The organism is Streptomyces sp. NPDC013455 (genome assembly GCF_040632975.1).
Lineage (GTDB): Bacteria > Actinomycetota > Actinomycetes > Streptomycetales > Streptomycetaceae > Streptomyces.
The window spans coordinates 1-56,931 of the sequence record NZ_JBEYCX010000003.1 but is presented as its reverse complement, the minus strand read 5'-3'; the positions used below and the strand labels follow the sequence as shown (position 1 = coordinate 56,931).

Annotated in this window: 46 protein-coding genes, 1 tRNA gene and 2 rRNA genes (1 of these 49 only partly in view); 19 read left to right on the top strand and 30 right to left on the bottom strand. The window is 72.4% G+C overall.

Going from position 1 to position 56,931, the window contains the following annotated elements:
* The 4 genes from ABZ576_RS06930 to miaA all read right to left on the bottom strand — a co-directional run.
* Positions 1-1,664: the 5' portion of an HD domain-containing protein gene (locus ABZ576_RS06930; RefSeq protein WP_360736791.1), read on the bottom strand. Its footprint begins 586 nt before the window's first position; 1,664 of the gene's 2,250 nt are visible here — the first part of the coding sequence; the start codon lies at positions 1,662-1,664; the stop codon falls past the left edge of the window.
* 319 nt (positions 1,665-1,983) lie between these two features.
* Positions 1,984-2,853, bottom strand: a complete 870-nt coding sequence (dapF, locus tag ABZ576_RS06925; RefSeq protein WP_360736788.1) for a diaminopimelate epimerase — start codon at positions 2,851-2,853, stop codon at positions 1,984-1,986.
* Positions 2,854-2,905: 52 nt separating this feature from the next.
* Positions 2,906-3,355: a hypothetical protein gene (locus tag ABZ576_RS06920; RefSeq protein ID WP_360737619.1), complete on the bottom strand. Its 450-nt coding sequence runs from the start codon at positions 3,353-3,355 to the stop codon at positions 2,906-2,908.
* 341 nt (positions 3,356-3,696) lie between these two features.
* Positions 3,697-4,635, bottom strand: a complete 939-nt coding sequence (miaA, locus tag ABZ576_RS06915) for a tRNA (adenosine(37)-N6)-dimethylallyltransferase MiaA (RefSeq protein WP_360736786.1) — start codon at positions 4,633-4,635, stop codon at positions 3,697-3,699.
* 183 nt (positions 4,636-4,818) lie between these two features.
* Between miaA and ABZ576_RS06910 the strand changes: the two genes are divergently transcribed.
* Together ABZ576_RS06910 and ABZ576_RS06905 are read left to right on the top strand one after the other, a co-directional pair.
* The gene (locus ABZ576_RS06910; protein ID WP_360736784.1) at positions 4,819-5,088 is read left to right on the top strand and encodes a hypothetical protein; all 270 of its coding nucleotides are present in this window, start codon (positions 4,819-4,821) and stop codon (positions 5,086-5,088) included.
* Positions 5,089-5,112: 24 nt separating this feature from the next.
* On the top strand, positions 5,113-5,418 hold the full coding sequence (locus tag ABZ576_RS06905; protein ID WP_360736782.1) for an antitoxin: 306 nt from the start codon (positions 5,113-5,115) through the stop codon (positions 5,416-5,418).
* A 307-nt stretch (positions 5,419-5,725) separates the two neighbouring features.
* Here the strand turns inward: ABZ576_RS06905 and ABZ576_RS06900 are convergent, their stop codons facing one another.
* The 4 genes from ABZ576_RS06900 to ABZ576_RS06885 all read right to left on the bottom strand — a co-directional run bounded on the left by ABZ576_RS06900 (position 5,726) and on the right by ABZ576_RS06885 (position 10,286).
* On the bottom strand, positions 5,726-6,439 hold the full coding sequence (locus ABZ576_RS06900) for a class III extradiol dioxygenase subunit B-like domain-containing protein (RefSeq protein WP_360736780.1): 714 nt from the start codon (positions 6,437-6,439) through the stop codon (positions 5,726-5,728).
* Between the two features lie 292 nt (positions 6,440-6,731).
* Complete coding sequence (gene miaB, locus ABZ576_RS06895) at positions 6,732-8,261, bottom strand: tRNA (N6-isopentenyl adenosine(37)-C2)-methylthiotransferase MiaB (RefSeq protein WP_360736777.1); 1,530 nt, start codon at positions 8,259-8,261, stop codon at positions 6,732-6,734.
* 173 nt (positions 8,262-8,434) lie between these two features.
* Positions 8,435-9,184 carry a PP2C family serine/threonine-protein phosphatase gene (locus tag ABZ576_RS06890; protein ID WP_360736775.1) on the bottom strand — a complete coding sequence of 250 codons (750 nt, stop codon included), beginning with the start codon at positions 9,182-9,184 and terminating at the stop codon, positions 8,435-8,437.
* Positions 9,185-9,461: 277 nt separating this feature from the next.
* Complete coding sequence (locus tag ABZ576_RS06885; protein ID WP_360736773.1) at positions 9,462-10,286, bottom strand: SDR family oxidoreductase; 825 nt, start codon at positions 10,284-10,286, stop codon at positions 9,462-9,464.
* Between the two features lie 309 nt (positions 10,287-10,595).
* Between ABZ576_RS06885 and ABZ576_RS06880 the strand changes: the two genes are divergently transcribed.
* Positions 10,596-11,684, top strand: coding sequence for a lytic polysaccharide monooxygenase (locus ABZ576_RS06880; protein WP_360736770.1), 1,089 nt, complete (start codon positions 10,596-10,598; stop codon positions 11,682-11,684).
* A gap of 187 nt (positions 11,685-11,871) precedes the next feature.
* Here the strand turns inward: ABZ576_RS06880 and ABZ576_RS06875 are convergent, their stop codons facing one another.
* Complete coding sequence (locus ABZ576_RS06875; protein WP_360736768.1) at positions 11,872-12,417, bottom strand: DUF1697 domain-containing protein; 546 nt, start codon at positions 12,415-12,417, stop codon at positions 11,872-11,874.
* A gap of 239 nt (positions 12,418-12,656) precedes the next feature.
* On the opposite strand from ABZ576_RS06875, the gene ABZ576_RS06870 reads away from it, so the two are divergent.
* From ABZ576_RS06870 to ABZ576_RS06860, 3 genes are all read left to right on the top strand, one after another.
* Positions 12,657-13,016, top strand: coding sequence for a DUF6204 family protein (locus ABZ576_RS06870; protein WP_360736765.1), 360 nt, complete (start codon positions 12,657-12,659; stop codon positions 13,014-13,016).
* Between the two features lie 237 nt (positions 13,017-13,253).
* Positions 13,254-13,697: a MarR family transcriptional regulator gene (locus tag ABZ576_RS06865; RefSeq protein ID WP_360736762.1), complete on the top strand. Its 444-nt coding sequence runs from the start codon at positions 13,254-13,256 to the stop codon at positions 13,695-13,697.
* Between the two features lie 277 nt (positions 13,698-13,974).
* Positions 13,975-15,402: a hypothetical protein gene (locus ABZ576_RS06860; RefSeq protein ID WP_360736760.1), complete on the top strand. Its 1,428-nt coding sequence runs from the start codon at positions 13,975-13,977 to the stop codon at positions 15,400-15,402.
* Positions 15,403-15,452: 50 nt separating this feature from the next.
* Here ABZ576_RS06860 and ABZ576_RS06855 read toward each other — a convergent pair whose 3' ends face one another.
* On the bottom strand, positions 15,453-15,860 hold the full coding sequence (locus ABZ576_RS06855; protein ID WP_360736758.1) for a MazG nucleotide pyrophosphohydrolase domain-containing protein: 408 nt from the start codon (positions 15,858-15,860) through the stop codon (positions 15,453-15,455).
* Positions 15,861-15,965: 105 nt separating this feature from the next.
* Here ABZ576_RS06855 and ABZ576_RS06850 point away from each other — a divergent pair, with 105 nt between their 5' ends.
* Positions 15,966-16,964, top strand: coding sequence for a TAXI family TRAP transporter solute-binding subunit (locus ABZ576_RS06850; RefSeq protein WP_360736755.1), 999 nt, complete (start codon positions 15,966-15,968; stop codon positions 16,962-16,964).
* Between the two features lie 21 nt (positions 16,965-16,985).
* Here ABZ576_RS06850 and ABZ576_RS06845 read toward each other — a convergent pair whose 3' ends face one another.
* Complete coding sequence (locus tag ABZ576_RS06845; RefSeq protein WP_360736752.1) at positions 16,986-18,416, bottom strand: HAMP domain-containing sensor histidine kinase; 1,431 nt, start codon at positions 18,414-18,416, stop codon at positions 16,986-16,988.
* A gap of 9 nt (positions 18,417-18,425) precedes the next feature.
* Positions 18,426-19,112 (bottom strand): response regulator transcription factor, encoded by a 687-nt coding sequence (locus ABZ576_RS06840; RefSeq protein WP_360737616.1) that lies wholly within the window; start codon positions 19,110-19,112, stop codon positions 18,426-18,428.
* Between the two features lie 296 nt (positions 19,113-19,408).
* Here ABZ576_RS06840 and ABZ576_RS06835 point away from each other — a divergent pair, with 296 nt between their 5' ends.
* The 8 genes from ABZ576_RS06835 to ABZ576_RS06800 all read left to right on the top strand — a co-directional run bounded on the left by ABZ576_RS06835 (position 19,409) and on the right by ABZ576_RS06800 (position 25,974).
* Positions 19,409-20,185 (top strand): amino acid ABC transporter ATP-binding protein, encoded by a 777-nt coding sequence (locus ABZ576_RS06835; protein ID WP_360736750.1) that lies wholly within the window; start codon positions 19,409-19,411, stop codon positions 20,183-20,185.
* A gap of 65 nt (positions 20,186-20,250) precedes the next feature.
* A complete protein-coding gene (locus ABZ576_RS06830) occupies positions 20,251-21,084 on the top strand; it encodes a glutamate ABC transporter substrate-binding protein (protein ID WP_360736748.1) in 834 nt (277 codons plus the stop codon).
* A 75-nt stretch (positions 21,085-21,159) separates the two neighbouring features.
* Positions 21,160-21,828 (top strand): amino acid ABC transporter permease, encoded by a 669-nt coding sequence (locus ABZ576_RS06825; protein WP_360736744.1) that lies wholly within the window; start codon positions 21,160-21,162, stop codon positions 21,826-21,828.
* Entirely contained in the window at positions 21,825-22,724 is a 900-nt protein-coding gene (locus ABZ576_RS06820) for an amino acid ABC transporter permease (protein WP_360736742.1), read from the top strand. Before ABZ576_RS06825 ends, ABZ576_RS06820 begins: the two co-directional genes overlap by 4 nt.
* A gap of 177 nt (positions 22,725-22,901) precedes the next feature.
* Positions 22,902-24,512: an FAD-dependent monooxygenase gene (locus ABZ576_RS06815; RefSeq protein WP_360736739.1), complete on the top strand. Its 1,611-nt coding sequence runs from the start codon at positions 22,902-22,904 to the stop codon at positions 24,510-24,512.
* Positions 24,513-24,548: 36 nt separating this feature from the next.
* Positions 24,549-24,893, top strand: coding sequence for a putative leader peptide (locus ABZ576_RS06810; protein ID WP_360736737.1), 345 nt, complete (start codon positions 24,549-24,551; stop codon positions 24,891-24,893).
* A 107-nt stretch (positions 24,894-25,000) separates the two neighbouring features.
* A complete protein-coding gene (locus ABZ576_RS06805; protein WP_360736734.1) occupies positions 25,001-25,537 on the top strand; it encodes a cysteine dioxygenase in 537 nt (178 codons plus the stop codon).
* Positions 25,534-25,974: a rhodanese-like domain-containing protein gene (locus tag ABZ576_RS06800; protein WP_360736732.1), complete on the top strand. Its 441-nt coding sequence runs from the start codon at positions 25,534-25,536 to the stop codon at positions 25,972-25,974. The genes ABZ576_RS06805 and ABZ576_RS06800 overlap by 4 nt, the downstream gene beginning before the upstream one ends.
* Positions 25,975-26,137: 163 nt before the next feature.
* On the opposite strand, the gene recX is transcribed toward ABZ576_RS06800, so the two are convergent.
* The 4 genes from recX to ABZ576_RS06780 all read right to left on the bottom strand — a co-directional run bounded on the left by recX (position 26,138) and on the right by ABZ576_RS06780 (position 30,022).
* The gene (recX, locus tag ABZ576_RS06795) at positions 26,138-27,073 is read right to left on the bottom strand and encodes a recombination regulator RecX (RefSeq protein ID WP_360736729.1); all 936 of its coding nucleotides are present in this window, start codon (positions 27,071-27,073) and stop codon (positions 26,138-26,140) included.
* Positions 27,074-27,076: 3 nt separating this feature from the next.
* Positions 27,077-28,204, bottom strand: coding sequence for a recombinase RecA (gene recA, locus ABZ576_RS06790; protein WP_360736727.1), 1,128 nt, complete (start codon positions 28,202-28,204; stop codon positions 27,077-27,079).
* 239 nt (positions 28,205-28,443) lie between these two features.
* The gene (locus ABZ576_RS06785; protein WP_360737614.1) at positions 28,444-29,580 is read right to left on the bottom strand and encodes an AI-2E family transporter; all 1,137 of its coding nucleotides are present in this window, start codon (positions 29,578-29,580) and stop codon (positions 28,444-28,446) included.
* 247 nt (positions 29,581-29,827) lie between these two features.
* Positions 29,828-30,022 carry a DUF3046 domain-containing protein gene (locus ABZ576_RS06780; protein ID WP_360736725.1) on the bottom strand — a complete coding sequence of 65 codons (195 nt, stop codon included), beginning with the start codon at positions 30,020-30,022 and terminating at the stop codon, positions 29,828-29,830.
* Between the two features lie 79 nt (positions 30,023-30,101).
* Between ABZ576_RS06780 and ABZ576_RS06775 the strand changes: the two genes are divergently transcribed.
* From ABZ576_RS06775 to ABZ576_RS06765, 3 genes are all read left to right on the top strand, one after another.
* Complete coding sequence (locus ABZ576_RS06775; protein WP_360736722.1) at positions 30,102-31,046, top strand: hypothetical protein; 945 nt, start codon at positions 30,102-30,104, stop codon at positions 31,044-31,046.
* A 248-nt stretch (positions 31,047-31,294) separates the two neighbouring features.
* Positions 31,295-36,496, top strand: a complete 5,202-nt coding sequence (locus ABZ576_RS06770) for an ATP-dependent helicase (protein ID WP_360736720.1) — start codon at positions 31,295-31,297, stop codon at positions 36,494-36,496.
* A 141-nt stretch (positions 36,497-36,637) separates the two neighbouring features.
* Entirely contained in the window at positions 36,638-37,483 is an 846-nt protein-coding gene (locus ABZ576_RS06765; RefSeq protein ID WP_360736718.1) for a DNA-formamidopyrimidine glycosylase family protein, read from the top strand.
* 72 nt (positions 37,484-37,555) lie between these two features.
* Here ABZ576_RS06765 and ABZ576_RS06760 read toward each other — a convergent pair whose 3' ends face one another.
* The 10 genes from ABZ576_RS06760 to ABZ576_RS06715 form a co-directional block, all read right to left on the bottom strand.
* Positions 37,556-37,837, bottom strand: a complete 282-nt coding sequence (locus tag ABZ576_RS06760; protein WP_360736716.1) for a hypothetical protein — start codon at positions 37,835-37,837, stop codon at positions 37,556-37,558.
* A gap of 105 nt (positions 37,838-37,942) precedes the next feature.
* Entirely contained in the window at positions 37,943-38,413 is a 471-nt protein-coding gene (locus ABZ576_RS06755; protein ID WP_360736714.1) for a DNA starvation/stationary phase protection protein, read from the bottom strand.
* Between the two features lie 232 nt (positions 38,414-38,645).
* The gene (locus ABZ576_RS06750; protein ID WP_053666341.1) at positions 38,646-39,020 is read right to left on the bottom strand and encodes a helix-turn-helix transcriptional regulator; all 375 of its coding nucleotides are present in this window, start codon (positions 39,018-39,020) and stop codon (positions 38,646-38,648) included.
* A 109-nt stretch (positions 39,021-39,129) separates the two neighbouring features.
* Positions 39,130-39,675, bottom strand: coding sequence for a CinA family protein (locus tag ABZ576_RS06745; protein WP_360736711.1), 546 nt, complete (start codon positions 39,673-39,675; stop codon positions 39,130-39,132).
* The gene (pgsA, locus tag ABZ576_RS06740; protein WP_360736708.1) at positions 39,672-40,442 is read right to left on the bottom strand and encodes a CDP-diacylglycerol--glycerol-3-phosphate 3-phosphatidyltransferase; all 771 of its coding nucleotides are present in this window, start codon (positions 40,440-40,442) and stop codon (positions 39,672-39,674) included. The genes ABZ576_RS06745 and pgsA overlap by 4 nt, the downstream gene beginning before the upstream one ends.
* A complete protein-coding gene (gene rimO, locus ABZ576_RS06735; protein ID WP_360736705.1) occupies positions 40,439-41,911 on the bottom strand; it encodes a 30S ribosomal protein S12 methylthiotransferase RimO in 1,473 nt (490 codons plus the stop codon). The genes pgsA and rimO overlap by 4 nt, the downstream gene beginning before the upstream one ends.
* Before the next feature lie 106 nt (positions 41,912-42,017).
* Positions 42,018-42,860, bottom strand: coding sequence for a RodZ domain-containing protein (locus ABZ576_RS06730; protein WP_360736703.1), 843 nt, complete (start codon positions 42,858-42,860; stop codon positions 42,018-42,020).
* Between the two features lie 281 nt (positions 42,861-43,141).
* Positions 43,142-45,943, bottom strand: coding sequence for a DNA translocase FtsK (locus tag ABZ576_RS06725; RefSeq protein ID WP_360736700.1), 2,802 nt, complete (start codon positions 45,941-45,943; stop codon positions 43,142-43,144).
* Between the two features lie 124 nt (positions 45,944-46,067).
* Complete coding sequence (locus ABZ576_RS06720; RefSeq protein WP_360736698.1) at positions 46,068-46,745, bottom strand: response regulator; 678 nt, start codon at positions 46,743-46,745, stop codon at positions 46,068-46,070.
* 291 nt (positions 46,746-47,036) lie between these two features.
* Positions 47,037-52,496: a HAMP domain-containing protein gene (locus tag ABZ576_RS06715; protein WP_360736695.1), complete on the bottom strand. Its 5,460-nt coding sequence runs from the start codon at positions 52,494-52,496 to the stop codon at positions 47,037-47,039.
* 409 nt (positions 52,497-52,905) lie between these two features.
* On the opposite strand from ABZ576_RS06715, the gene ABZ576_RS06710 reads away from it, so the two are divergent.
* Complete coding sequence (locus ABZ576_RS06710; protein ID WP_360736693.1) at positions 52,906-55,665, top strand: SpoIIE family protein phosphatase; 2,760 nt, start codon at positions 52,906-52,908, stop codon at positions 55,663-55,665.
* Positions 55,666-55,710: 45 nt separating this feature from the next.
* Here the strand turns inward: ABZ576_RS06710 and ABZ576_RS06705 are convergent.
* From ABZ576_RS06705 to ABZ576_RS06690, 4 genes are all read right to left on the bottom strand, one after another.
* Positions 55,711-55,786, bottom strand: a tRNA-Thr gene (locus ABZ576_RS06705).
* Between the two features lie 84 nt (positions 55,787-55,870).
* Positions 55,871-56,533 carry a DegT/DnrJ/EryC1/StrS family aminotransferase gene (locus ABZ576_RS06700; protein WP_360737612.1) on the bottom strand — a complete coding sequence of 221 codons (663 nt, stop codon included), beginning with the start codon at positions 56,531-56,533 and terminating at the stop codon, positions 55,871-55,873.
* A 114-nt stretch (positions 56,534-56,647) separates the two neighbouring features.
* Positions 56,648-56,764, bottom strand: a 5S ribosomal RNA gene (gene rrf / locus ABZ576_RS06695).
* A gap of 70 nt (positions 56,765-56,834) precedes the next feature.
* Positions 56,835-56,931 (bottom strand): 23S ribosomal RNA (locus ABZ576_RS06690); the annotation flags it as partial.

The following is a 56,931-nucleotide window of genomic DNA, read 5'->3' as shown; positions in this document are numbered from 1 at the left end:
GCGGGGACGGCCGCGGCGCGTCCGGAGCGGGGGCCGCTCGGCTCCGCCGTGCCGGTGCCGCCGCCGGGGTGTGCGGCCAGCCAGCGCTGGATGGCGATGCGGGCGGCCGGTGTGTGGGCGTGGTCCAGCCACTCGCGGGACGGCTCGGAGGCCGGGTCCTGCCCCATCAGCGGCTGGACGGTGTCACCGTCGCGCAGGACCGTGCTGAGCGTCGCCAGCCGGCCGTTGACACGGGCGCCGATGCAGGCGTGCGCGTCCTCGCCGTACTGCGCGTAGGCGGCGTCCACGCAGGTGGCGCCCTCGGGCAGGCCGAGGGTGCCGCCGTCGGGGCGGAAGACGGTGATCTCCCGGTCCTGGGCCAGGTCCTCGCGCAGGGTGGACCAGAAGGTGTCGGGGTCGGGGGCGGCCTGCTGCCAGTCGAGGAGGCGGGAGAGCCAGCCGGGGCGGGTGGGGTCGGCACGCTCGCCGTCGGCGGGGGCCTCGGGTGCGGCCGCGTCGGCGGCCGGGACGTCGGACGCGGGCGCGTACGGGTTGCCGAGGGCCACGACTCCGGCCTCGGCGACCTTGTGCATCCGGTGGGTGCGGATGAGGACTTCGACGACCTGGCCGTCCGGGCGGGCGACGGCGGTGTGCAGGGACTGGTAGAGGTTGAACTTCGGTACGGCGATGAAGTCCTTGAACTCCGAGACGACCGGCGTCAGGCACGTGTGCAGTTCACCGAGGACGCCGTAGCAGTCGGCGTCCTCGTTCACCAGCACCAGCAGGCGGCCGAAGTCGGTGCCGCGCAGCTGTCCGCGCTTGCGGCCCACGCGGTGGACGGAGACGAAGTGCCGGGGCCGGATGAGGACTTCGGCCGGGATGCCGGCCTCCCGCAGCACCCCGCGCACCTCGTCGGCGACCTCGGCGAGGGGGTCGTCGGTCCGGGCCGCGTTGCGGGCGATGAGCTCCCGGGTCCGCTCGTACTCCTCGGGGTGGAGGATGGCGAAGACCAGGTCCTCCAGCTCGGTCTTCAGGGCCTGCACACCGAGGCGTTCGGCCAGCGGGATGAGGACGTCCCGGGTGACCTTGGCGATCCGGGCCTGTTTCTCGGGGCGCATCACGCCGAGGGTGCGCATGTTGTGCAGCCGGTCGGCGAGTTTGATCGACATCACGCGCACGTCGTTGCCGGTGGCGACGAGCATCTTGCGGAAGGTCTCCGGCTCGGCGGCGGCCCCGTAGTCGACCTTCTCCAGTTTGGTGACGCCGTCGACCAGGTAGCGCACCTCCTCGCCGAACTGCTCCCCCACCTGATCCAGCGTCACCTCGGTGTCCTCGACGGTGTCGTGCAGCAGCGAGGCCGTCAACGTGGTGGTCTCGGCGCCCAGTTCGGCGAGGATCAGGGTGACGGCGAGCGGATGGGTGATGTACGGCTCGCCGCTCTTGCGCATCTGGCCGCGGTGCGAGGACTCCGCCAACAGGTAGGCGCGGCGCAGGGTTTCGAGGTCGGCGTCGGGGTGGTGGGCGCGGTGCGCCTCCACGACATGACCGATCGCGTCGGGCAGTTTGTCGCGGACGGCGGAGCCGAGCAGCGCGGCACGGCCGAGCCGGCGCAGGTCGATCCGGGGCCGGGGCTTCCTGCGCGTGGCGGCGGGCGCGGCGGACGCCACGGACCCGGCGGACGCCATAGACCCGGCGGGCGCCACGGACGCGGTGAGCGCCGGTGGCGCGGCGAGCGGTGGCGGCGCGGTGAGCGCTGGTGGCGCCGCGGGCGCTGCCGGGCCAGCGGTCGCAGGGGGGTTCGTGGCCTCCGCACTCATGGGCACCTCCGGCTCGTGGACCGGCGGACGGAGCCTCGGGGCACACGCGGCTCAGGGTTTGGCCACGTTCCCCCGTCCGTGCCGGTGCTTGATGCTATCGAGCCCACCACGCGCGACCGACCGCCTCTCGCCGAGCGTGAAACGGATCACCCATTCGAGCGATGCGAACGAGGTTTGAGTTTTCGGATCAGCCGAGCGTGTGAGCGAGCCACTCGGCGTCGATCTCGCCCTCGGCGACGATCACGGCGGGTCCGGTCATCTCGATCTCGCCGTCCGGCCGCTCGGTGATGACGAGGCGTCCGCCGGGCACGTCGACGGTGTACGTCGCCGGGGTGCCGGTGACGGCCGGGTCGGCGCCGTCCCGCCGGGCGGCGGCCACCGCGACGGCGCACGCGCCCGTGCCGCACGAGCGGGTCTCGCCGGAACCGCGCTCGTGCACGCGCATGGCGACGTGCCGGGGGCCGCGGTCGACGACGAACTCGACGTTGACCCCTTCCGGGTAGGCGGCCGCCGGGCTGACCGGCGGCGCCGTGAGCAGGTCACCCGCGTGCGCCAGGTCCGCCACGAAGGCCACCGCGTGCGGGTTGCCCATGTTCACGTTGCGCGCGGGCCAGCTGCGCTCGCCGACGGCCACGGTGACGTCCCCCTCGGGGAGGCGGGCACGGCCCATGCCGACGGTGACGTCACCGTCCTTCGCGATGTGGACGGTCTTCACACCCGCGCGCGTGGCGATCGCGAGGTCGCCTGCGGCCACATGCCCGGCGTACTGGAGATAGCGGGCGAACACACGGACGCCGTTGCCGCACATCTCGGCGACCGAGCCGTCGCCGTTGCGGTAGTCCATGAACCACTCGGCCTCGGCGGCCATCCCCCGGGCCTCCGGGTGCGCCGCGGACCGCACGACGTGCAGCATCCCGTCGCCGCCGATGCCCGCCCGGCGGTTGCACAGGGCGGCGACGGCGGCCGGGGACAGCTCCAGAACGTTCTCGGGGTCCGGGACGATGACGAAGTCGTTCTCGGTGCCGTGACCCTTGAGGAAGGCGATCCGCGTGCTCATTCCTCGATCGTACGGGGTGGTCACGACAGCGCCCGTGTCGGTGCCGGTCCGGCTAGCGCAGCCGGGCCACGCGCCACACGGCGAGGACGACCGCCACGGCCACCAGCAGGACGTAGCCGAGGACGACGCGCCAGTCCGGGCGGCGGCCGGAGCCGCGCGGGGGCAGGCCCGGCCAGGTGTAGCCCACCCGGCGGGCGGCCATCATGCCCCAGCCCGCCGCGCAGGAGCAGATCAGCAGGCCGAGCATGGCGATGACCGCGCCGCTGTCGCCGAAGTCGAAGGCGAGCGGGAAGGCGAACATCAGGGAGCCGACGGCGGCGAGACCCACGATGGGCGCGAGCTGCCAGATGCGCAGCCGGCGCTGCGGGCGCAGCTCGACCTCGACCTCCGGCCCGCCCGGGTACATCTCCTCGGGCTCCGGTCCGTCGTCGGTGACGCCGGCGGCGGTGTCGTCCATCCCGTCGTCGGCCAGCGGATCCTCACCCAGGCCGGTCCCGGGCAGCCCGGTCCGGGGCACGTCGGTCTCGGCCAACCCGGTCTCGGGCAACCCGGTCTCGGGCACGCCGCTGCCGGTCAGGCCGCTGCCGTGCGCATCGGAGGCATCGGGCCCCACAGTCGCATCAAGGGCATCAGGTGCATCGGACGTATACGGACCGTTGACGTCCGAGGTGTTTCCGTCACCCTCCGTGGTGGGGTGATCGGTGCTTCGTGCGGTGTCGCGAGGGCCGGCCTCCATCGCCACGCGCCCTCCCAACTAGGCTCCACTTGGTCGATCGAAGCTCGATGATGGCACGGCGCCGAAGGCCGCGATGACCGGCGGCGCATCCCGATGCCATGACGTGATCAGGCTGTGACCGGTCGTACGACCAACGCCAGGGCCTGGTGCGGAAGTTCCCGGCGGTCCGCGGCGGCCCCACTCAACCAGTGCACCCGGGGATCGCGCCTGAACCATGAATCCTGACGGCGCGCGAAGCGCTTGGTGGCACGGACGGTCTCCGCCCGCGCTTCCGCTTCGGTGCACTCCCCGGCGAGCGCCGCGAGCACCTGCTGGTAGCCGAGCGCGCGCGACGCCGTGCGCCCCTCGCGCAGGCCCTGCGCCTCCAGTGCGCGCACCTCGTCCACGAGGCCGGCCTCCCACATGCGGTCGACGCGCCGGGCGATGCGGTCGTCCAGTTCCGGACGGGCCACGTCGACGCCGATCTGGACGGTGTCGTAGACGGAGTCGTGACCGGGCAGGTTGGCGGTGAAGGGCTGGCCCGTGATCTCGATCACCTCCAGGGCCCGGACGATACGGCGGCCGTTGCTCGGCAGGATCGCGCGGCCGGCATCGGGGTCGGCGGCGGCCAGCCGGGCGTGCAGCGCGCCCGGTCCGCGCAGCGCGAGCTCCTCCTCCAGCCGGGCCCGGACCTCCGGGTCGGTGCCGGGGAACTCCAGGTTGTCGACGGCGCCGCGGACGTACAGGCCGGAGCCGCCTACCAGGATCGGCCAGCGGCCCTCGGCGAGCAGTGCGTCGATCCGCGCGCGGGCGAGTTTCTGGTACTCGGCGACCGAGGCGGTGACCGTGACGTCCCAGATGTCCAGCAGGTGGTGCGGGATGCCGCCACGCTCCTCGGGCGTCAGCTTGGCGGTACCGATGTCCATCCCTCGGTACAGCTGCATGGAGTCGGCGTTGACGACCTCGCCGTCGAGCCGCTGGGCCAGGAAGACGCCCAGATCGGACTTTCCGGCCGCGGTGGGTCCGACGACGGCGATGACGCGGGGGGCGGGGGGTGCACTGCTCACCGCACCAGTCTCGCAAACCTTCCGGCGCGGTCTCGAACGAGTTACGTGACGGTGTGGATCACAAGTCGTTGCCCGGGCGGGGTGCCGCCCGCCGGGCCGCCGGAGACGGCGTTCCGCCCGGCGCTGGCGCACGACACCGGGTGACGCGGGATTTCGCCCGCACGAGTACCGTATGGAGTGGATATGGGCGTTTTTGCACGGCTTCTCGGCAGGTCGAAGGCGGCTCCGGAGGCATCGGCCGCGGTGGCGGACGCCGGCCCGGGACCGGACGGGACCGAGGTGGAGCGGACGGCGGCACGAGCCGGGATGGCCGGGGCGGAAGAGGTGTCCGGGGACGGGGCCGTGCGCTCGGACTCCGGTCCGGACGACGCGTCCGGGGGCGCCGGGATCCCCCGGCAGCAGTCCTCCGGTGGCGCGGCCGACAGCGAGGCCGGTGAGGGCGCCCGCAGGTAACTGGCCCGCGAGGGAAGGTGGACCATGGGTCTGTTGGACAACATGAAGGCCAAGCTCGGCCCGGCCAAGGACAAGGTGTCGGACCTCGCGCGGCAGCACGGGGACAAGGTCCAGCACGGGATCGACAGGGCCGCGAAGGCCGTCGACGAGCGGACCAAACACAAGTACAGCGACAGGATCCAGGCGGGCACGGGCAAGGCCAAGGGCGCGATGGACCGCCTCACCCACAAGAGTGGCCCCGAGGCGGCGCCCCCGGGCCCGACGGCGCCCGCCGGCCCGACGACTCCGACCCGCCCGGCCCCTCCGGAGGGCCCGCCGCCGGCCTCCTGAGCCACCGGCCGGCGGCTGCCCGCGCGGGGCGCCCCGTGATCCGCGGGGCGCCCCGCGCGGGCGTGTGCGGGTGCCGCCGAGGGTGTATGCCGGTGCATCCGGGGGCGTATGCGCGCGTGTGCGCCGGGAGCTGCGTCCGCGTGGCGGGCGCACGGCGGACGCGTGCAAGCGCGGACGCGTGCAAGCGCGGACGCGTGCAAGCGCCCGGTCGGGTGTAGGCGCCGAATCCGCGCGCGGGCGCCGGCGCCTCGCGCGCGGTGCCGAGCCCGCGTGCGGGTGTCAGGGTCTCCGGGTGGGGATCGGACCGTCAGGACCAGGTGGCGACCAGGTAGCACACGCCGTACGGCGCGTCCTCGTACAGCAGGGACCCGGTGAGGTCCGCGCTCTCGGCGGCGCCGGCCAGGACCTGCCAGGGGGCGCGGCCGGCGGCCTGCAGTTCACGGGCGAGCCCGGGGTCGAGGGCCCGCAGGGCCGCCAGGTCGGCTGCACCGAGCGCCCGCGCGGCCTCCGCGTCGAAGGGGGCCGCGCGCTCGTCCAGGTAGCCCGGGGCCTTGAGCGTGCGGCAGGCGCTGCCGTCACCCATCACCAGGAGGGCCACCCGGCCGGCCCGGCCGGCCAGCTCCCGCCCGATCTCGGCACACCGCTGCGGCGCCAGCGTCTGCGCGACACCGAGACCCTCGACCGGGGCGCCGGCCCAGCGGGTCCGCTCCAGCAGCCAGCCGCCGACGGCCAGCGAGACCGGCAGCGGACGCTCCGGTACGGCGTCGGCGGCGGCCCCCAGGCGTACGTCCACGTCGACCCCGAATCCGCGGAAGGTACCCGGGGTGCCCTGCGGGAAGGAGCCTTGCCCGCCCTCCTCGGCGGTGCCGACGACCACCAGCAGGTCGGGGCGGGCGGCGGCGAGCACGCCGAGCGCGTCCGCGCAGGCCGTGCGCGCGGCCTCCATTTCGGGCGCGGCACCCGCGGCGACCTCGGGCACGAGCAGCGGAGGGCAGGGACAGACTGCGGCGGCGACAAGCATGATCGGCAGCGTAACCCGGCCGGACGGCCGGGCGTCACTCCGCGCGTGACGGGGCCGGATGCGGTCGGTCGCGACCGCGCACCCCCCGCGCGACGGGGCCGGATGCCGTCGGTCGCGACCGCGCACCCCCCGCGCGGCGGGGCCGGATGCCGTCGGTCGCGACCGGGCGCCCGGCGCGCGACGCGGGGCGCGCGCCGACCGTCGCAGCCGCGCACTCCGCCCTCGGCCGGGAGCAGGTGCCTTGGGCCGGGGCCAGGCACTCCGCCCCGGACGACGGCGAGGCAGGGTGCCGTCAGTCGCAGCCGCAGCCGCTCGTCGTGGCCGCCGGCAGCGGGGCCGGGGCGCCGATCTTCGGCAGGCCGAGCATGACGCCCGCCGGCTTGGCGGCCGCCGCGGCGGTGCGCTTCTCCCAGGCGTCCCCCGCGCGCGTGCGGCGCACGGCGAGGACCTGGCCCTCGGCGAGGAGGTGGTGCGGGGCGGCGTACGTGATCTCGACGGTGACGACGTCGCCGGGGCGCACCTCCTGGTCCGGCTTGGTGAAGTGGACGAGGCGGTTGTCGGGGGCGCGGCCGGAGAGGCGGTGGGTGGCGCCGTCCTTGCGGCCCTCGCCCTCGGCGACCATCAGTTCGAGGGTGCGGCCGACCTGCTTCTTGTTCTCCTCCCAGGAGATCTCCTCCTGGAGGGCGACGAGCCGCTCGTAGCGCGCCTGGACGACCTCCTTGGGGATCTGGTCCTCCATGGTGGCGGCCGGGGTGCCCGGGCGCTTGGAGTACTGGAAGGTGAAGGCCTGCGCGAAGCGGGCCTCGCGGACCACGTGCAGGGTCTGCTCGAAGTCCTCCTCGGTCTCGCCGGGGAAGCCCACGATGATGTCGGTGGTGATCGCGGCGTGCGGGATGGCGGCGCGGACCTTCTCGATGATCCCCAGGTAGCGGTCCTGGCGGTAGGAGCGGCGCATCGCCTTCAGGACCGTGTCCGAGCCGGACTGGAGCGGCATGTGCAGCTGCGGCATGACGTTCGGCGTCTCGGCCATCGCGGCGATGACGTCGTCGGTGAAGTCGCGCGGGTGCGGGGAGGTGAAGCGGACGCGCTCCAGTCCCTCGATCTTGCCGCAGGCCCGCAGCAGCTTGCTGAACGCCTCGCGGTCGCCGATGTCGGAGCCGTAGGCGTTCACGTTCTGGCCGAGCAGCGTGATCTCGGAGACGCCCTCGGCGACCAGCGCCTCGACCTCGGCGAGGATGTCGCCGGGGCGGCGGTCCTTCTCCTTGCCGCGCAGGGCCGGGACGATGCAGAAGGTGCAGGTGTTGTTGCAGCCGACGGAGATCGACACCCAGGCCGCGTACGCGCTCTCGCGCCGCGTCGGCAGCGTGGACGGGAACGCCTCCAGCGACTCGGCGATCTCGACCTGCGCCTCCTCCTGCACGCGGGCGCGCTCCAGCAGGACGGGCAGCTTGCCGATGTTGTGCGTGCCGAAGACGACGTCCACCCAGGGCGCCTTCTTGACGATGGTGTCGCGGTCCTTCTGCGCGAGGCAGCCGCCGACCGCGATCTGCATCCCGGGGCGCGAGGCCTTCCTCGGCGCGAGCCGGCCGAGATTGCCGTAGAGCCGGTTGTCGGCGTTCTCCCGGACCGCGCAGGTGTTGAAGACGACGACGTCCGCGTCGCCGTCCGACCCCTCGGGGGCCCGCACGTACCCGGCCTCCTCGAGCAGCCCGGACAATCGCTCGGAGTCGTGGACGTTCATCTGGCACCCGTAGGTGCGGATCTCGTAACTCTTGGGGGCGGGAACGTCCACTGCCGGGCTCCGGTCGCTGCTGCTGGTCATGGCTTCAAGGGTAGGCGCTTCCCGGGGGACCCCGGCCCGGCGCTCATCGAAAGGGCGCCCCGGCCGCCCGGGCGGGCACCGGCCTCCCCGGACCGGCCCGTGCCGTCCCGCCTACGGGTTGACCGTCCCGCTCCACGCGTTGACCGTCCCGCCTACGGGTTGGCCGTCCCCCTCTACGCGGCGGCGACGCGTACGACCGCCACCGTGATGTTGTCGGGGCCCCCCGCCGCGATGGCCGCTTCCCACAGCCCGAAGGCCGCCCGGCCGTCGTCGTGCTCCCGCATCACCTCGTCCAGCACCTCCGTCGGCAGCGGATCGGTCAGGCCGTCCGTACAGATCAGGTAACGGGCGCCGGGCGACAGGGGCTCGACGGACACGTGCGGGCTGACGGCCCGGTACACACGGGTACCGCCCAGGCACTGGGTGACGAGGGACGTGGTGCGCCGCCCCGGCTCCAGCGGAGGGCTGTCGTCCACGCTCACCTGGCGCAGCCCGTCGCGGGTGGCCGCGAAGACCCGGCTGTCGCCCACGTTGAACACCAGCAGGGAGCCGGGCAGTACGACGGCGCCGGCGACGGTCGTTCCCATCGCCGCCAGCTCGCCCCCCGAGTCGCCGCCTGCGGCTTCGAACACGGCCCGGTTGCACTCGTGCAGGGCGTCGCGGACGGCCTCCTCACCACTCAGGGCGGGGCCGATCGACGCGAGCCGGCGGACGACCAGGGCGCTGGCCACCTCTCCGCCCGGATGCCCGCCGAGCCCGTCGGCGACGGCGACGACGAGCGGCGTCCCGACCGGGAAGGCCAGCACCTGCGGACTCTCGGTCACCGTGGCGCACAGGGTCCACGGCCCGATGACCAGGCTGTCCTCATTGCGTGCGCGCAGCAGCCCCGGGTGACTCAGCGCGCTCACCGCCACGTACCGCATGGAACGCCACCGCCTTCCCTGCCTTCAGGGTAAGGGGACCACCGGCACCACCCAGCTCCTCGGCCACGCGCCACCCGGCAGCCTCGCCCACGGCCTCGGCCGCCCCCCTCCGGTCGCCCGGCAGCACCACCGGGTTCCTCGGCCGCCCCGCCTCCGGTCGCCCGGCAGCACCACCGGGTTCCTCGGCCGCCCCGCCTCCGGTCGCCCGGCAGCACCACCGGGCCCCTCGGCCGCCCGCTCCCCCCCGTCCGCCGGGACCCCGTGGCTCACCGGCCGGTCACGGGGCGCCCGCGCCGTCCCGCGGTGCGATGTGGTGGTCGAAGGCGAGCGTGCCGGGGTCGAGGGCGGTCGCGCCGCCGTCGACGGTGAGCACCGCCCCGTTCACGTACGACGCCGCCGGGGACAGCAGCCAGTCGATCGCCTCGGCGACCTCGCGCGGCTCGCCCGGTCGCCCCTGGGGCAGCAGCCTGGTCACCTCCGCGTAGGCGGCCTCCGTACCGCCACCGGGCAGACCGGCCTCCTCGGCGAAGCGGGCCATGCGCCGGTCGGCCATCTCGGTCCGGACCCAGCCGGGGCAGACGATGTTGGCGCGCACCCCCTGACGCCCGTAGTCGACGGCGACGGAACGGCACAGCTGGAGCAGGGCCGCCTTGGAGGTGGCGTACGGCGCGTTGCTCGTACCGTTGCGCAGGGCGGACACGGAGGCGACGGCGACCACCGATCCCCGGGACTCCAGCAGGTGCGGAATCGCCGCGCGCAGCAGGAGGAGCGGGCCGGTGACGTTGGTGCGCATCACCTCGTCCCAGTCCCGCAGGGACATGTCCCCCACCGCGCCGCCGCGCCCGATGCCCGCGTTCAGCACCAGCCCGTCGAGCCGTCCGTGTGCCTCCAGGACCGCGCGGACGAGGTCCTCGACCGCGTCGGGGTCACCGGCGTCGGACGGGTACGCCAGCACCCCCGTCTCCCGCGCGAGGCGCCGCAGGGGCTCGGCCCGCCGGCCCGAGACGACGACGTGGTGACCCCTCTCGCGCAGCAGCCGGGCGGTGGCCTCCCCGATGCCGGACCCTCCGCCCGTCACGACGACAACGCGCTTGTCCTCCATCGCAGTTCAGGCCCTTCCCCGAGATCGTCAAGGCCACCGAGCCTAGAACCCGCCGACCGGCGGGTGACGACTTCCGGCCACCGGCCGCCGGAGGCCGGACGTATTCACCCCGCGCACCACCTTGTCAAGGCCGCGAAGTCGCCCTATGGTCCGCTCGACGGAGGATATGGGAGCGCTCCCATACGACGCTCGCGGAGCACTCCCGCACTCTCCCTTCCCATCCCCGCGGCCACCCGCCGGCGCAGCGGCGCGGCCGGTGCGGCGACCGCCGGGGACGGCGCACGTCCGATCCAACGGAAGGAGAGAAACGTGACGCGACGCGGCAGACTCCTGTCGGTGGTGGCGGCCTTGTCGACCCTGCTGACCGCGCTCGGCCTGGCCCTCCTGGGGCAGGGCAGCGCACATGCGCACGGGGTGGCGATGCTGCCCGGATCCCGTACCTATCTGTGTTACCTGGACGCCCGCACGGCGACCGGCGCCCTGGACCCGACCAACCCGGCGTGCCGCAGCGCGCTGGCCGAGAGCGGTGCGACGGCGCTGTACAACTGGTTCGCCGTGCTCGACTCCAACGCCGGCGGGCGCGGTGCCGGTTACGTCCCGGACGGCACCCTGTGCAGCGCCGGCAACCGCTCCCCTTACGACTTCTCCGCCTACAACGCGGCCCGCTCCGACTGGCCGCGGACCCATCTGACCAGCGGCGCGACCATCCAGGCGCAGTACAGCAACTGGGCGGCGCACCCGGGTGACTTCCGCGTCTACCTCACCAAACCGGGCTGGTCCCCCACCTCCGCGCTGCGCTGGGCGGACCTCGATCTGATCCAGACGGTCACCAATCCACCGCAGACGGGGTCACCGGGCACCGACGGCGGCCACTACTCCTGGAACCTGCCGCTGCCCTCCGGGCGCTCCGGTGACGCCGTGCTGTTCATCCAGTGGGTCCGCTCGGACAGCCAGGAGAACTTCTTCTCCTGCTCCGACATCGTCTTCGACGGCGGACACGGCGAGGTCACGGGCATCGGCGACTCGGGCTCCACTCCGACCCCCACACCGACACCGACGCCCACCGACCCACCGTCCGGTTCCTGCATGGCCGTGTACTCCGTGGTGAACTCCTGGAGCGGCGGCTTCCAGGGTTCCGTCGAGGTCATGAACCACGGCACGGCCCCGCTCGACGGCTGGGCCGTGACCTGGCAGCCGGGCACCGGAACGAAGATCAGCAGTATCTGGAACGGTACGCAGTCCACCGGCACCGACGGCAAGGTCACGGTCCGCAACCTGGACTACAACCGGGCCGTGCCCGCGGACGGCAGCGTCACCTTCGGCTTCACCGCCACCTCGACCGGCAACAACCTGCCCGCCGGCTCGGTCGGCTGCGTCACGGCACGGGGCACTTCCTGAGGCCGTGGCTCCCACCCCTCGCCGTCTCCCCCGGCCCGCCCGGGGGAGACGGCGAGGCCGGTCAGGTCATGGGGCGGACGAAGACGGTTCGGCTGAGCCGCCGGACGCGGCCGGTCTCGCCGCGGTGCGGCCGGTCTCGCCGCGGTGCGGCCGGTCTGGCCACGGTGCGGCGTGGTCTCGCCGCGGTTCAGTCCTCGCCGGCCAGCTCGTACAGGGCGTTGACCGTCCGCCAGTTGCGGGTGGTGGCCGGGATGCCGAGGCGCCGCTCGATGAAGGCGTTGTCGAGCTTGGTCCTGCCGTAGCCGTCGGGGACGTGCAGGTGGATCTCGTCCCCGGCCAGGGTGAACACGCCGGTCTCGCCGGCCGGCACCGTCAGACGGGCGGCCTCGTCGGCGGTCGGCTCCCGGGCGAGGAAGGTGACGTGCAGCTTGGCCGGGTCGTCCTCCAGGGCGGCGTACGGGTTCCCGGCGAGGGTGCGGGCCAGGGAGGCGGAGCTGCGCAGCAGCACCTCGGCGCGCACCCCGAGGTCGTCGGCGATCCGCTGCCCGATGCTCGCGGCGAGGTCCGCGGGGACCCGCGCACCGGCGGCGGTGAAGACCACGTTGCCGCTCTGGAGGTAGGTCCGGACGTCCTCGAACCCCATGGCGGCGAACAGGTCGCGCAGATCCTTCATGGCGATCTTCGCCTTGCCGCCGACGTTGATCCCGCGCAGCAGAGCGACGTGCTTCGTCATGGCGCCAACCTCTCACACCACCGCCAGGCGAGGAAGGCCCGGGCGCACTCGACGGTTTGCGCCGGGACTCCGGGAGTCACGCCGGGCCCGGGCGGCGAGAGGCGCTTCCGGCCGGTCCGGTGGAACCCGGCGGAACCCGGCGGAACCTGTCGGAAACCCGGCGGAACCTGTCGGAAACCCGGCGGAACCTGTCGGAAACCCGGTGGAAGGACTCCCCCCGCGGTGCCTAAGGTCGCGGAATGACCGAGCGAACCTTCCGCATCACCGTCCGCGGCGTCTTCGACGCCCTTACCGACGCCCAGCGCGCGGCCCTGCTGGCCGACGCGGCCGAACACGACGTGCTGCGCGCCGCCTTCACCCCCGAAGGGACCCTCACCTACGACATCGCCGCCCGGCCGGCCTTCGTCTTCCGCTTCTCCGCCACGGGAGAGGAAGAGGAGGACATCCTGGAGGCGACGGAGTGGGCCGAGGAGTCGGCGAGGGCCTGGCTGACCGAGCGCGGCTACGGCTTCAAGCAGCTTCGCAGCACCGCCGAGGACCTCTCCCAGGCACCCGTGGGCAAGCGACAGCGCCGCGCGGCCCGTACGGCGGGCTCATGAGCGACGGCCCTGCCTCCTCGGCATAAACTTGAGTAGTCAAGGAGCTGGCAATGGTCAAGGGCCGGGGCAGGCTCCGGGCAGTGCGCCGACAAAGGCCAGGGGCCAGGGCCAAGGGCCAAGGGCCAAGGGCCGGCGAACGATCCACAGGGCCCGGTGAACGTTCCACAGGGGCCGGTGAACGTTCCACCGGACGGCAGGCGATGGCAGGGACGGTGCGGCACTCGGGAGGGGCGGGCCATGAGTGAGGCCTTGGACGCGGCGCTACGACTGGTGCGGGCGCAGGCGGCGCTCGTGCGCCGCTTCGACGCCCGGCTCGGCGCGCTGCACGGCGTCAGCCTGGCCGACTTCACCCTGCTGCTCCGGCTGGGACAGGCGCCCGGCGGCCGGATGCGCCGGGTGGATCTCGCCGAGGCGCTGGGGCTCACCGCCTCCGGGGTCACACGTGGGCTCGCGCCGCTGGAGCGGATCGGGCTGGTGACCCGGGAACCGGACGCCCGGGACGCGCGCGTGGCGTACGCGGCGCTGACCGGGACGGGCCGGCGGCGGCTGACGGAGATGCGGGCCACGGCGGAGGAGACCGCCGCCGAGCTGTTCGCCGGTCCGGCATGGCCCGCGGTGGACATCGCCCACCTCGCGGACCTGCTGACCCGCCTCGGGGGCACCGGCCTGCCGGAGCGCTGACCCCGCCGGAGCCCTGACAGCGTCGAAGCGCTGACACCGCCGGGGTGCCGCTCCGTCGGCGTCGCCCGCCTTCCCCGGCGCCGACCCCACCCCGGACTCAACTGCGCGTGTCCCAGGTCACGTTCACCTGTGGCCGGTTTGTGCACGACCTGTGCGCAGGGGTGGCATGCTCATGGCTCGTCAACGAGTTACCGGCCGGTTCTACCCATGAGTAAACGCGGTGCCGGTTCCTCTCTGCCACCCCCCACTTCTCTCAGGATCCACCTTGCTCAGACCCATGAGGCACAGGCGTGCCCTGCTGCCCGCCTTCGCCGTGACCACGCTCTTCCTCGCCGCCGCCTGCTCCTCGCCCGCCCCCGGGACCGAGCGGCCGCCGGCCGCCGCACCGGGCAGCCAGACCCGGGCCGCCGACCGGCCCGTCGACGGCCCGGACCACTCGCTCACCGTCGCCGCCGCTCCGACCATGGCCGCGACCGCCGCGGCGAGCCCGACCGGTCCGGGCCGGCGGGCGCACCGCACCACGCTCGCCGTCAGCTCCTACGACAGCCGCAACCGGCGCGCCGTCATCACCGACGAGCCGAAGGACAAGGGGAACGCGAGCGGCGCCGCCACCTCCCCGGCCTCCCCCTCCTCACCCACCGCCGCGCACAAGGCGGCCGTGGGCGACGTGATCGCCAGCGCGCCCGCGCCGGGGGCACCGCACGGGCTGCTGGCCAAGGTCACCAAGGTGATCGGCGAGACCGGCGGCGGCACGGAGGTCCAGACCGAACCGGCCACGCTCAACGCGCTGCTGGGCGACGACACCGCGAAGGGCGACGTGCCGGTCGACCCGTCCTCCTTCACCGTCGACAAGCTGCTGCCCGACGTGAAGGTGTCCTGGGCGAAGACCGGCGACGTCCATGCCGGCCCCAAGGGCGCGACGGTACCGCTCGGCAGCCTGCGGCTGGACGTCGGCGCTGAGGTACCCGCAGCCAAGGACGCCCCCGTGTCGGCCTCCGCCTCCGTACACGGCTTCGTGCAGGTCGCCCCGCAGGTCGACTTCGCCTACGGCGGTACCGGAACCGACGCGGCGCCCGGCTCGGCCTACCTCGGGGTGTCCGGCAAGTGGACCTCCGGCTGGGCGGTGAAAGGGCGGGCCGCGGCGGCCACCGACACTCCGCTGCGGATCCCGTTCGCCAAGCTGCACGCCGATCCGGTCCTCCAGGTCGGCCCGGTTCCCGTCGTCGTCAACCTCGATCTGACCTGCTACTTCCAGATCAGCGCGGACGGCCGGGTCACCGTCGACGTCGAGCAGAGCCTGAAGGGCGACTTCAAGGCGGGCGGCACCTTCGGAGCGGCCCGGGGATGGACGCCGGTCAGCTCCTCGGACATGACCGGCACCCCGGTACGCGCCTCCGTCACCACCGCCGGCTCCGTGCGGACCGCGCTCGGCGCCGAGGCCACCGTCGGCCTCTACGGCGCCGTCGGCGTCAGCGCCGATCTCGCCCCGTACCTGCGCGGCGAAGCCGCCGGCACGATCACCGCCGCCTCCGACGGCAGCCGGCCGAAGGCGGAGGGCACCTGGGGCGTCTACGGCGGCGTGGACCTCTCCGGCACCCTGCGGCTGCAGCTGTCCGTCTTCGGGACGCCGGTCATCCAGCGGAACATCCCGCTGGGCGCGCTGCACCGCGAGTGGAAACTGGCGGGCGGCTCCCTGAAGCCGTAGGCGCCGGCATCGGAGCGCACCGCTCGGGGGCGGAGCGCGTCCGCCCGGTCTCAGCCCGTGCCGCCCGGTATCCAGCCCTGGCGGCGCAGTACGGCGGACACGTCCGGTGCCCGGTAGTGGTCCCCCTTGAGGACCTTGCCGTCGGCCCGGCGGGCGACCTGCCCGTCCGGGCCGATCTTGCTCATGTTGGCGCGATGGACCTCGGCGATCACCTCGTCGAGGTCGATGCCGTGCACGAGAGCCGTGCCGTAGGCCACGTACACCACGTCGGCCAGCTCGTGCGCGAGCCGGTCCAGCGGCCCCCGCACGGCGACCTCGGCCACCTCCGCGGCCTCCTCGGCGAGCAGTTCCCCGCGGTGGGCGGCGAGTTCGGCGGCCACCTCCGTCGGCGTGCTGCGGGCGTCGAGGCCGAAGGCGCGGTGGAATTCACGGACGAGGTCGGCGGGCGAAGAGCTCATGCGGTGACTCTAACGGCCACCACTGACGGCGCCGTCGCCCGCCGCCGGACCCGCGAGTGACCCCGACCCTGGTCAGCGCCGTACCTCGCCTGGCAGGATCGCCGCATGTCCAAGATGTTCCCCCGGATCAGCAGAAGCCGAGCGTGGCAGGGCGCGGCCGTCGGTGCCGTGGTCCTCGGGCTGCTGCTGTGGTGGCTGCTGCCCCTGGGCGAGAAGCCGCCCACCGGGACGATCGTGTTCAGCACCGGGACGCCCCGCGGGGTGTACCAGGAGTACGGCGAGCGGCTGCGCACCGAGCTGGACCGGGACATGCCGGGCCTGGAGGTGAAGCTGCTCAACAGCGCCGGCTCCCAGGAGAACGTCGAGCGGGTGGCGACCGGGGAGGCCGACTTCACCATCGCGGCGGCCGACGCGGTCGCGACGTACGAGCTGCGGCAGGGCGACGGCGCCGGGCGGCTGCGCGGTGTGGCCCGGCTCTACGACGACTACGTGCACCTCATCGTGCCCCGCGGCTCGGACATCAGGAGCGTCGCGGACCTCCGGCACAAGCGGGTGGCGACCGGACTGCCCGATTCCGGGGTGCGGCTGATCGCCAACCGGGTGCTGCGGGCCGCCGGTATCGACCCGCGCAAGGACATCACGCCGGTGGCGGACGGCATCGACACCGGACCCGGCCGGCTCCGGGCGGGCAAGATCGACGCCTTCTTCTGGTCCGGCGGCCTGCCCACCAAGGGGCTGGTCACGCTGGCCAAGAAGGACGCCTTCCGGTTCGTCCCGATCGACGAGGCGCTGATCACCCGGCTGCACGGCGAGGGCGAGGGCACGCGCTACTACCGGGCCACCAACATCCCGGAGTCGGCCTACCCGAACGTGCAGCAGGGCTCGCAGGTGCCGACGATCGCCGTGTCCAACCTGCTGATGACCCGTTCGGACGTGGACCCCCGGCTGACGGAGTGGGTCACCCGTGCGGTGATCAAGAGCCGGGACGGCATAGGCGCCCACGTCCACTCGGCCCAGCTGGTCGACCTGCGCACCGCGATCTACACCGACCCGCTGCCCCTCCAGGAGGGCGCCCGGCGCTACTACCGTTCGATGAAGCCGTAGTGCCGGTGAAGCCGTAGTGCCTCAGCCGGCGTCCGCGGTGTCCGTGCCGGTCGCCGGTGCGTTCCGCGGCACCCTGACCGTCACCCGCAGCCCCCGCGGCGAGTGGTGCGCGTAGTCGATCGAGCCGCCGCCCGCCGCCAGCAGGGCGCGCGTGATGGACAGGCCGAGGCCGGAGCCCTTCACGTTCTGGTGCCGGCCGCTGCGCCAGAAACGGTCGCCCACGCGCTCGAGTTCCTCGTCGGTGAGACCGGGCCCGGTGTCCGTGACGACGATCGTGGTGGTGTCGTGGTCGGCGGAGACGGTCACCTCCACCGTGCCGTCCTCGGGGGTGAACTTCACGGCGTTGTCGATCACCGCGTCCAGGGCGCTGGACAGGGCGATCGGGTCGGCCCAGGCGGTGGTCGGCGGGCAGTCGCCGGTGAGCAGGACACCCTTGGTGCGGGCGGCCGGCGCCCAGGCGGCCACCCGCTCCTCGGCCAGCGCGCCGATGTCGGTCAGATGGAGGTCGGCCTCGGCGTGCTCGGCCAGCGCCAGGTCGAGCAGATCGTCCAGGACCTGCGCGAGGCGCTTGCCCTCGGTGCGCACCGAGGCGATCTCCTCGTTGTCCTCCGGGAGTTCCAGCGCGAGCAGTTCGATGCGCAGCAGCAGCGCGGCCAGCGGGTTGCGCAGCTGGTGCGAGGCGTCGGCGACGAAGGCGCGCTGCTGTTCCAGCACGGCCTCGACGTTGTCCGCCATCTCGTTGAACGAGCGGGCCAGCCGTCTGAGTTCCGGCGGCCCGCCGGCGGCCGCGACCCGGGACTTCAGGCGCCCGGTGGCGATGTCGTGCGTGGTGGCGTCCAGGACCCGCACCGGCCTGAGCACCCAGCCGGTCAGCCGCAGCGCCGCGCCGACCGCGAGCAGCATCGCCGCGATCTCGCCGGCGCCGATGAACAGCCAGCCGCGCAGGATCCGCGACCGCAGCTGCCCGGTGGGCGAGTCGGTGACCACGACCGCGACGACGTCCCCGTCGCGGATCACCGGCGAGGCGACCACGAGCCGGCTGCGCTGCCAGGGCCACACCTGCGGGGGATCGTGGCTGCGCCGGCTGAGCAGCGCCTCGTCGAACGCCTCGCGCACCTCCCCCGTACGCGGTACGAACCAGTCGCCGGGCGCGTCGGCCATCGCCGAGCCGTTGCGGTAGAAGACCCCGGCACGGATGCCGTAGACGTCGTGGTAGCTCTCCAGTTCGTTGCGCAGGGTCTGCCAGCGCTCGTCCGTGGTGGTCCGGCGTGATCCGCTGGGCCCGTCGGTGACGAACTGGGCGAGCGCCGCGAAGCGCGCGGTGTCGTCGATCCGGTCGACGACGACCCGCTGCTGCTGGGCGGCGGCCACGCTGGCGGCGAGCGGCACGCCGAGCGCGAGGAGCACCGCCGCCAGCAGGACGATGAGCAGGGGAAGCAGGCGTGTGCGCACCAGGCCCCGCTAGCCGGCCGGGGCGACGAGCCGGTAGCCGACGCCGCGTACGGTCTCGATCAGCGCGGGCATGCGCAGCTTGGCCCGCAGGGAGGCCACGTGCACCTCCAGGGTGCGGCCGGTCCCCTCCCAGCTGGTGCGCCAGACCTCGCTGATGATCTGCTCCCGCCGGAACACCACGCCCGGCCGCTGGGCGAGCAGGGCGAGCAGGTCGAACTCCTTGCGGGTCAGTGGCACCACCGCGCCGTCCACGCTGACCTGGCGGGTGGGAAGCTCGATGCGGACGGCGCCGAGGACCAGGGCGCTCTCGCCGCCGGCCGCGGGGTCCTCCTGGGCGGTGCGCCGGCTGACCGCGTGGATCCGGGCGAGCAGTTCCCCGGTGTCGTACGGCTTCACGACGTAGTCGTCGGCTCCCAGGTTGAGCCCGTGGATGCGGGACCGGACGTCGGAGCGCGCGGTGACCATGATCACGGGGGTGCTGGTGCGCTTGCGGATCTTGCTGCACACCTCGTAACCGTCCTGGTCGGGCAGGCCGAGGTCGAGCAGGACCACACCGAAGCCGGCTCCCTCGGGCACCAGCGCCTGCAGGGCCTCCTCGCCGCTGCGCGCGTGGGTGACACGGAATCCGTGCCGCGCGAGCACGGCGGACAGGGCCGCGGCGACATGGTTGTCGTCCTCGACGAGGAGCAGTCTCATCCCGGCCCCCTCCGGTTCAGCGGTCATATGGTCTCGGTTTCCGTCGCACTCGTAGATCGCGCGCACGCGCGCGTGCACCATGGCAGTGACGCCGATGGATAAGGACGACGTCAAGAGGGTTCGGGTTCCCCGGCACTTCCGTTACCCGGCCGAGACGCACCCGGGCGGGTCGGTGCTACGACACGTGTCCGATAGCTATCGGATCGTGATGCTCAAGTCTCCCTCAGATGTGATGACGCAGGTCACGCCCCTCACTACTGTCCTCGGAAACCCGAGGAGGACGGAGCCCGAAAGCGATGACCAAAGTAACGGTGGCCAAGGAAGACGTGGCCACCACCGACGAACTGGTCGTCCTGAAGAGCGTCAACAAGCACTTCGGCGCGTTGCACGTGCTCCAGGACATCGACCTGACGATCGCCCGCGGCGAGGTCGTCGTGGTCATCGGGCCCTCCGGGTCCGGAAAGTCGACGCTGTGCCGCACCATCAACCGCCTGGAGACCATCGACTCGGGCACGATCACGATCGACGGCAAGCCGCTGCCGCACGAGGGCCGCGAACTGGCCCGGCTGCGGGCGGACGTCGGCATGGTGTTCCAGTCGTTCAACCTGTTCGCGCACAAGACCGTGCTCGAGAACGTGATGCTGGGCCAGGTCAAGGTCCGCAAGGCGGACAAGCGGCAGGCGGAGGAGAAGGCACGGGCCCTGCTGGACCGGGTCGGCGTGGGCACCCAGGCGGACAAGTACCCCGCCCAGCTGTCCGGCGGCCAGCAGCAGCGCGTCGCGATCGCGCGAGCGCTGGCGATGGGCCCGAAGGTCATGCTCTTCGACGAGCCGACCTCCGCCCTCGACCCCGAGATGATCAACGAGGTCCTCGAGGTCATGCAGCAGCTCGCCCGTGAGGGCATGACGATGATCGTCGTCACGCACGAGATGGGCTTCGCGCGTTCGGCCGCCAACCGCGTGGTCTTCATGGCGGACGGCCGGATCGTCGAACAGGCTGCCCCCGACCAGTTCTTCAGCAACCCGCGCAGCGACCGCGCCAAGGACTTCCTGTCCAAGATCCTGCACCACTGACGGCACGGCCCGGTCGCGTCACGCGTCCCAGGACCTCGTTCCTCACCACCCAAAGGATGTTCACCATGAAGCTCCGCAAGGTCACCGCCGCCTCGGCCGTCCTCCTCGCCCTCTCCCTCTCCGCCACCGCGTGCGGCGGCGACAAGAAGGACGAAGGCGGTTCCGGTGATGGCAAGAAGATCGCCGTCGGCATCAAGTTCGACCAGCCGGGCATCGGCCAGAAGACCCCGCAGGGCTACTCGGGCTTCGACGTCGACGTGGCCACCTACGTCGCCAAGAAGCTCGGTTACGGCGCGGACCAGATCGAGTGGAAGGAGTCGAAGAGCGCCGACCGCGAGACGATGCTCCAGCGCGGTGACGTCGACTTCATCGCCGCTTCCTACTCCATCACCCCGGAGCGCCAGAAGCTGGTCGACTTCGCCGGACCGTACCTGCTCGCCCACCAGGACGTGCTGGTCCGCGCGGACGACACCGCCATCAAGTCGGCGTCGGACCTGAACAAGGCGAGGCTGTGTTCGGTCACCGGCTCGACCTCGGCGCAGAACGTCAAGGACAAGCTGGCGCCCAAGGCGCAGCTGCAGAAGTACCCGACGTACTCCGCCTGCCTCACCGGCCTGCAGAACAAGAACATCGACGCCCTCACCACGGACGACTCGATCCTCGCCGGTTACGCCGCCCAGTCGCAGTTCAAGGGCAAGTTCAAGCTCGGCGGCCTGAAGATGACCAACGAGAACTACGGCATCGGCGTCAAGAAGGGCAGCGACCTCAAGGCCAAGATCAACAAGGCCCTGGAGGACATGGTCTCCGACGGTTCCTGGCAGAAGGCCGTGGACAAGAACTTCGGCCCGGCCGGCTACAAGAACGAGCCCGCCCCGAAGATCGGCGAGATCAAGAGCTGAGGAACTGCCTGGCGGATGCGCCGTCCACAAGGGCGGCGCATCCCGGCATCCCTACACGCGAAAGCGCGGGAGAACGTGTTCGACTTTCTTGAAGGTTACGACGTACTGGGCGCCTTCTGGACAACAGTGCAGCTGACACTGCTGTCCGCCGCGGGTTCCCTGATCTGGGGGACCCTGCTGGCCGGCATGCGGGTGGGCCCGGTCCCGCTGATGCGCGGCTTCGGCACCGCCTATGTGAACATCGTGCGGAACATCCCGCTCACGGTGATCATCCTGTTCTCCTCGCTCGGCCTGTACTCGACGCTGAGCATCAGCCTCGGCGCCGGCGACGACATCGACACGGCCAACTTCCGGCTGGCGGTGCTCGGGCTGATCGTCTACACGTCGGCCTTCGTGTGCGAGGCGATCCGCTCCGGCATCAACACGGTGCCGGTCGGCCAGGCGGAGGCCGCGCGCGCCATCGGTCTGAGCTTCACCCAGGTGCTGTTCCTGGTCGTGCTCCCGCAGGCGTTCCGCGCGGCCGTCGGCCCGCTGACCAACGTCCTGATCGCGCTGACGAAGAACACGACGGTGGCGGCCGCGATCGGCGTCGCCGAGGCGGCCCTGCTGATGAAGGACATGGTCGAGAAGGAAGCGCAGCTGCTGCTGATCTCCGCGATCATCGCGTTCGGCTTCTGCTGCCTGACCCTGCCGACCGGCCTGATCCTCGGCTGGGTGGGCAAGAAGGTGGCGGTGAAGCGATGAACAAGTCGGTCCTGTACGACGCCCAGGGGCCGCGCGCCAAGCAGCGGAACATTCTCTACACGGCGCTCTTCGTCGTCGCGCTCGCGGCGCTCGCCTGGTGGGTGTACTCGGCGCTCGACGAGAAGAACCAGCTGGACTGGGCGCTGTGGAAGCCGTACCTCGGCGGCGGCACCGAGGCGTACACGACGTACATATGGCCGGGCCTGGAGAACACCCTCAAGGCGGCGGCCCTGGCGATGATCATCGCGCTGCCGCTGGGTGCCGTCCTCGGCATCGCACGGCTCTCGGACCACGCGTGGGTGCGGGTACCTGCGGCCGTCGTCGTGGAGTTCTTCCGCGCGATCCCCGTCCTGGTACTCATGATCTTCGGGCTGGCGCTCTACGCCCAGTACACCGACGTCACCTCGGACGACCGTCCGCTCTACGCGGTCGTCACCGGCCTGGTGCTGTACAACGCGTCGGTCCTCGCCGAGATCGTCCGCGCGGGCATCCTCGCCCTGCCGAAGGGGCAGTCCGAGGCGGCCATGGCGATCGGCATGCGCAAGAACCAGGTGATGCGGCTCATCCTGCTGCCGCAGGCGGTCACCGCGATGCTCCCGGCGATCGTCAGCCAGCTGGTGGTCATCGTGAAGGACACCGCGCTCGGCGGCGCCGTCCTCACCTTCCCCGAGCTGCTCGCCTCGGCGAACACGATGAGCGGCTACTACGGCGCCAACACCATCGCCTCGTTCACGGTGGTGGCCGTCATCTACATCGTCATCAACTTCTCGCTGACCTCCTTCGCGAGCTGGCTGGAGGGCCGGCTGCGGCGGGGCAAGAAGTCGACCGGCGCGGTGCTCGGCGTCCAGGACACCGCGGACATCGGGGGGACGGCGGGAACCGGAACCGCGGCCTGACGTCCCCTCAGGCCCGAATGCACCACCCGGAGGCAGTGGCGTGATCGCCACTGCCTCCGGTCGCTTGACGCAAACTCCGCCAATGGGTTGCATACGTTGTGTGATCGTGCACCCCGCTCCACCTTCCTGTTCACTCGTCTCCGTCAGGGCATCGTCACGGGCAGGGGGCGCCGCGTCATGGACCCGGTGATCATCGTCGGAGCGGGGCCCGTGGGACTCACGCTGGCCCTGGCCCTGGCCCGGCAGGAGGTGCCGGCCGTCGTCCTGGACGAGGGTCCCGGCAAGGACGAGCCCCGCCCGGCGCGCAGCGTCGTCCTACGGGAGGACACGACCGCCCTGCTGGAGCGGCTGACCGGCGTCGCACTCGGTGCGCACGGCGTGCGCTGGACGGGCTGGCGGTCCCTGCGACGCCGGCAGGTGCTGAGCGAGATCGGCTTCGACGGGGCCGAGCCCGCCCCGCTGCACATCGCGCAGCACGTGCTCACCGGTTTCCTGCGCGCGGCCGTCGCGGCGCAGCCGCTGGTGAACGCGGTGGTGGACAGCCGCCTGGACGCGATCGAGCAGGAGCGTTCCGGCGTCAGCGCGCACACGCGGGGTCCGAAGGGCACCTGGTGGCGCGGGAGTTACCTGGTCGGCTGCGACGGCCCCCGCTCGACCGTGCGCAAGCTCCAGGACATCCGCTTCCCGGGCCGTACGGCAGTGGAACGGCACGCGGTCGCCACGCTGCGCGCGGAACTCCCCTGGGAAGGCCGGGCGTTGCTCCACCGGACGCCGCCGTGGCGGCAGTCCGGGCCCCCGGCCGCGGAGGTGGCCGCCCGCCCCCTCCCGGACGGCGTCTGGCGCCTGGACTGGCTGCTGCCGCCGGGCAAGGACCTGGTCACGCCCGAGATCCTGGTGACCCGCATCCGTGAGACCCTCGCGGGCTGGTCGGACGGCCCCAGTCCGGCGTACGACCTGCTGGACACCGGTGTCCACACGGTGCACCACCGGCTCGCCCGCCGGTGGCGCGCCGGCCGGGTCTTCCTCGCCGGGGACGCGGCGCACCTGCTCGGCGCGCTCGGCGCCCAGGGACTCGACGAGGGCCTCAGGGACGCCGAGAACCTGGCGTGGAAGCTGGCGACGGCCTGGCACCACGGCCCGCACGAGGCCCTGCTGGACAGCTACCAGACCGAGCGGCGCGCGGTGGTCGCCGCCCGGCTGCGCGCCGCCGACCAGGTGCTGCCGGTGCTGCGCGGCGGGGGCGGGCTGCGGCACATCCTCCCCGGTTCGAACCGGGGGCACAACGCGCTGCTGACGGACGGTCACCTGGGCCGCGGCCCGCTGGGCGCGCCCGGGACGTACGCCGGCTCGCCCCTGGCACCCGGGCCGCTGGAGGGGGAGATCCCGGTCGAGACCCCGCCCGGCGCGCCGGTGACCGACGTGACGGTGACGGCGGAGGACGGTTCCTTCGTCCAGCTGCGCGACCGGCTCGGCCGCGGCGCGCTGCTGGTGGTGCTGATCGCGCCCGGTACCGGTGTCTGGGACCGCAAGCACTGGATGTCCGCGGGGGTGATGCCCCGGCTGGCGGCGGCCGTGTCGGCACTGCCGCACCCCGCCGAGCTGCTGGTCGCCGAGAGCTACCCGGGTGCGCCGGCGCACAGCGTCCTGCTCGTACGCCCCGACGGCCACCTCGTCACCGCTCTGAGCGGCGTCCGCCCGGCCGACCTGTACGCGGCGGCCGAAGCCACCGTGGGCGGCGCCGGGGTGAAGGAGGAGGAGACGGCGCGAGCGGGCTCCGGCGCACGCTGAGGGCGGGCGGGGGCCTGCGGACCGGCGCGGGGGGGGGTGCGCCGTCCGCCCGGGCGTGCGCGACGTGCCCGGCGCGTGCGACGTGCCCGGCGCGTGCGACGTGCCCGGCGCGTGCGACGTGCCCGGCGCGTGCGACATGCCCGGCGCGTGCGACATGCCCGGAAGGTCCCCTGCGCAGCCTGCCGCGTACCGGGAGCGCTCGCCCGGCGCGCGCCGGCCGTGCGCTTCCCCGCTCTCCGTCCACGGGGTGACCCTCGGTTGACCGGTGTGCGGCGGCGTGCTGTACTCCGGATCGTGACCGACACCTGTGTGCGCCTGTGGCGGAGGGTCCATATGGACCTCGTCCGCTACGCGGGCTGCGTGTGTCGCCCGTCCTGCTGAATTCGCCGACCTTTCTTTCCGGGCGCCGCCGTGCGCCCGTTTCGCGAACGCTCTTCAGGACGGTGCACGTGTCTGTCCCTCCCCCTTCCTTGTCCCTGCCCTCTTCCTTGTCCCTGCCCTCTTCCGCGCCCGCCGCCGACGCCGCCGGCTCAGCGCCCACCCAGGTGGACCTCCTCGACTTCGTCCGGCGCACGGCGGCCGACGCCGAGCTGATCGCCTCCCTGCCGCTCGACCCCGAGGGCCGCACCTGGGTGCGGCTGGCGGGCCCCCACGGCAGCGAGGCGTGGCTGATCGGCTGGCCACCCGGTACCGGCACCGGCTGGCACGACCACGCCGACTCGGTCGGCGCCTTCGTCACCGCCTCGGGCGACCTCACCGAGCACTCCCTCGCCGCCCGGCTGCCCACCGACGGCTGGCGGACGCTGGAACTCACCGAGGGCGTGGACCGCGTGCGCCGGCTGTCCGCCGGCCAGGGCCGCGCCTTCGGGCACCACCATGTGCACGAGGTGCTCAACGAGTCCCGCGACCGGCACGCGATCTCCGTCCACGCCTACTACCCGCCGCTGCCGCGGATCCGCCGCTACAGTCGCACGGGCCAGGTACTGCGGCTGGAGCAGGTCGAGCGCCCGGAGGACTGGCAGTGAGCGGCACGAGCGAGCAGGCGCCGGTGACGGGCGCGCCGGACGAACCGCCACTCGGCATCGACGCGTTGCTGGAGCGGGTCCGGGCGGGCTACCGACGCGTCGGGGCGCGGGAGGCGTACGAGGTGGCACGCTCGGGTGAGGCGCTGCTGGTCGACATCCGGTACGCGGCCCTGCGCGAGCGGGACGGCCTCATCCCCGGCGCCGTCGTGGTCGAGCGCAACGAACTGGAGTGGCGCCTCGATCCCCAGGGAAGCCACCGCCTGCCCGAGGCCACCGGACACGACCTGCGGGTCGTGGTGATCTGCGACGAGGGCTACGCCTCCAGCCTCGCCGCCGCCTCCCTGCATCAGCTGGGCCTGCACCGCGCGACGGACCTGGTGGGCGGCTTCCAGGCCTGGCGGGCGGAGGGTCTGCCGGTGCAGCCGACGACGGCTTGAGCGGGCACTGCGGACAGCCGTCGCCCCGGCACGGGCAGGAGGGCGGCGGCGGTCCGGGCGGTCCGGGTGCGGACCCCGCGGCGGTCGGGCGTCCCCCTCCCGGTGACCCTGTCAGAGACCGCGTGCCGTCCATGAGCACCACCGCGTCGCCCCGCCGCGGCCGTCAGAAGTCACCGTCGCCGAGGAACTCCGTGTCCTCGCCCTCTTCCTCCAGGGCCTGGCGCACGACGCGGAGGGCCAGGCCCTCGGAGTAACCCTTGCGGGCGAGCATGCCGGCGAGCCGGCGGAGGCGCTTGTCGCGGTCGAGGCCGCGGGTGGCACGGAGTTTGCGGGCGACGAGTTCCCGGGCGGTCGCCTCCTCCTGCTCGGGGTCGAGCTGGGCGACGGCGTCCTCGATCAGCGCCGAATCGACCCCCTTGGTGCGCAGTTCGCGGGCGAGGGCGCGGCGGGCCAGTCCCCGGCCGTGGTGCCGGGACTCCACCCAGGCGTCCGCGAAGGCACCGTCGTCGATCAGCCCGACCTCCTCGAAGCGCGAGAGCACCTCCTCGGCCACCTCCTCGGGGATCTCCCGCTTGCGCAGGGCGTCCGCGAGCTGCTTGCGGGTGCGCGGGGTCCCGGTGAGCAGGCGCAGGCAGATCGCCCGGGCCCGCTCAGCCGGGTCCCCTGAAGACTCCCCCCGCTCGTCCCTCGCCGAGGGAGGGGCGCCTTCGTCCTCACCGGGCGCGTCCCCGAAGCCGCGCCTCCGCCGGCCGCGCCCCCGCGCGCCGCCGGGATTCCGGGAACCGCGGCCGCCGGGCGGCCCGTCCCCGTGCGGGTCACCGTCCGCGCGGCCCGTCTCCGCGCCACCGCCGCCCTCGTACCCACGGCTTCCGCGGTGGGTGCCGGGTCCGCCGTACCCGTCTCGACTGCCGTACCCGTCACGATTGGCGTACCCGTCACGACTGCCGTGGTCGTCCCGCCCGCCGTACTCGCCGTACCCGTCGTCCCGGTGTCGGCCGGCACCGTCCGGGGCGGAGTCCGGGTGGTCCCCGGCGCCCCTCCCCCGTGGGGCACCGGGGGTGGCGTACGGGTACTCGGCCCAGTCGGTTCGTCGTGTCACGGGTCAGCTCTTGGCTGCGGCGGCCTTGGGCTTGGTGGCCTTGGCGGCTGCCGGGGCGGGCGACTTGGCGGTGTCCTCGGCGGCCCCGGTGGTGACGGCCGCGTCGGCGCCCGGCTCGGTGGCGGGCTCCTCCGGCCGGACGCCCACGCCCAGCTTCTCCTTGATCTTCTTCTCGATCTCGTTGGCCAGGTCGGGGTTGTCCTTGAGGAAGTTGCGCGCGTTCTCCTTGCCCTGGCCGAGCTGGTCGCCCTCGTACGTGTACCAGGCGCCGGCCTTGCGGACGAAGCCGTGCTCCACGCCCATGTCGATCAGACCGCCCTCGCGGCTGATGCCCTGGCCGTAGAGGATGTCGAACTCGGCCTGCTTGAAGGGCGGCGCGACCTTGTTCTTGACGACCTTGCAGCGGGTGCGGTTGCCGACCGCCTCCGTGCCGTCCTTCAGGGTCTCGATGCGGCGGATGTCGATGCGCACCGAGGCGTAGAACTTCAGCGCCCGGCCACCGGTCGTGGTCTCCGGGGAGCCGAACATCACGCCGATCTTCTCGCGGAGCTGGTTGATGAAGATCGCCGTCGTCTTCGACTGGTTGAGCGCGCTGGTGATCTTCCGCAGCGCCTGGCTCATCAGGCGGGCCTGGAGACCGACGTGGCTGTCGCCCATCTCGCCCTCGATCTCCGCGCGCGGGACGAGCGCGGCGACGGAGTCGATGACGATGAGGTCGAGGGCGCCGGAGCGGACCAGCATGTCCACGATCTCCAGCGCCTGCTCGCCGTTGTCGGGCTGGGAGAGGATCAGGTTGTCGATGTCGACGCCGAGCTTGCGCGCGTACTCGGGGTCGAGGGCGTGCTCCGCGTCCACGAAGGCCACCTGGCCGCCGGCCTTCTGCGCGTTCGCCACGGCGTGCAGGGTCAGGGTCGTCTTACCGGAGGACTCCGGCCCGTAGATCTCGACCACTCGGCCGCGCGGCAGGCCACCGACGCCGAGGGCGACGTCCAGTGCGGTCGACCCGGTCGGGATGACCTCGATGGGCTCCTTCGACCGCTCGCCCATGCGCATGACCGCGCCCTTGCCGAATTGCCGTTCAATCTGTGCGAGCGCGGCGTCGAGCGCCTTCTCGCGGTCGGTTCCTGCCATGGGTTCCACCCGGTTTGCTTGAGTCGATCGCTTCACGTCAAAGACGCTAACGCCTGCCACTGACAATGCGCCCCGACGCAGGCCCAGCCTGTGGATAACCGGGGTGCACATCCCCCCGAAACGGGACGGAATCCCCGACCCAGCGCCTCGCCTGAGCCTCCATATGAATGGATGTTCGATTTTCGTGTCAAGCGCACCACGCACCCCGCACACGGGGTCGTTCGCGCCCGCCCACGTCTCTAGGGCCGTCGCCGTCCGCCGGGGCGGGCGGTCCACAGCCGCCGGACGCGCGTGAGCATCCCGGGACCGCCGGGGCCCCTGGTCCGGTGCCCGTGCACCCGCGGGTCGTCCGTGACGGTGTACCGCTTCACGTACGCCCCCAGGAACGCCTGGAGGGTGGCCACCGCGGGGATGGCGACCAGCGCGCCCACCGCGCCGAGCAGCGCGGTGCCCGCGACGACCGAGCCGAAGGCGACCGCCGGATGGATGTCGACCGTCTTGGCGGTCAGCTTGGGCTGGAGCACGTAGTTCTCGAACTGCTGGTAGATCACGACGAAGACCAGCACCCACACCGCGTACCAGGGATCGACGGTGAACGCGATCAGCATCGGCAGCGCGCCCGCCAGGTACGTGCCGATGGTGGGGATGAACTGCGAGACCAGGCCCACCCAGACGCCGAGCACGGGCGCGTACGGCACTCCCATGATTTCGAGCAGGACGTAGTGCGCGACACCGGAGATGAGCGCCATGAGACCGCGCGAGTAGAGGTAGCCGCCCGTCTTGTCGACGGCGATCTCCCAGGCGCGCAGCACCTCCGCCTGGCGGGCGGGCGGCAGCACCGAGCAAAGGGCGCGGCGCAGCCGGGGGCCGTCCGCGGCGAAGTAGAACGAGAACAGGGCGACGGTGAGGAGCCGGAAGAGTCCGCCGAGCACCTGCGCGGACACGTCCAGGACACCGGCCGCGCTGTTCTGCACGTACTTGCGCAGCCAGTCGGAGTGGAGCAGCCCCTCCTGGATGTCCACCCGTCTCAGGTCCGTGTGGAAGGTCTGGTTGATCCAGCGGATGAGCGCGTCGAGGTACTGCGGGAAGCCCTCGATCATCTTGATGATCTGTCCGGCCAGCATCGACCCGAGCAGGGTGACGAACCCGGCGGCGAGGACGGTCAGGCCGAGGAAGACCAGGAAGGTGGCGAGCCCCCGGCGCATGCCGCGGGCCGCCATCCGGCTCACCGCCGGCTCGATCGCGAGGGCCAGGAAGAACGCGATCAATATGTTGATCAACAGTGAGGTCAGCTGGTGGAACGCCCAACTGCCCAGCTGGAACGCGGCGATCAGCGCGAGCGCGAGGACCATGGCCCGCGGCAGCCAGCGCGGCATCCGGCCGTCGGGCGCGACGGCGCCTGAGCCCGGGGGCCGGCCGGGTGGTGCCGCAGCGGCCGGTGCTGTCCGCCGGGACGGCTCGCCGTCCTCGGCCGCGGGTGCCAGGGGGTCCTCGTCAGTCGGTGCCACGCGCCCAGTCTCGCCCACGCCACCGACAACCGGCGCCCTCCGGCGATCTTCGTGACAGATCAGTGTCGTACCGCCGCCGTGACCGCGGGCGAGTCCGGCGTTGCGGGTGCGCTCCTCAGCGCTTCTCGCCCGGCACGTCCATGACCGTGCAGACCACCCGCCACACGTCCTTGGCCGCCCAGCCGGCGTCCAGCGCCTCGTTCACCGTCCGTCCGCCCAGTTCCGACATGACGTGATCGCGCGCGAAGGTGTCGGCGTACCCCGGACCGAAGTGTTCCGCCATCCGCTGCCAGAAGACCGTCAACCGCATGCCTCCAGTATCCCGCCCCCGGGGGTGGGCCCCGCCGGGAGCGCCTGCCGAGACCGCTTTCCGTCCTACGGTCTGACCCATGGCCGAAACAGGAGTTTCCCCACTCCCCTGCACGCCCCCGGCGCGCTCCCCGCTCTTCCGCGCCGAACAGTTCGTCTGGCTCACCGCACGCGTCCTGGAGCAGCGTCTCTTCGCGTACGACTTCCTGCACGGCAGCCCGGAGGCGGTGGAAGCGGCGCTGGACGCCTACCGCAACGAGGACGGCGGGTACGGGCACGCGCTGGAGCCCGATCTGCGCGGGCCGGTCAGCCAGCCCCTGCACACGGCGTACGCCCTGGGCGTACTGGACGCCGTCGGCCGCTGCGCCGGACAGCGGGTGGAGCGCGTGTGCCGCTACCTGACCTCCGTCTCCACCGCGGACGGCGCGCTGCCTGCGGTCGTCCCCGGTCAGCGCGGCTATCCGACGGCACCGTTCGTCCCGGTCGTCGACGACCCGCCCAGCGCCCTGCTGGCCACCGGGCCGGTGGTCGGGCTGCTGCACCGCAACGAGGTGTGGCACGCCTGGCTCTTCCGGGCCACCGACTTCTGCTGGCAGGCCGTGGAGTCGCTGGAGGAGTCGCACCCCTACGAGGTGCAGGCCGCCGTGACCTTCCTGGACTCCGCTCCCGACCGCCCGCGCGCGGAGGCCGCCGCCGACCGGCTCGGCCGCCTGGTGCGGGAGCAGCGGCTCGCGGCGCTGGAACCGGACGACCTCGACGCCTGGCCGGTAGCGCCCGGCTACGCCCCGGGCGAGCACCACTTCCCGCACGACTTCGCCAGGAGTCCGGACTCGCTCGCGCGCGCGTGGTTCACGGACGAGGAGATGGCACGCTCACTGGACCACCTGGCCGCCGGGCAGCAGGAGGACGGCGGCTGGCCCGTGACCTGGCGCCAGTGGGCACCTGCGCCCACGCTGGAGGCGCGCCCGCTGGTGACGATCCGGGCACTGCGCACCCTGCGTGCCCACGGCCGCTTCGTCGGCTGAGCCGGCCCCGCACGGGCCCCGGACCGCGCGGCGCGGCCCGGCCCCCTCCCGGGGGCCGGCCGGTCCACGCGACCGGGCCGGCCCGTCTCACCCGCCGTCGGCCGGCGGCCGGAGGTCATCGCCCGGCCGCGGGGCGGGGTCGGCAGCCATCGACCGGCCCCGCCCCGGGGCCACCACGGCGTTGCCCCGGACGTGCCCCATTCGCCCAGGTCAGGACGATTGTCAGTGGTCGGGTGCAGGATGGACGCATGGTCAGCTCCGCGCATCGAGCTCTCGACGGCTTCTCCCCCGCGACCCGCGGCTGGTTCACGGGGGCGTTCTCCGCGCCCACCGCGGCCCAGGCGGGCGCGTGGCAGGCCATCCGGGAGGGCTCGGACGTGCTGGTGGTCGCCCCGACCGGCTCGGGCAAGACGCTCGCCGCGTTCCTCGCCGCCCTGGACCAGCTGGCCTCGGCCCCGCCCCCGGCCGACCCGAAGAAGCGCTGCCGGGTGCTGTACGTGTCCCCGCTGAAGGCGCTGGCGGTCGACGTCGAGCGCAATCTGCGCAGCCCGCTGACGGGGATCCGGCAGGAGTCCGTGCGTCTCGGCCTGCCCGAGCCCGAGGTCAGGGTCGGCATCCGCTCCGGTGACACCCCGGCCGCCGAGCGCCGCGCCCTGTCCACGCGCCCGCCGGACATCCTGATCACCACCCCCGAGTCGCTGTTCCTGATGCTGACCTCGGCCACGCGCGACGCGCTCACGGGCGTGGAGACGGTGATCCTGGACGAGGTGCACGCGGTCGCGGGCACCAAGCGCGGGGCGCACCTCGCGCTGTCCCTGGAGCGGCTGGACGAGCTGCTGCCGAAGCCGGCCCGCCGGATCGGACTGTCGGCGACCGTGCGCCCGGTGGACGAGGTGGCCCGGTACCTGTCCCCGCGCCGCAAGGTGGAGATCGTCCAGCCGGAGTCCGGCAAGGAGTTCGACCTCTCCGTGGTCGTCCCGGTCGAGGACATGGGCGAGCTGGGCGGCGCCCCGGCCGCCGACGCCGCCGAGGGCGCGGAGCGGCCGTCGATCTGGCCGCACGTGGAGGAGCGGATCGCGGACCTGGTGCAGTCCCACCGGTCCACGATCGTGTTCGCCAACTCCCGCCGCCTCGCGGAGCGGCTGTGCAACCGGCTCAACGAGATCGCGTACGAGCGGGCGACCGGCGAGACCCTGGACGAGCACCACTCCCCGGCCCAGCTGATGGGCGGCTCCGGCGCGGCCCAGGGCGCGCCCCCGGTGATCGCCCGCGCGCACCACGGGTCGGTCTCCAAGGAACAGCGCGCCCTGGTGGAGGAGGACCTGAAGGCCGGCCGGCTGCCCGCGGTGGTGGCCACCTCCAGCCTGGAGCTGGGCATCGACATGGGGGCCGTGGACCTAGTCGTCCAGGTCGAGTCCCCGCCCTCGGTCGCCTCCGGGCTCCAGCGCGTGGGCCGCGCGGGCCACCAGGTGGGCGCCGTCTCCACCGGTGTCGTCTTCCCGAAGTACCGGGGCGACCTCGTCCAGGCGGCCGTGGTCACCGAGCGGATGCGCTCGGGCGCGATCGAGTCCCTGCGGGTGCCCGCGAACCCGCTGGACGTGCTCGCCCAGCAGCTGGTCGCCATGACGGCGCTGGACACCTGGCAGTTCGACGACCTGCTGGCCCTGGTCCGCCGCGCGGCCCCGTTCGCCTCGCTGCCCGAGTCGGCGTTCACGGCGACGCTGGACATGCTTGCCGGACGCTACCCGTCGGACGCGTTCGCGGAGCTGCGCCCGCGCGTGGTGTGGGACCGCGTCACCGGTGAGATCACCGGCCGCCCGGGCGCCCAGCGCCTCGCCGTCACCTCCGGCGGCACGATTCCCGACCGTGGCCTGTTCGGCGTCTTCCTCGCCGGTTCCGACCCCAAGAAGGGCGGTGGCCGGGTCGGCGAGCTGGACGAGGAGATGGTGTACGAGTCCCGGGTGGGCGACGTCTTCACGCTGGGCACGAGTTCCTGGCGCATCGAGGACATCACCCGCGACCGGGTCCTGGTCTCCCCCGCCCCCGGTGTGCCGGGCCGGCTGCCGTTCTGGAAGGGCGACCAGCTGGGCCGTCCCCTGGAGCTGGGCCGCGCGGTGGGCGCGTTCCTGCGCGAGGTGGGCTCGCTGTCCAGGGACGACGCCCGGCTGCGCCTGCTGGCGGCGGGCCTGGACGCCTGGGCGGCGGACAACGTGCTGTCGTACCTGGACGAGCAGCGCGAGGCGTGCGGCCATGTGCCGGACGACCGGACGATCGTCGTGGAGCGCTTCCGGGACGAGCTGGGCGACTGGCGGGTCGTCGTGCACTCCCCCTTCGGCGCCCAGGTCCACGCCCCCTGGGCGCTCGCCCTCGGCGCCCGGCTGTCCGAGCGGTACGGCATGGACGCCCAGGTCATGCACGCCGACGACGGCATCGTGCTGCGCCTGCCCGACGCCGACCTGATGGGCCTGGACCTGCTCGACCGGGAGCCGGTGAAGGCCGGCGCGGAGTACGACGGCGAGCAGGCCCCGGTCGGCGCGGCGGACGTCGCGTTCGAGAAGGGCGAGGTGGACCAGATCGTCACCGACCAGGTCGGCGGCTCGGCGCTGTTCGCCTCCCGGTTCCGTGAGTGCGCCGCCCGCGCGCTGCTGCTGCCGCGCCGCAACCCGGGCAAGCGCACGCCGCTGTGGCAGCAGCGCCAGCGGGCGGCCCAGCTGCTCCAGGTGGCGAGCGAGTTCGGCTCCTTCCCGATCGTCCTGGAGGCGGTGCGGGAATGCCTGCAGGACGTCTTCGACGTCCCCGGGCTGACCGAGCTGATGGGCGACATCGAGTCCCGCAGGGTGCGCCTGGTCGAGGTCACCACCCCGGAGCCGTCCCCGTTCGCCCGTTCCCTGCTCTTCGGGTACGTCGCCCAGTTCCTGTACGAGGGCGACTCCCCGCTGGCCGAGCGCCGGGCGGCCGCGCTGTCCCTGGACTCCCGGCTGCTGGCCGAGCTGCTGGGCCAGGCGGAGCTGCGCGAACTGCTCGACGCCGAGGTCCTGACCGAGCTGGAGCGCGAACTCCAGTGGCTCACGGAGGACCGCCGGATCAAGGACGTGGAGGGCGTCGCCGACGTGCTCCGGCTGCTCGGCCCGCTGACCGACGCCGAACTGGTCGCGCGGGGCGCGGATCCGCAGTGGGCGCCGGAGCTGGCCGGGGCCCGCCGCGCCATCAAGGTCCGGATCGCGGGGGCCGGCCACTGGGCGGCCGTCGAGGACGCGGGCCGGCTGCGCGACGCGCTCGGCACGGCGCTGCCGGTCGGCGTCCCGGAAGCGTTCACCGAGCCGGTCAAGGACCCGCTGGGCGACCTCCTCGCGCGGTACGCCCGCACGCACGGCCCGTTCACGTCGGCGACGGCGGCCGCCCGCTTCGGCCTGGGCGTGGCGGTCACCGAGGGTGCCCTGCAGCGGCTGGCCGCGGCCGGCCGGGTCGTCCAGGGCGAGTTCCACCCGGCGGGCATCGGCCAGGAGTGGTGCGACGCCGCCGTACTGCGCCGGCTGCGCCGCCGCTCCCTGGCGGCCCTGCGGCACGAGCTGGAGCCGGTGCCGCCCGCCGCGCTCGCGCAGTTCCTGCCGCAGTGGCAGCACATCGGCCGGGGCCACGGGCTGCGCGGCGTCGACGGACTGGTGCGTGCGGTCGAGCAGCTGCAGGGTGCCTCGGTGCCGGCGTCGGCGCTGGAGAAGCTGGTCCTGCCGTCGCGCGTGGCCGGCTACACACCCTCGATGCTCGACGAGCTGACGGCCGCGGGCGAGGTCGTCTGGGCCGGCGCGGGCGCCCTGCCCGGCAAGGACGGCTGGGTCTCGCTCTATCTGGCGGACGCGGCCCCGCTGCTGCTCCCACCGCCGCACCCGCTGGAGCTGACCCCGCTTCACCAGTCCGTCCTCGACGCCCTTTCCGGCGGCTACGGCCTGTTCTTCCGGCAGATCGCCGACCAGGTCCGCGCCACCACCCACCCCGACGCCACCGACCCGCACCTGGCCGACGCCCTGTGGGACCTGGCCTGGTCGGGCCGGCTCACCAACGACACACTCGCGCCGATGCGGGCCCTGCTGGGCTCGGGCCGCACGGCGGGATCGACCGCCCACCGCGCCAAGCGCGCCGTCCCGCGCGGACGCTACGGGTCCCTGACGGCCGCCGCGCGCACCGCTTCCCGTACCGGCCCGCCGACCGTGGCCGGCCGCTGGTCCCTGCTGCCCGCGGTGGAGCCGGACGCCACCGTGCGCGCGCACGCGCTGGCCCGCACGCTGCTGGACCGGCACGGCGTGGTCACCCGGGGCGCGGTCGCCGCGGAGGGCGTCGAGGGCGGCTTCTCCGCGGTGTACCGGGTGCTGTCGGCCTTCGAGGAGAGCGGGCAGGCCCGGCGCGGTTACGTGGTCGAGGGTCTGGGTGCGGCCCAGTTCGCCATGGACGGCGCGGTGGACCGCCTCCGCGCGGTGGCGAACGCCCGCGAGCGCACCGAGGGCCTGCCGGCCGCGGCCCCGACCAGCGGTTCCGCCGGCACCGGCGCCGGAGACGGATTCGGTGCCGGGGCCGGCTTCGATGCCGGATTCGATGCCGGGACCACAGCCGGGTTCGGTGCCGGAGCCGCAGCCGGATTCGGCGAGCCGGGGTACGCCGACCCGTTCGGCGGCTCCGGCGGCGCCCCGCACGGCCACTCCGCTCCGGACGCCTTCGACGGGGCGGACGGCGGCTTGGCCCACCCCGGCCTGGACGGCGACTTCACCTGGCCGCCGGAGGACCACCCCACCGCCGACGGCGACCGCGTCTCACCGCGCGGCCCGGCCGACCCGTTCGCCTCACCCGGCTACGGCGGCCCGCGCGGAGGCGGCACCGCCGCCCACGGCTCGAACCCCTCCTACGGTCCGGGCTCACCCTACGGCCCGGGTTCCTCCTACAGTCCGTCCCCTCCCTACGGCCCGGGTTCCTCCTACAGTCCGTCCCCTCCCTATGGCGCGGGTTCCGCCTACGGCCCCGCCCGGCACCGCGGCTACGGCAACGGCCGCGCGGGTTCCGCCGCCCCCGACCCCCGTGCCGTGGTCCTGGCCGCCGCCGATCCGGCGAACGCCTACGGCTCCGCCCTCCCGTGGCCGGAGCCGCCGACCGGAGCCGGGCACAAGCCGGGCCGCAAGGCCGGCTCACTGGTCGTCCTGGTGGAGGGCGAGCTGACGCTGTACATGGAGCGCGGCGGCAAGACGCTGCTGGCCTGGCCCGTCACCGCGGACACCGCCGCGACCGACGACCCCCGCCTCCGTACGGCCGCCGAGGCGCTGGCCGCCGCGGCCCGCGCGGGCTCGCTCGGCACGGTCACGGTGGAGCGGATCAACGGCGGCCAGGCACTGACGTCCCCCATCGGCGCCCTGCTGGAGGCGGCGGGCTTCGTGGCGACCCCCCGCGGCCTGCGTCTGAGGGCGTGACCGGCGCCCGGCCGCACCCGGCCCCCGCCCGGGCTCCGGCCCCGGCACCGGCACCGGCACGGGCACCGGCACCGGCACCGGCACGGGCACGGGCACGGGCACGGGCACCGGCACCCATGCCCCCCATGGCACCCTGGACACATGCCCGAAGGTGACACGGTCTGGCAGGCCGCGCGGCGGCTGCACGAGGCCCTCGCGGGCAAGGCGCTGACCGTGAGCGACTTCCGGGTGCCGAAGTACGCGACGGTCGACCTGACCGGCCGCAGGGTGCTGAGCACCATCCCGCGCGGCAAGCACCTGCTCACCCGCTTCGAGGGCGGTCTGACCCTGCACACCCATCTGCGGATGGAGGGCGCATGGAAGGTCTTCGGCACGGGCGAGCGCTGGCGGGGCGGACCGGCGTACCAGATCCGTGCGGTCCTCGGCACGCCGGACCGCACGGCCGTCGGCTACCGCCTCCAGGTACTGGAGCTGCTGCGCACGACGGAGGAGGAGCGCATCGTCGGTCATCTCGGCCCCGATCTGCTCGGCCCCGACTGGGACCCGCGGCGCGCCCTGGCCAACGTGCTCGCGGACCCCGCCCGCCCGCTCGGCGAGGCCCTGCTCGACCAGCGCAATCTGGCCGGCATCGGCAACGTCTACAAGAGCGAGCTGTGCTTCCTGCTCGGTGTGACCCCCTGGCTGCCGGCCGGCGCGCTCCCCGCGGACCGCGCCGAGAAGCTGCCCCTCCTGGCCAAGCGGCTCCTGGAGGCGAACCGCGAACGCCCGGTCCGGCAGACCACCGGCCTGCACCAGTACGACCTGTTCGTCTACGGCCGCGCACCCCGCCCGTGCCTGCGCTGCCGGACCCCCGTCCGGGTGGCCGACCAGGGCGACGGTTTCCAGGAGCGCCCCACGTACTGGTGCCCCACCTGCCAGACGGGACCGGCGCCCGCGCCGGGCACGGCCCAACGCTGGCGCGACCGCTATCCCCGCGGCACCGGCTGACCACTCACGTCGCGAGCAGCCCGGACGACATCACACACCCCGTGCCGTGTCCGGCGCCGGACGCGTCCGCGTTCACGACGGCTCGGACACTTCGCCCGAACGGGGGTGTGGTGATGCCGCCCCGGTGGTGTCACCCGCCCGCCAGGCCGCAAGCCAGCGCCCCGGCCGCACGGCCCCGATCGCGCGCCTCTCGGGTATGCAGTGCACCGGCAGCAGGCTCACCCCCCAGCCGCCGGCCACGACGACGCCTTCCACCACTCCCGGGTCCGCGCCCGCGAGCAGCCGGAGCACGGTCCACCACCACAGAGCCCCCAGGCCGAGCGCGAGCCCCCCGCGCACTATCCGCCCCACCATGCCCGCCACCACCTCCAGCCGGACGCTAGACCGTCGCCTGTCCCGCACGGGAGGCGCACCACGGGCTCACCGATGCACCGGGGAACCGGTCCCCCGCCGCGCCTGCTACGCGTTCTCCGCCTGGAACATCCAGTGATGCTTCTCCAGGTCCGCGGTGATCCCGATGAGTATGTCCTGGGAGACCGGGTCCGGCTCCCCGGTTGCGGCCACGCGCTCCCGCATCCGGGTGATCACCGCGCCAAGCGCGTCCACCATCGCCCCGACCGCGTCCACGTCCTTGACCCACCCCGTCGGGACGGCCTTGATGCCGCTGGCGGAGGCCACCGTGGCGGCGCGCCCGTCCGGCGGTACGCCCAGCGCCGAGGCTCGTTCGGCCACCGTGTCGGAGTGGGCGCGGGCGGAGGCGACGACCTCGTCGAGCTGGAGGTGGATGGAGCGGAAGCGGGGACCGACGATGTTCCAGTGGATCTGTTTGGCGACCAGGGACAGGTCCACGAGATCGACCAGGGCACCCTGCATCGCCTCGGACACGGTCTTCAGGTCCGCGTCGGCCAACGAGCTCTTCACGACGTACATCCGTTTCCTCCGGTGCTCCGAGCCGTCACATCCCTCCCACCATGACCGCACCACCGGGCACCGGCAAACGGGCGCATTCCGGGCACCCGGCCGACCGGCGAAGAAACCGGCAAAGAACAGGCCCCGGCCGAAACCGGCAAAGAAGAGGCCCCGGCCGGACTCTCCAGGTCTGCCTGGAAAGCCGGCCGGGGCCTCGTACTCGTCTCGGGTCGTCAGGCCGCGCGCGCGGACCTCACGCGGCGACCACGTCCACCGCCTCCGCGGGCGCCTTGATGGTCACCCGTTCCGGTGGCACGCCGGTCACCGACACGGAACCCAGCATCGGCCGGACCGGCGTGGGCACGGGTTCGGTGGCCGCGGCGGACTGGGCCAGCTCGGCGAGAGCCAGCTCGTCGCTCACTTCTCGCATGAGTTCCGACATCCGTACGTCCAGCGCGTCGCAGATGGCGGCGAGCAGCTCGGAGGAAGCCTCCTTCTGCCCCCGCTCCACCTCGGAGAGATAGCCGAGTGAGACTCGGGCGGACGAGGAGACTTCGCGCAGAGTACGGCCCTGGCGTTGGCGCTGCCGACGCAGCACGTCACCCAGCAGGCGACGGAGCAGAATCATCGGTGGCTCCCTCCTCGGACCGCGTAGCCGCATCCTTCTCGCCCCACCGTACCGCCTTGCGCCGCGGCCGTGCGGGGAGCGATGTCGTGTTCACTCAGGGCTGCAAACATCAAAACCCCCCGTTCCGTTCCGTATCCTGTGCCCGCTCATTCCCAGTCTGTTCGCCCGCCAGCTGCTCCAAGAGCACTGCGAGTACGCTCCGTACACTCTCCATACGAATTTCCGCACGGCTGCCGTTCAACCGCAGAGCCTCGACTTTTCCGCCACCGGCAGAACCACTCCGGGCCGTCGAAGGGCCCTCGACGGCCACGAAAACCGTCCCGACGGGCTTGCCGTCCTGCGGCTCGGGACCCGCGACACCGGTGGTCGCGATGCCCCAGTCGGCCCCCAGAGCCTTTCGCACTCCGGCCGCCATCTCGCCCGCGACCTGCGGATCCACCGCTCCGCGCTGGGCCAGCAGGGTGGCGTCGACATCCAGCAGCTCGTGCTTCAGTTCGGTGGCGTAGGCGGTGACCGAGCCCCGGAACACCTTGGACGCTCCGGGTACCCCGGTGATCTCCGCCGCCACGAGGCCACCGGTCAGCGACTCCGCGACGGCGAGGGTCTCGCCCCTCACGGTCAGTAGTCGCACCACTTCGGTGGCCGCGGAACTCACGCTTCCTTCTCCTCCAACGCCGCCGCGCGCTCGGCGATTCCCCTACGGCGCAGCACAATGGCCTGTCTTACGTAGTCGAGGCCGGTGACGACGGTCAGGACGACCGCCACGGCCATCACCCAGAACCGCGCGGTGGCCAGCCAGCCCGTCAGCGCCAGGACGTACATCCCGACGGCCACGCCCTGGGTGAGCGTCTTCAGCTTGCCGCCCCGGCTGGCCGGGATCACGCCGTAGCGAATGACCAGAAAGCGCAGCAGGGTGATGCCGAGCTCCCGGCCCAGGATCACGGCCGTCACCCACCACGGCAGGTCACCCAGGGCGGACAGACAGATGAGCGCCGCCCCCATGATCGCCTTGTCAGCGATGGGGTCGGCGATCTTCCCGAAGTCCGTGACCAGGTTGTAGGTGCGCGCCAGATGCCCGTCGAACAGGTCGGTGATCATGGCGACGGCGAAGGAGGCCCAGGCCAGCGAGCGCCAGGCCGGGTCGTAGCCACCGCCCGCCAGCATCAGCGCCACGAAGCCGGGCACGAGGAGCAGCCGGAGCATCGTCAGCAGATTGGCGACGTTCCAGACGCTGGCCTGGTTGACGGCCGCGGCCGCGATCTTCCCGCCGCGCGCGGGCTTGCCGCCGCCCTCGGGAGTCGTGGCCTCGCCCTCGGCGGGACCGGAGACCTCGGACCGGGCTCCGTCGGCAGCGGCGGCGGAACCCACGGCGCCGTGCGCGCCGGAGGAGCCGCCCGCGGCGGATGCCGGGACTCCGGTCATCTGCCCGCCTCCTCACTACACGCGAGCGAGCCGGTCAGCGGCTCGGCGACCAGGTCGACACCTTCGGTGCCGACCACCTTCGCCTCGACCATACGTCCCACGGTCAGGCCCGCGCCGCTCGTGAGCAGCACGTGGCCGTCGGTCTCCGGCGCCTGGTGCGCGGCGCGGCCGTGGACGCCCTCCTCCTCGTCCACGGACTCCACCAGGACCCGCAGGGTCTCGCCGACGCGCTCCTCGGCGCGCTGGGCGACGAGTTCCTCGGCGAGCCGGGAGATGTGCGCCAGCCGCTCGGCGACGACGTCCTCGGCCAGCTTGCCGTCGTAGGTCGCCGCCTCCGTGCCCTCCTCGTCGGAGTAGCCGAAGACACCGATGGCGTCGAGCCGGGCGCCGTTCAGGAAGCGCTCCAGCTCGGCCAGGTCCGCCTCCGACTCGCCGGGGAAGCCGACGATGAAGTTGGAGCGCACGCCGGCCTCGGGCGCCTTGTTCCGGATGGTGTCGAGCAGTTCCAGGAAGCGGTCGGTGTCACCGAAGCGGCGCATGGCGCGCAGCACGTTCGGCGCGGAGTGCTGGAAGGACAGGTCGAAGTACGGGGCGACCTTCGGCGTCGAGGTCAGCACGTCGATCAGGCCCGGGCGCATCTCGGCGGGCTGGAGGTAGCTCACCCGCACCCGCTCGATGCCGTCGACCCCGGCCAGCTCCGGCAGGAGGGACTCCAGCAGGCGGATGTCGCCCAGGTCCTTGCCGTAGGAGGTGTTGTTCTCGGAGACCAGCATGATCTCCTTCACGCCCTGCTCGGCCAGCCAGCGCGCCTCGTTGAGGACGTCGGCGGGGCGGCGGGAGATGAAGGAGCCGCGGAAGGACGGGATGGCGCAGAAGGAGCAGCGCCGGTCGCAGCCCGAGGCCAGCTTGACCGAGGCGACCGGGGAGCCGTCCAGGCGGCGGCGCAGCGGCGCGCGCGGGCCCGAGGCGGGGGCCACACCCTCCGGGAGGTCGGCCGGCCCGTGGCCGGGCAGCGCCACCGCCGCGGCCGACTCCTGGCGCTCGGCCGGGCTGATCGGCAGCAGCTTGCGCCGGTCGCGCGGGGTGTGCGAGGCGTGGACGCCGCCGGACAGGATGGTCTGCAGGCGGTCGGAGATGTCCGAGTAGTCGTCGAAGCCGAGGACGCCGTCGGCCTCGGGCAGCGCCTCGGCCAGCTCCTTGCCGTACCGCTCGGCCATGCAGCCCACCGCCACGACGGCCTGGGTTCTCCCGTGGCCCTTGAGATCGTTGGCTTCCAGCAGGGCGTCGACGGAGTCCTTCTTGGCGGCCTCCACGAAGCCACAGGTGTTGACCACGGCGACGTCGGCGTCCGCGGCGTCCTCGACGAGCTGCCAGCCGTCCGCCTCCAAACGGCCTGCGAGCTCCTCGGAATCCACCTCGTTACGAGCGCAGCCGAGAGTGACGAGTGCGACGGTACGGCGTTCAGGCATGGGCTCAAGACTACTTCGTCCCACGGACAGCCCACGTCGACGGGGTTGGCCGATCGCGGCCGACTCCGTCACATCCCGCGTACGCGTCTCCGCCGCGTACGGCCGGTCAGCCCGCCACCGGGTCGCCCTTCGTGTAGGTGAGGCGTTCCACCGAGCCGGGCCGGAAGGTGTCCTCGATCTTCTTGCCGTTGACGTACAGCTCGATCGCGCCCGCGTCCCCGAGGATCAGGTTGATCTTGGAGCTGTCCTGGAAGGTCTTGGACTGGCCCTTCTTCAGCAGCCCGTCGAAGAGCATCCGGCCGTTGTGGTCCTTGGCCGAGATCCAGCTGCGTCCGTTGGGCGCGCTGACCTGGACGGTCACCTTGTCCTGGGGCGCGGCGGCGATGGCGCTGTCGGAGGGCTCGCCGGTCGGCTTGGCGGGCTTCTCCTTGGTCGGCTTCGGCGAGGCCGACTTGCTCACGACGGGCGTGCCGCCCTCGGCGAGCTGCGACTTCGCGTCGCCGGAGTCGTCGCCGCCCTTGAAGGCGGTGAACCCGACGAACCCGATCACGACGACGATCGCGGCGACCATCGCCGCGGTCCAGTTCGGGCCGCGCCGCTCGGGCCGGATCCGCTCGGCTTCGAACAGGGGTGCGGCGGGGGTGGGCGCGGGACGGCCGCCGTGCTCGGCGTCGTACCGGGCGATCAGCGGCTCGGGGTCGAGGCGGACGGCCCTGGCCAGCGTGCGGATGTGCCCCCGGGCGTAGACGTCGCCGCCGCAGGGGGCGAAGTCGTCCGCTTCGATGGCGTGCACGATGGCGATACGGACACGAGTGGCGCTGCTGACATCGTCCACGGTGAGCCCGGCCGCGATCCGCGCCTGCTGGAGCATGCGGCCCACGGAGGGACGGGCTTCCTGGGACTCGTCTGGGAACGGACGCTCGTCTTCAGGGGAGTTGCCGATGGACACGGGGGCGCCTTTCGAGCGTGTAGCCACCTGTGCTGGAAGCTCAGTCTAGGGGGGGTACGAAAGGGTGGGGCAACCGGGCGGTAGGACTTTGTACGCCAACGGAATGGCCCGACATTCCGCTCACATGACAGGCAGGTACCCCATGATGGGGCGCCTACCTGTCCTCTCGCCCAACTGGACGTACGACCAAGGGAAACGGTTGCTCACCGGTCCCTAACGGGTGCATCACGGTGATGCGGCCACCCGGCGTAACCGACTTCCGTCGAACGGCCCTTCGTCCCTCACCCCTCCGACTCCCCGCGGATCACGGCGAGCACACCGTCCAGCTCGTCGGGCTTCACGAGAACGTCACGTGCCTTGGAGCCCTCGCTGGGTCCGACGATGTTGCGCGACTCCATGAGGTCCATGAGCCGGCCGGCCTTGGCGAAGCCGACGCGCAGCTTGCGCTGGAGCATGGACGTCGACCCGAACTGGGTGGAGACGACCAGCTCGGCCGCCTGGCACAGCAGGTCCAGGTCGTCGCCGATGTCCTCGTCGATCTCCTTCTTCTGCTTGGTGCCCACGGTGACGTCGTCGCGGAAGACGGGCGCCATCTGCTCCTTGCAGTGCCGGACGACGGCCGCGACCTCCTCCTCGGTGACGAAGGCGCCCTGCATACGGGTCGGCTTGTTCGCCCCCATCGGCAGGAACAGCCCGTCGCCCTTGCCGATCAGCTTCTCGGCGCCGGGCTGGTCGAGGATGACCCGGGAGTCGGCCAGCGAGGAGGTCGCGAAGGCCAGCCGGGAGGGCACGTTGGCCTTGATGAGGCCGGTGACCACGTCGACCGACGGGCGCTGGGTGGCGAGCACCAGGTGGATGCCGGCCGCGCGCGCGAGCTGGGTGATGCGCACGATCGCATCCTCGACGTCCCGTGGGGCGACCATCATCAGGTCGGCCAGCTCGTCCACGATCACCAGCAGGTACGGGTACGGCTGGAGCTCCCGCTCGCTGCCCTCGGGCGGCTTCACCTTGCCCTCGCGCACCGCGCGGTTGAAGTCGTCGATGTGCCGGTACCCGTAGGCGGCCAGGTCGTCGTACCTGAGGTCCATCTCGCGGACCACCCACTGCAGCGCCTCGGCGGCCCGCTTGGGGTTGGTGATGATCGGCGTGATCAGGTGCGGGATGCCCTCGTAGGCGGTCAGCTCGACGCGCTTGGGGTCGACCAGGATCATCCGGACGTCCTCCGGTGTCGCCCGCATCATCACCGAGGTGATCAGACAGTTGATGCAGGACGACTTGCCGGAGCCGGTGGCGCCGGCGACCAGCATGTGCGGCATCTTCGCCAGCGAGTGCATGACGTACCCGCCCTCGACGTCCTTGCCGAAGGCGACCAGCATCGGGTCGTCGTCCTCCGCGGACTCCGCGAGGCGCAGCACGTCGCCGAGGTTGACCATCTCCCGGTCGGTGTTCGGGATCTCGATACCCACCGCGGACTTGCCCGGGATCGGGCTGATGATCCGCACGTCGGGGCTGGCCACCGCGTACGCGATGTTCTTGGTCAGCGCGGTGATCCGCTCGACCTTCACGGCGGGGCCGAGCTCGACCTCGTAGCGGGTGACCGTCGGGCCGCGGGTGAAGCCGGTGACGGCCGCGTCGACCTTGAACTCGGTGAAGACCTGGGTGAGCGAGGCGACGACGGCGTCGTTGGCGGCGCTGCGCGCCTTGCCGGGTCCGCCGCGGTGGAGCAGGTCCAGGGAGGGCAGCGCGTAGGTGATGTCGCCGGACAGCCGGAGCTGCTCCGCGCGCGCGGGCAGGTCGCGGGGCTCCTCGGGGGTCTTCTTGGTCAGGTCGGGCACGGTCCCGCCCTGGGCCTTCTCCTGCCGGGGGCGTGCGGCCGGGGCCGGGACCGGTGACGGGGTGGACGCGGGCGCGGGCGGGGAGGCGGGCGCGGGCGCCGGCGTGGGCACCGGGGTGGTGTCCTCACGCTCGCCGGCGGCGACCCCCTGGGTGAGGTCGGCGACGAGCGGGGACGGCGGCATCCCGTGCAGGACGGCGCCGTCGAGCGCGGCGGCGGCGGCCGCGGCGACGTCCACGGCGTCCAGCGGCCGGCGGGGGTCCGGCTGGGGCACCGCGGAGCGCCTGGGGCGTCCCCGGCGCTGCGAGAGGGCCTCTTCCTCGGCTCCGTCCGGGTCGTACGCCGGCGGTGCGCCGGAGCGCCGGCGGGGGCGCACGGGTGTCGCCCCGCGCCACTGTTCGTCGTCGCCCTCGCCGTAGCCCTCGCCGTAGCCCTCGCCGTAGCCCTCGCCGTCCGCCGCGAACCGGTCGTCGCGGTCGGGCAGCACGCCCAGGTGCACGCCGAGCAGCCGCAGCCGCTGCGGGACGGCGTTGACCGGGGTGGCGGTCACCACGAGCAGCCCGAAGACCGTCAGCAGCACCAGCATGGGTACGGCGAGCACGTCGGTCATGGTGTACGTCAGCGGGGTGGCCGACGCCCAGCCGATCAGACCGCCGGCGTCCCTTATGCCCTGCATGCCGGCGCTGCGCGCGGGCGAGCCGCAAGCGATGTGGACCTGCCCGAGCACGCCGACGACGAGCGCGGACAGGCCGATCACGATCCGCCCGTTGGCCTCCGGCTTCTCCGGGTGCCGGGCGAACCGTACGGCGATCACCGCGAGCAGTATCGGCACCAGCAGGTCGAGGCGGCCGAAGGCGCCGGTGACCAGGATCTCCACCAGCTCGCCGACGGGCCCCTGGAGGTCCGCCCAGGTCCCGGCGGCGACGATCAGCGCGAGCGCGAACAGCAGCAGCGCGACGCCGTCCTTGCGGTGGGCCGGGTCGAGGTTCTTCGCGCCCTGCCCTATGCCGCGGAAGACGGCGCCGACGGCGTGCGCGAGGCCGAGCCAGAGGGCGCGCAGGAGCCGGTACACGCCCCCGGTGGGGCTGGGTGCCGGCTTCGCGGGCGCGGGCTTCCTGACCGCGGCCTTCTTGGCGGGCGCCTTCCTGGCCGGGGCTTTCTTCGCGACGGCCTTCTTCGCCGGAGCCTTCGCGGGAGCCGCCGCCTTCTTGGCGGGCTGCTTCTTGGCTGCGGAGGGACGTGAGGCCATGGGTGTGAGGTTACCGGTGGAGGCGACAGTGGACACGCGTGCCCACGGCTTCACCCGTTCGTGTCGTGCTTGCCGGGGCACGGAACTGACGCACGTTCATCGGCAACTGCGGTGCCGGCCCGCGTCAGTTCTGCGAGGGCACCGAGGCGCTGCCGCCCGTGCCCGGCTCCAGGGCGTCGAGCGCCCGGCGCAATCCGGTGAGTTTGCGCTCCAGATGCGCCGCCGTGGCCACCGCCGCGGCGTCCGCCGAGTCGTCGTCCAGCTGCTTGGACAGCGCCTCCGCCTGCTCCTCGACGGCCGCGAGCCGCGCGGAGAGCTCGGCGAGCAGCCCGGCCGACTCCTTGCCGGCGACCCCGCCCTTGCCGCCGCCCTCCAACTGGAGCCGCAGCAGCGCCGCCTGCTCGCGCAGCTGGCAGTTCTTCATGTACAGCTCGACGAAGACCGAGACCTTCGCGCGCAGCACCCACGGGTCGAACGGCTTGGAGATGTAGTCCACCGCGCCCGCCGCATAGCCGCGGAAGGTGTGGTGCGGGCCGTGGTTGATCGCCGTGAGGAAGATGATCGGGATGTCCCGGGTGCGCTCGCGCCGCTTGATGTGCGCGGCGGTCTCGAACCCGTCCATGCCCGGCATCTGGACGTCCAGCAGAATGACCGCGAAATCGTCCGTGAGCAGCGCTTTGAGCGCTTCCTCCCCGCTCGATGCCCGCACCAGCGTCTGATCGAGCGCAGAGAGGATGGCCTCCAGCGCCAGCAGATTCTCCGGCCGGTCATCGACCAGGAGGATCTTGGCCTTCTGCACCATGGCCCGCCCTCCTCGCCCCGGCGGTACACCGGGCGCCGCCCCAGGGGACGACTCCCTTTCGCCGCCCGTCCTTGTGCCGGTCATCGTAGCCGCACCCCGCTCGTCGCCACACCCTGTCACCGTGATGTCACTGTGCACGTAGCGGAAACGCGGCGGGACGCCGGAAGGTTCCCGGAATCTCGCATTCCCACCCGGTGCCGGCCTTCATCATGCAGCAACTCCCCGGGCACGCCAGAGGTTCCCGTGAGGCGCGCGCCCGATCCGGCCACACCCGCCTCCGTGCCCCCGCGATCACTCCACGGCCATCCACTGTCGCATCACCGACAGCAGGTGATCCGGGTCGACCGGCTTGGTGACATAGTCGGAGGCACCCGACTCGATCGCCTTCTCCCGGTCGCCCTTCATCGCCTTCGCGGTGAGCGCGATGATCGGCAGCCCCGCGAACTGCGGCATGCGGCGGATCGCCGTGGTCGTAGCGTACCCGTCCATCTCGGGCATCATGATGTCCATCAGGACGACGGCCACGTCCTCGTGCTGTTCCAGCACCTCGATGCCCTCACGGCCGTTCTCCGCGTACAGCACCGACAGACCGTGCTGCTCCAGGACGCTGGTGAGCGCGAACACGTTGCGGATGTCGTCGTCGACGATCAGCACCTTCTCGCCGCCGAACCGCACCGCGCGGCCGGGCTGCGGCGCGCTCTCCTGTTCGACGCCCCCGACCCACGGCTCGGAGCGCTGCACCTCCTCGGGCCGGGTCCGCCGCCGGCGCCTGAAGAGCGCTGCGGCACCGTTCTGCGTCTCCTGGTACGACTTCACCTCGGCCGGCGTCTCGATCTCCGCCGCGGACAGCTCCGTGGACAGGTGCGCCTCGGAGGCGACCAGGTCGCCCGCCTCCAGCGCGGGCACCGACTGCTGGTACCCCTGCGGCGGCAGCTCGCTCGGGTACAGCGGCAGGTAGAGCGTGAACGTCGAGCCGCGGCCCGGTTCGCTCTGCGCGTGGATCTCACCGCCGAGCAGCTGCGCGATCTCCCGCGAGATCGACAGGCCCAGACCGGTACCGCCGTACTTGCGGCTGGTGGTGCCGTCCGCCTGCTTGAACGCCTCGAAGATCACGCGCATCTTGCTGGCCGCGATGCCGATACCGGTGTCGGTCACCGAGAACGCGATCAGCTCGCCGTTCGGGTCGGCCAGCGAACCGGCCTCCAGCAGCTGCTCCCTGATGGTCGGCGGCACACCCGCACCGGCGGGCCGGATCACCAGCTCCACCGATCCGGAGTCGGTGAACTTCACCGCGTTGGACAGCAGGTTGCGCAGCACCTGGAGCAGCCGCTGCTCGTCGGTGTGCAAGGTGGCCGGCAGCTCCGGGGAGACGCGTACGGACAGGTCCAGGCCCTTCTCCGCGGTCAGCGGCCGGAAGGTGGCCTCCACGTAGTCCACCAGCTGGACGAGGGCGATACGCGTCGGGGAGACGTCCATCTTGCCCGCCTCGACCTTGGACAGGTCCAGGATGTCGTTGATCAGCTGGAGCAGGTCGGAACCCGCCCCGTGGATCGTTTCGGCGAACTCCACCTGCTTCGGCGACAGGTTGCCCTCGGCGTTGTCGGCCAGCAGCTTCGCCAGGATCAGCAGCGAGTTGAGCGGCGTGCGCAGCTCGTGCGACATGTTGGCGAGGAACTCGCTCTTGTAGCGCATCGACACGGCGAGCTGCTCGGCACGCTCCTCCAGGACCTGCCGGGCCTCCTCGATCTCGGTGTTCTTCACCTCGATGTCCCGGTTCTGCCGGGCCAGCAGCTCGGCCTTCTCCTCCAGCTCGGCGTTGGAGGCCTGCAGCGCCTTCTGCCGGTTCTCCAACTCGGCCGACCGCTCCCGCAGCTGCTCGGTCAGCTCCTGCGACTGCTTGAGCAGCTGTTCGGTCTTGGTGTTGACCGAGATGGTGTTGACGCTCGTCGCGATCATCTCGGCGATCTGGTTGAGGAAGTCCTTCTGGATGTGCGTGAACGGCGTGAACGACGCCAGCTCGATCACGCCGAGCACCTTGCCCTCGAACAGCACCGGCAACACGATCACCTGCGCGGGCGGGGCCTCGCCGAGCCCGGAGGAGATCTTCAGGTAGCCGCTGGGGGCGTTGTCCACCAGGATCGTGCGCTTCTCCTGGGCGGCCGTGCCGATCAGCGCCTCACCGGGCCGGAACGACGTCGGCATGGACCCCATCGAGTAGCCGTACGAGCCCAGCATCCGCAGCTCGTAGGCGTCCGGCCCGCCGCCGACGTCCTTGCCCTCGGCGAGCGGCATCGCCAGGAAGAACGCGCCGTGCTGCGCGGACACCACCGGCGTCAGCTCGCTCATGATCAGCGAGGCCACGTCCTCCAGGTCCCGGCGGCCCTGCATGAGCGCGGAGATCCGGGCCAGGTTGCCCTTGAGCCAGTCCTGCTCCTTGTTGGCGATCGTGGTGTCGCGCAGGTTCGCGATCATCTTGTTGATGTAGTCCTGCAACTCCTGGATCTCGCCGGAGGCGTCGACGTCGATCTTCAGGTTCAGGTCGCCGCGGGTCACCGCGGTCGCCACGCGCGCGATGGCACGCACCTGCCGGGTCAGGTTGCCGGCCATCTCGTTCACGGACTCGGTGAGGTCGCGCCAGGTTCCGTCGACGTCCCGCACCCGGGCCTGACCGCCCAGCTGGCCTTCCGTACCCACCTCGCGGGCCACTCGCGTGACCTCCTCGGCGAAGCTGGACAGCTGGTCGACCATCGTGTTGATCGTCGTCTTCAGTTCGAGGATCTCACCGCGGGCGTCGATGTCGATCTTCTTCGTCAGGTCACCCTTGGCGATGGCCGTGGTGACCATGGCGATGTTGCGCACCTGGCCGGTCAGGTTCGACGCCATCTGGTTCACCGACTCGGTCAGGTCCTTCCAGGTGCCGGCCACACCCGGTACGTGCGCCTGCCCGCCCAGGATGCCGTCCGTACCCACCTCGCGGGCCACCTTGGTGACCTGGTCGGCGAACGAACTGAGCGTCTTCACCATGGTGTTGATGGTGTCGGCGAGCTGGGCGACCTCACCGCGCGCCTCGATCGTCACCTGCCGGGTCAGGTCACCGTTGGCGACGGCCGCGGCCACCTGCGAGATGTTCCGCACCTGCATGGTCAGGTTGTTGGCCATCAGGTTGACGTTGTTGCTGAGGTCCTTCCAGATACCGGTCACGCCCGGTACGTGCGCCTGGCCGCCCAGGATGCCCTCGGTGCCCACTTCACGGGCCACCCGGGTCACCTGCTCGGCGAAGCTCGACAGCTGGTCGACCATGGTGTTGACCGTCGTGACGAGTTCGAGGATCTCGCCCTTCGCGTCCACCGTGATCTTCTTCGACAGGTCGCCCTTGGCGACCGCGGTCGTGACCTCGGCGATGTTGCGCACCTGGATGGTCAGGTTGTTCGCCATGAAGTTCACGGACTGCGTGAGGTCCTTCCAGGTGCCGGAGACGCCCTGCACCTCGGCCTGACCGCCGAGCATGCCCTCCGTGCCCACCTCGCGGGCCACCCGCGTGACCTCCTGGGCGAACGACGACAGCTGGTCCACCATCGTGTTCAGGGTGTTCTTCAGCTCCAGGATCTCCCCGCGGGCGTCCACGGTGATCTTCTGGGAGAGGTCACCGCGCGCCACGGCCGTGGCGACCTGCGCGATGTTGCGCACCTGGGCCGTGAGGTTCCCGGCCATGCCGTTCACGGAGTCGGTCAGGTCCCGCCACACACCGGCCACGCCGGGCACCTGGGCCTGCCCGCCGAGGCGGCCCTCCGTACCCACGTCGCGGGCCACCCGGGTCACCTGGTCGGCGAAGGCGGACAGCTGGTCGACCATCGTGTTGATGGTGTTCTTCAGTTCGAGGATCTCGCCGCGCGCGTCGACGTCGATCTTCTGCGACAGGTCGCCGCGCGCCACCGCCGTCGTCACCTGGGCGATCTGCCGGACCTGGGAGGTCAGGTTGCCGGCCATGAAGTTGACGGAGTCCGTCAGCTCCTTCCACGTGCCGGAGACGCCGTCCACCCGGGCCTGACCGCCCAGCCGGCCCTCGGTGCCCACGTCCCGGGCCATCCGCGTGACCTGGTCGGCGAAGCTCGACAGCTGGTCCACCATCGTGTTCACGGTGTTCTTCAGCTGCAGCATCTCGCCGGACACGTCCACCGTGACCTTCTGCGACAGATCACCGTTCGCCACCGCCGTCGTCACCTGGGCGATGTTGCGGACCTGCCCGGTGAGGTTGCGGAACGCCGTGTTCACGGAGTCCGTCAGGTCCTTCCAGGTGCCGGCCGCCCCCGGCACCTGCGCCTGGCCGCCCAGCTCACCCTCGACACCGATCTCCCGCGCGACCCGCGTCACCTCGGCACCGAACGCCGACAGCTGGTCCACCATGCCGTTGACGGTGTTCTTCAGCTCCAGCATCTCGCCGGCCACGTCCACCGTGACCTTCTGCGACAGGTCGCCGCTGGCCACCGCGGTCGTCACGGCGGCGATGTCCCGCACCTGCGTGGTCAGGTTCCGGAACACCGTGTTGACGGAGTCCGTCAGGTCCTTCCAGGTACCCGCGGCGCCGGGCACGTTCGCCTGCCCGCCGAGCCGGCCCTCCCCGCCGACCTCGTTCGCCACGCGTGTGACCTCGTCCGCGAAGATCCGCAGGGTCTCGGTCATCTGGTTGATCGTCTCGGCGAGCTGCGCCACCTCCCCGCGCGCGGGAACGGTCACCTTCTGCGACAGATCACCGTTGGCGACCGCGGTGGTGACCTGTGAGATCCCGCGCACCTGGGCGGTCAGGTTGCCCGCCATCGTGTTGACGGAGTCGGTCAGTTCCTTCCACACACCGGCCACCTCGGGCACCTGCGCCCGGCCGCCCAGGATGCCCTCGGTGCCCACCTCCCGGGCCACCCGCGTGACCTCGGAGGAGAAGGCCGACAGCTGGTCCACCATCGTGTTGACGGTGTTCTTCAGCTCCAGCATCTCGCCGGCGACATGGACGGTCACCTTCCGCGACAGGTCGCCCCTGGCGACCGCCGTGGTCACCAGGGCGATGTCCCGCACCTGGGCGGTCAGCCGGTCCGCCATCGTGTTGACGGACTCGGTCAGGTCCTTCCATGAACCGGACATACCGCGCACCTGGGCCTGCCCGCCGAGCTTGCCCTCGGTACCGACCTCGCTGGCCACGCGCGTGACCTCGTCCGTGAACGTCGACAACTGGTCGACCAGGTTGTTGACGGTACGGCCGACCTTGAGGAACTCACCCCGCAGCGGATGCCCGGTGCCGCCGTCCGGCGACTGCGTCCGCAGCTCCATGCGCGGCGAGAGATCGCCCTCGGCGACCGCCGTGAGCACCCGGCCGACCTCGGAGACGGGCCAGACGAGGTCGTCCACGAGCGCGTTGGAATGGTCGATGGCCGTCGCCCAGGAGCCCTCGCAGGCCCCCGTCTCCAGCCGCTCCGTGAGCTTTCCCTCACGCCCCACCATGCGCCGCACCCGCGACAGCTCACCGGTCAGATGCAGATTCCGGTCCGCCACCTCGTTGAAGACGGCCGCGATCTCCGACATCACGCCGTCCCCGGACACCGTGAGCCGCTTGCGGAAGTTGCCGTCACGCATCGACACGAGCGCCGCCAGCAGCCGGTTCAGGGCAGCCGTGTCCACCTCGGTGGTCCCGCCGCTCCTGCCGAGGGACGGTCCGCCTTTCGCGCGCGTCTTCGTGCCTCGCGTCGCCGCGCCAGACTCCACTGTGTCCCTCCCGGAGGGGTAGACCGTTCCTGCTGTACTCGGCCGCTTCGGCCCCGGCGTGCCGGTCATCGGCATACCGGTTACTTCCGCGTACCGGTTACTCCTGCGTAGTTCCGTCGGACGAGATCGGGCCACACCAGGGGCTGCTGCCCACCCTGCACGGAACCCACGCGAGCCGACCCGACCTTCGTCAGAAGCCTGCCCAGTGTTTCACCCCGGCCGAACCAGGCCATAACAGTTCGGCAGCTTCGCACATCGTCCGCACACCCTGGGGGCGTAAACACCGGCGACCGGCATCCGCTCGGACGGCGAAGGTAAGTAACCTTGCATGCGGCTGTCCAGCCGCACCGGTCCGACCGGCCTGGGCGGTGGCACGAGTACGAGCGGGCATGGAGGGGCGGCCGGACACATGACCACCGGACTGATCCCCGGGGGGCAGCCCCCGGAGCCACAGCCGACGGGCGAGCTGATGCCGCAGCAGCGGCACGAGCCGCCCGGCGGAGCAGCCCTGCACGTCGACAACCGGCCGAGGAGTTCTGTGATCACCGCGCGCGCGGCCGCCAGTTTCGAACCCGTCGGACGATCGGTCGCGACCGCCCGGTCCTTCGTCCGCGACACCCTCCAGGGCTGGGGCTTCGCCGACATCGTGGACGACGCGGTCGTCCTCACCAGCGAACTGGTGACCAACGCCGTCGTCCACGCGGGCACGCACGCGGACGTGCTGTGCCTGCGCACCGAGGACGGCGTGCGCGTCGAGGTCTCCGACCGCTACCCGGAGCGCGAGGTCCCCCTGCTGAGCTCCGCCACCGCGATCGGCAGCCCCGACCGCGAGGGCGGCCGCGGCCTCCAGCTCTGCGCGGCCCTGGCCGCCCGCTGGGGTGTCGACTACACACCCACGCACAAGAACGTCTGGTTCCAGCTCAACCTGCCCGAACGCCCGGTCGGCACGCGCGCGGCCGGCCCGGCCCTGCCCGCCGACCTGCTGCCGCTGGCCGACGGCCGGATCCGGGTCGCCGTCCTCCAAGTCGACCGGAAGGGCTCCATCAGCGCCTGGAACGAGGACGCGGAGGAACTGTTCGGCTACCCGGCGTCCGACGTCGTCGGCAAGCCCCTCACCGACCTGGCCGCCTGGCCGCACACCCCGGGCACCGGCACCGGCATCGCCGAGGCCCTCCAGCTCTCCCGCTGGGAGGGCACCTACGGCATCCGCGGCTCCGACGGCCGCGTGGCCCACGTCTACGCCTCCCACCTCCGGGTCCGCGACACCGGAGGCGAGCCCTCCACCGTCTGTCTCCTGGTCCGCGACCACGAGCGCGCCGTCCTCCAGACACCGCCCCGCGTCCCGGCCGGCGACCAGCCCCCGTCCTCCGACGGACAGAGCACCGACCCCTTCGAGGTGTTCATCGGCTCCCCCGCCCCCGACGACCTCGACGGCCTGCTCCAGCGCACGGTGGAGCGCGCCCGGGACATGCTCGACGGCGACTCCGCCTTCCTGCTGCTCGCCACCGACGACGAGACGGAACTGGAGGTCCGCGCCTCCACCGGCCTGCCCTCCGCCCGGCAGCGCTTCGCGCGCGTGCCCGTCGAAGCGGGCCCCGGGCGCTACGGCTCCGCCCGCATGCCCGCCGTCCACGACGACCTCGTGGCGGTCCCCGGCGCCGTGCCGCTGCTCGCCGGCACCGGCATGCGCTCGGTGGTCACGGTCCCGCTGAAGGTGGAGGGCCGGCTCACCGGCTCCCTCGGCGTCGCTGCGGAGGCGCCCGGCCGCTACACCAACGAGGAGGCGCTGCGCCTGCAGTTCGCCGCCGACCGCATCGCGCTGGCCGTGGAGTCGGCCCGCCTCGGCGAACTGGAGCGGCTGCGCCGCGGCTCACTCAGCTTCCTGGTCGAGGCGTCCGACCTGCTGGCCGGCACCCTGGACCGGGACCAGACCCTGGCCCTGATGGCCCAGATGACGGTCCCGACCCTGGCCACCTGGTGCGCGGTGTACACCATCGCCGACCAGGCGTCCGAGCCGTACCTGTCGTACGTGCTGCACGAGGACGAGGAACTCATCGACGGCATCAAGTCGTTGCTGTCGAAGCTCCCCCCGCCGGACCCGGTACCGACGCCCGGCGCCCGCGTCTGGACGATCCCGGGCGAGGTCGCCCACCAGGCGGCCCTGCGCAGCTCCATGCGCAGCCTTGGCCTGACCGGCGGCCCCGCGCACCAGGTCACCTCCGGCATCGGCCCGACCCTCGCCACGGCCTCCGCGGTCGGCGGCGAGACGGTCGTCCTGCCGCTCGTCGCCCGCAACCGCGTCATCGGCATGCTGACCCTCGGCAAGCCCACCGACGAGCACTTCCGCCAGGAGATCCTGGAACTCGCCGAGGACCTGAGCCGCCGGGCCGCCCTCGCCCTGGACAACGCCCGGCTGTACTCGGAGCGCACGGCCATCAGCCAGTCCCTCCAGCGCAGCCTGCTCCCGCCCGGCCTGCCGCAGATCGACGGCGTCGAGGTCGAGGTCATCTACCGCGCGGCCGGCGAGGGCAACGAGGTCGGCGGCGACTTCTACGACGTCTTCCCGATCGGCAACGGCGCGTACGGCTTCGCCATCGGCGACGTCTGCGGTACGGGCCCGAACGCGGCGGCGGTCACCGGTCTGGCCCGGCACGCCCTGCGCCTGCTGGCCCGCGAGGGCCTGTCCGGCCCGGCCGTGCTGGAGCGCCTGAACTCCGCGATCCTCGACGAGGGGGACCGCAGCCGCTTCCTGACCCTCCTCTACGGCGAGCTGCGCCCGCAGGAGGACGGCAGCGCCGAACTGAAGGTGGTCTGCGCCGGCCACCCGCTGCCGCTGCGCCTGCGCCAGGACGGCACGGTGGTGGCCGCTGCCGAACCGCAGCCGCTGCTGGGCGTCATCGAGGACCTGGAGCTCCACGAGGAGACGTTCACCCTCGACCCTGGTGACGTGCTGCTCTGCGTCACGGACGGCGTCACCGAACGCCGGGAGGGCACGCGCATGCTGGGCGACGACGGCCTCGCCGACGTCCTCACGGCGTGCACGGGTCTGACGGCGGGCGCGGTCGCGGCGCGCATCATGCGCGCGGTGGAGCGCTTCGCCTCGGACGCCCCGTCGGACGACATGGCGATTCTGGCGATGCGGGTCCCGGGAATCCACCAGGAGCCGTGAGCGAGCACGAAAAAGACCCCACCCGGAAGGGTGGGGCCTTTTTGCTGGAGCCCCCAAACGGAATCGAACCGTTGACCTTCTCCTTACCATGGAGACGCTCTGCCGACTGAGCTATAGGGGCCTGTCGTTTTCGAGGTTTCCCTCGCGGCGACGAAGAAACTGTACCCCGAGCGGGCCCCAGTTCCCAAATTCGTTCGGTGCCCGGTCAGAAGGCGGGCTGGAGGAGGCCGCCGAGGGCGTTGCAGGCGGACACGATGTGCTGCATCTCCCGCTTGGTCAGCGCGGCGTCCACGGGCAGCGCGAGTGTCTCGTCGGCGGCCACTTCGGTCTCCGGCAGGGACACGTACCGCCGGAACTCCGGCAGCCGGTGCACGGGCGTCTTGACCGGCACCCGGCAGTCAACTCCCTTGGCGCGCAGGGCGCGGGCGAACGCGTCGCGGTCAGGCCGGCCGTTCCCCGGCACGCGCACGACGTACTGCTGATAGGTGTGCCCGTCACCGCCGTCCGGCGTCCGTACGCCTTTCAGCTTGGCGTCGAGATAGGCGGCCCGCTGCCTGCGCTGGGCTATCTCGTCGTACGGTGCCTCGGACTCGCCCTGCTCCAGCACCAGCACGCCGTGCCGTTGTCCGAGCTCGCACAGCCGTCGGATGTCGGCCCGCCGTCCGAAGCGGTGCACGGCAACGACGGCCGCCGTGCGGGGGGTTATGGCCGCCTCGACCGCGTCCGGGCCGAGGCAGTAGGTCACCGGGTCTATGTCGGCGAACACCGGCAGCGCACCGGCCAGGGTCACGGCCTTGGCGACTTCGACGTTCCCGAAGGCCGGCACGACGACCTCGTCTCCGACTCCCACGCCGGCGGCCCTGAGCATTGCTGCAGTTCCCATGCCTGGATGCTGTGCCCGCTACGTGAACGACACGTTACGCGCAACAGAAAAAGGCCGGACCCCGAACCGAAGTTCAGGATCCGACCTTTATCAAAGATTGTTCGGCGGCGTCCTACTCTCCCACAGGGTCCCCCCTGCAGTACCATCGGCGCTGTGAGGCTTAGCTTCCGGGTTCGGTATGTAACCGGGCGTTTCCCTCACGCTATGACCACCGAAACACTATGAAACAATCAACAACCGAAGGCTGTTCGTGGTTTCAGAACCAACACAGTGGACGCGAGCAACTGAGGACAAGCCCTCGGCCTATTAGTACCGGTCACCTCCACACGTTACCGTGCTTCCAGATCCGGCCTATCAACCCAGTCGTCTACTGGGAGCCTTAC

What these genes read in the sequence shown, in the direction of transcription:
- ABZ576_RS06710 (WP_360736693.1), top strand. Translation starts at nt 52,906, where the DNA reads ATGACCACCGGACTGATCCCCGGGGGGCAGCCCCCGGAGCCACAGCCG.
- miaB (WP_360736777.1), bottom strand. Translation starts at nt 8,261, where the DNA reads ATGACCAGCAGCAGCGACCGGAGCCCGGCAGTGGACGTTCCCGCCCCC.
- ABZ576_RS06855 (WP_360736758.1), bottom strand. Translation starts at nt 15,860, where the DNA reads ATGAGCTCTTCGCCCGCCGACCTCGTCCGTGAATTCCACCGCGCCTTC.
- dapF (WP_360736788.1), bottom strand. Translation starts at nt 2,853, where the DNA reads ATGAGCACGCGGATCGCCTTCCTCAAGGGTCACGGCACCGAGAACGAC.
- ABZ576_RS06725 (WP_360736700.1), bottom strand. Translation starts at nt 45,943, where the DNA reads ATGGCCTCACGTCCCTCCGCAGCCAAGAAGCAGCCCGCCAAGAAGGCG.
- ABZ576_RS06750 (WP_053666341.1), bottom strand. Translation starts at nt 39,020, where the DNA reads ATGATTCTGCTCCGTCGCCTGCTGGGTGACGTGCTGCGTCGGCAGCGC.
- ABZ576_RS06865 (WP_360736762.1), top strand. Translation starts at nt 13,254, where the DNA reads ATGAGTGAGGCCTTGGACGCGGCGCTACGACTGGTGCGGGCGCAGGCG.
- rimO (WP_360736705.1), bottom strand. Translation starts at nt 41,911, where the DNA reads ATGCCTGAACGCCGTACCGTCGCACTCGTCACTCTCGGCTGCGCTCGT.
- ABZ576_RS06850 (WP_360736755.1), top strand. Translation starts at nt 15,966, where the DNA reads ATGTCCAAGATGTTCCCCCGGATCAGCAGAAGCCGAGCGTGGCAGGGC.
- ABZ576_RS06720 (WP_360736698.1), bottom strand. Translation starts at nt 46,745, where the DNA reads ATGGTGCAGAAGGCCAAGATCCTCCTGGTCGATGACCGGCCGGAGAAT.
- ABZ576_RS06900 (WP_360736780.1), bottom strand. Translation starts at nt 6,439, where the DNA reads ATGCTTGTCGCCGCCGCAGTCTGTCCCTGCCCTCCGCTGCTCGTGCCC.
- ABZ576_RS06875 (WP_360736768.1), bottom strand. Translation starts at nt 12,417, where the DNA reads ATGACGAAGCACGTCGCTCTGCTGCGCGGGATCAACGTCGGCGGCAAG.
- pgsA (WP_360736708.1), bottom strand. Translation starts at nt 40,442, where the DNA reads ATGACCGGAGTCCCGGCATCCGCCGCGGGCGGCTCCTCCGGCGCGCAC.
- ABZ576_RS06760 (WP_360736716.1), bottom strand. Translation starts at nt 37,837, where the DNA reads ATGGTGGGGCGGATAGTGCGCGGGGGGCTCGCGCTCGGCCTGGGGGCT.
- ABZ576_RS06860 (WP_360736760.1), top strand. Translation starts at nt 13,975, where the DNA reads ATGAGGCACAGGCGTGCCCTGCTGCCCGCCTTCGCCGTGACCACGCTC.
- ABZ576_RS06905 (WP_360736782.1), top strand. Translation starts at nt 5,113, where the DNA reads ATGGGTCTGTTGGACAACATGAAGGCCAAGCTCGGCCCGGCCAAGGAC.
- ABZ576_RS06890 (WP_360736775.1), bottom strand. Translation starts at nt 9,184, where the DNA reads ATGCGGTACGTGGCGGTGAGCGCGCTGAGTCACCCGGGGCTGCTGCGC.
- ABZ576_RS06770 (WP_360736720.1), top strand. Translation starts at nt 31,295, where the DNA reads ATGGTCAGCTCCGCGCATCGAGCTCTCGACGGCTTCTCCCCCGCGACC.
- recA (WP_360736727.1), bottom strand. Translation starts at nt 28,204, where the DNA reads ATGGCAGGAACCGACCGCGAGAAGGCGCTCGACGCCGCGCTCGCACAG.
- ABZ576_RS06885 (WP_360736773.1), bottom strand. Translation starts at nt 10,286, where the DNA reads ATGGAGGACAAGCGCGTTGTCGTCGTGACGGGCGGAGGGTCCGGCATC.
- ABZ576_RS06870 (WP_360736765.1), top strand. Translation starts at nt 12,657, where the DNA reads ATGACCGAGCGAACCTTCCGCATCACCGTCCGCGGCGTCTTCGACGCC.
- ABZ576_RS06755 (WP_360736714.1), bottom strand. Translation starts at nt 38,413, where the DNA reads ATGTACGTCGTGAAGAGCTCGTTGGCCGACGCGGACCTGAAGACCGTG.
- ABZ576_RS06780 (WP_360736725.1), bottom strand. Translation starts at nt 30,022, where the DNA reads ATGCGGTTGACGGTCTTCTGGCAGCGGATGGCGGAACACTTCGGTCCG.
- ABZ576_RS06840 (WP_360737616.1), bottom strand. Translation starts at nt 19,112, where the DNA reads ATGAGACTGCTCCTCGTCGAGGACGACAACCATGTCGCCGCGGCCCTG.
- ABZ576_RS06830 (WP_360736748.1), top strand. Translation starts at nt 20,251, where the DNA reads ATGAAGCTCCGCAAGGTCACCGCCGCCTCGGCCGTCCTCCTCGCCCTC.
- ABZ576_RS06785 (WP_360737614.1), bottom strand. Translation starts at nt 29,580, where the DNA reads ATGCCGCGCTGGCTGCCGCGGGCCATGGTCCTCGCGCTCGCGCTGATC.
- ABZ576_RS06775 (WP_360736722.1), top strand. Translation starts at nt 30,102, where the DNA reads ATGGCCGAAACAGGAGTTTCCCCACTCCCCTGCACGCCCCCGGCGCGC.
- ABZ576_RS06765 (WP_360736718.1), top strand. Translation starts at nt 36,638, where the DNA reads ATGCCCGAAGGTGACACGGTCTGGCAGGCCGCGCGGCGGCTGCACGAG.
- ABZ576_RS06835 (WP_360736750.1), top strand. Translation starts at nt 19,409, where the DNA reads ATGACCAAAGTAACGGTGGCCAAGGAAGACGTGGCCACCACCGACGAA.
- ABZ576_RS06910 (WP_360736784.1), top strand. Translation starts at nt 4,819, where the DNA reads ATGGGCGTTTTTGCACGGCTTCTCGGCAGGTCGAAGGCGGCTCCGGAG.
- ABZ576_RS06700 (WP_360737612.1), bottom strand. Translation starts at nt 56,533, where the DNA reads ATGCTCAGGGCCGCCGGCGTGGGAGTCGGAGACGAGGTCGTCGTGCCG.
- ABZ576_RS06815 (WP_360736739.1), top strand. Translation starts at nt 22,902, where the DNA reads ATGGACCCGGTGATCATCGTCGGAGCGGGGCCCGTGGGACTCACGCTG.
- ABZ576_RS06820 (WP_360736742.1), top strand. Translation starts at nt 21,825, where the DNA reads ATGAACAAGTCGGTCCTGTACGACGCCCAGGGGCCGCGCGCCAAGCAG.